This is a genomic window from Halorubrum marinum, from assembly GCF_048381195.1.
In the GTDB taxonomy this organism is placed as follows: Archaea; Halobacteriota; Halobacteria; order Halobacteriales; family Haloferacaceae; genus Halorubrum.
Window position 1 is genome coordinate 390,125 of sequence record NZ_JBLWMM010000003.1, and the last position, 56,975, is coordinate 447,099.

The 56,975-nt window shown below is 57.8% G+C and carries 52 protein-coding genes (2 of these 52 running past the window's edge); 31 read left to right on the forward strand and 21 right to left on the reverse strand.

The genetic code is table 11. The features are described from left to right. The 3 genes in view from ACNSN4_RS05760 to ACNSN4_RS05770 are tightly spaced (each overlapping or abutting the next) and all read right to left on the reverse strand, a layout consistent with a single transcriptional unit that may run on beyond the window. Nucleotides 1-343, reverse strand: partial view of a DNA double-strand break repair nuclease NurA gene (locus tag ACNSN4_RS05760; protein WP_418284824.1) — the beginning only. 923 nt of this gene lie to the left of the window's left edge; the window shows 343 of its 1,266 coding nt (coding positions 1-343); its start codon is at nt 341-343; the stop codon falls past the left edge of the window. Continuing rightward, the gene (locus tag ACNSN4_RS05765; protein ID WP_418284825.1) at nt 343-3,054 is read right to left on the reverse strand and encodes an AAA family ATPase; all 2,712 of its coding nucleotides are present in this window, start codon (nt 3,052-3,054) and stop codon (nt 343-345) included. The genes ACNSN4_RS05760 and ACNSN4_RS05765 overlap by 1 nt, the downstream gene beginning before the upstream one ends. After that, nucleotides 3,051-4,559 (reverse strand): metallophosphoesterase family protein, encoded by a 1,509-nt coding sequence (locus ACNSN4_RS05770; RefSeq protein ID WP_418284826.1) that lies wholly within the window; start codon nt 4,557-4,559, stop codon nt 3,051-3,053. The genes ACNSN4_RS05765 and ACNSN4_RS05770 overlap by 4 nt, the downstream gene beginning before the upstream one ends. 81 nt (nt 4,560-4,640) lie before the next feature. Between ACNSN4_RS05770 and ACNSN4_RS05775 the strand changes: the two genes are divergently transcribed. The 6 genes from ACNSN4_RS05775 to ACNSN4_RS05800 are packed head-to-tail and all read left to right on the forward strand — an operon-like array spanning nt 4,641 to nt 14,238. Next, nucleotides 4,641-5,762, forward strand: coding sequence for an ArsR/SmtB family transcription factor (locus ACNSN4_RS05775; RefSeq protein ID WP_418284827.1), 1,122 nt, complete (start codon nt 4,641-4,643; stop codon nt 5,760-5,762). Then, entirely contained in the window at nt 5,755-6,474 is a 720-nt protein-coding gene (locus tag ACNSN4_RS05780) for a hypothetical protein (protein WP_418284828.1), read from the forward strand. The genes ACNSN4_RS05775 and ACNSN4_RS05780 overlap by 8 nt, the downstream gene beginning before the upstream one ends. Then, a complete protein-coding gene (locus ACNSN4_RS05785) occupies nt 6,471-7,337 on the forward strand; it encodes a DUF2797 domain-containing protein (RefSeq protein WP_418284829.1) in 867 nt (288 codons plus the stop codon). The genes ACNSN4_RS05780 and ACNSN4_RS05785 overlap by 4 nt, the downstream gene beginning before the upstream one ends. After that, nucleotides 7,334-9,943, forward strand: coding sequence for a Piwi domain-containing protein (locus ACNSN4_RS05790; protein ID WP_418284830.1), 2,610 nt, complete (start codon nt 7,334-7,336; stop codon nt 9,941-9,943). The genes ACNSN4_RS05785 and ACNSN4_RS05790 overlap by 4 nt, the downstream gene beginning before the upstream one ends. Before the next feature lie 9 nt (nt 9,944-9,952). After that, nucleotides 9,953-11,500 (forward strand): ribonuclease H-like domain-containing protein, encoded by a 1,548-nt coding sequence (locus ACNSN4_RS05795; RefSeq protein ID WP_418284831.1) that lies wholly within the window; start codon nt 9,953-9,955, stop codon nt 11,498-11,500. A 2-nt stretch (nt 11,501-11,502) separates the two neighbouring features. Further along, a complete protein-coding gene (locus ACNSN4_RS05800; protein WP_418284832.1) occupies nt 11,503-14,238 on the forward strand; it encodes a DEAD/DEAH box helicase in 2,736 nt (911 codons plus the stop codon). A gap of 13 nt (nt 14,239-14,251) precedes the next feature. On the opposite strand, the gene ACNSN4_RS05805 is transcribed toward ACNSN4_RS05800, so the two are convergent. Further along, the gene (locus tag ACNSN4_RS05805) at nt 14,252-15,130 is read right to left on the reverse strand and encodes an endonuclease NucS domain-containing protein (RefSeq protein ID WP_418284834.1); all 879 of its coding nucleotides are present in this window, start codon (nt 15,128-15,130) and stop codon (nt 14,252-14,254) included. Between the two features lie 156 nt (nt 15,131-15,286). On the opposite strand from ACNSN4_RS05805, the gene ACNSN4_RS05810 reads away from it, so the two are divergent. The 4 genes from ACNSN4_RS05810 (at nt 15,287) to ACNSN4_RS05825 (ending at nt 18,567) form a co-directional block, all read left to right on the forward strand. Beyond that, a complete protein-coding gene (locus ACNSN4_RS05810; RefSeq protein WP_418284835.1) occupies nt 15,287-15,901 on the forward strand; it encodes a DNA-directed RNA polymerase subunit epsilon in 615 nt (204 codons plus the stop codon). A gap of 620 nt (nt 15,902-16,521) precedes the next feature. Beyond that, nucleotides 16,522-16,908, forward strand: coding sequence for a DUF8122 domain-containing protein (locus ACNSN4_RS05815; protein ID WP_418284836.1), 387 nt, complete (start codon nt 16,522-16,524; stop codon nt 16,906-16,908). Then, nucleotides 16,905-17,216, forward strand: a complete 312-nt coding sequence (locus ACNSN4_RS05820) for a hypothetical protein (protein ID WP_418284837.1) — start codon at nt 16,905-16,907, stop codon at nt 17,214-17,216. Before ACNSN4_RS05815 ends, ACNSN4_RS05820 begins: the two co-directional genes overlap by 4 nt. A 103-nt stretch (nt 17,217-17,319) precedes the next feature. Next, nucleotides 17,320-18,567: a hypothetical protein gene (locus ACNSN4_RS05825; RefSeq protein WP_418284838.1), complete on the forward strand. Its 1,248-nt coding sequence runs from the start codon at nt 17,320-17,322 to the stop codon at nt 18,565-18,567. 56 nt (nt 18,568-18,623) lie between these two features. Here ACNSN4_RS05825 and ACNSN4_RS05830 read toward each other — a convergent pair whose 3' ends face one another. Further along, on the reverse strand, nt 18,624-18,950 hold the full coding sequence (locus tag ACNSN4_RS05830) for a hypothetical protein (RefSeq protein WP_418284839.1): 327 nt from the start codon (nt 18,948-18,950) through the stop codon (nt 18,624-18,626). 111 nt (nt 18,951-19,061) lie between these two features. Here ACNSN4_RS05830 and ACNSN4_RS05835 point away from each other — a divergent pair, with 111 nt between their 5' ends. After that, nucleotides 19,062-19,388 carry a hypothetical protein gene (locus ACNSN4_RS05835; protein WP_418284840.1) on the forward strand — a complete coding sequence of 109 codons (327 nt, stop codon included), beginning with the start codon at nt 19,062-19,064 and terminating at the stop codon, nt 19,386-19,388. A gap of 283 nt (nt 19,389-19,671) precedes the next feature. Here the strand turns inward: ACNSN4_RS05835 and ACNSN4_RS05840 are convergent, their stop codons facing one another. Both ACNSN4_RS05840 and ACNSN4_RS05845 read right to left on the reverse strand, forming a co-directional pair. Continuing rightward, a complete protein-coding gene (locus ACNSN4_RS05840; protein ID WP_418284841.1) occupies nt 19,672-20,952 on the reverse strand; it encodes a DUF6414 family protein in 1,281 nt (426 codons plus the stop codon). Further along, nucleotides 20,952-22,199: an ATP-binding protein gene (locus ACNSN4_RS05845; protein ID WP_418284842.1), complete on the reverse strand. Its 1,248-nt coding sequence runs from the start codon at nt 22,197-22,199 to the stop codon at nt 20,952-20,954. The genes ACNSN4_RS05840 and ACNSN4_RS05845 overlap by 1 nt, the downstream gene beginning before the upstream one ends. Before the next feature lie 133 nt (nt 22,200-22,332). Here ACNSN4_RS05845 and ACNSN4_RS05850 point away from each other — a divergent pair, with 133 nt between their 5' ends. The 3 genes from ACNSN4_RS05850 to ACNSN4_RS05860 are packed head-to-tail and all read left to right on the forward strand — an operon-like array spanning nt 22,333 to nt 24,793. After that, complete coding sequence (locus tag ACNSN4_RS05850; protein WP_418284843.1) at nt 22,333-22,623, forward strand: hypothetical protein; 291 nt, start codon at nt 22,333-22,335, stop codon at nt 22,621-22,623. 42 nt (nt 22,624-22,665) lie between these two features. Then, nucleotides 22,666-24,054, forward strand: coding sequence for an ATP-binding protein (locus ACNSN4_RS05855; protein ID WP_418284844.1), 1,389 nt, complete (start codon nt 22,666-22,668; stop codon nt 24,052-24,054). Nucleotide 24,055: 1 nt separating this feature from the next. Beyond that, a complete protein-coding gene (locus ACNSN4_RS05860) occupies nt 24,056-24,793 on the forward strand; it encodes a hypothetical protein (protein ID WP_418284845.1) in 738 nt (245 codons plus the stop codon). Here the strand turns inward: ACNSN4_RS05860 and ACNSN4_RS05865 are convergent. The 4 genes from ACNSN4_RS05865 to ACNSN4_RS05880 form a co-directional block, all read right to left on the reverse strand. After that, a complete protein-coding gene (locus tag ACNSN4_RS05865; RefSeq protein ID WP_418284846.1) occupies nt 24,786-28,238 on the reverse strand; it encodes a DEAD/DEAH box helicase family protein in 3,453 nt (1,150 codons plus the stop codon). The two genes, ACNSN4_RS05860 and ACNSN4_RS05865, sit on opposite strands and share 8 nt — an antisense overlap. Beyond that, a complete protein-coding gene (locus ACNSN4_RS05870; RefSeq protein ID WP_418284847.1) occupies nt 28,238-29,614 on the reverse strand; it encodes a restriction endonuclease subunit S in 1,377 nt (458 codons plus the stop codon). Before ACNSN4_RS05870 ends, ACNSN4_RS05865 begins: the two co-directional genes overlap by 1 nt. Then, nucleotides 29,614-31,638, reverse strand: coding sequence for a type I restriction-modification system subunit M (locus tag ACNSN4_RS05875; protein WP_418284848.1), 2,025 nt, complete (start codon nt 31,636-31,638; stop codon nt 29,614-29,616). The genes ACNSN4_RS05870 and ACNSN4_RS05875 overlap by 1 nt, the downstream gene beginning before the upstream one ends. Before the next feature lie 159 nt (nt 31,639-31,797). Then, complete coding sequence (locus ACNSN4_RS05880) at nt 31,798-32,037, reverse strand: transcriptional regulator (protein ID WP_418284849.1); 240 nt, start codon at nt 32,035-32,037, stop codon at nt 31,798-31,800. Between the two features lie 186 nt (nt 32,038-32,223). Between ACNSN4_RS05880 and ACNSN4_RS05885 the strand changes: the two genes are divergently transcribed. From ACNSN4_RS05885 to ACNSN4_RS05940, 12 genes are all read left to right on the forward strand, one after another. After that, nucleotides 32,224-32,772, forward strand: coding sequence for a DUF8112 family protein (locus tag ACNSN4_RS05885; protein WP_418284850.1), 549 nt, complete (start codon nt 32,224-32,226; stop codon nt 32,770-32,772). Continuing rightward, nucleotides 32,769-33,725 (forward strand): hypothetical protein, encoded by a 957-nt coding sequence (locus ACNSN4_RS05890; protein WP_418284851.1) that lies wholly within the window; start codon nt 32,769-32,771, stop codon nt 33,723-33,725. The genes ACNSN4_RS05885 and ACNSN4_RS05890 overlap by 4 nt, the downstream gene beginning before the upstream one ends. Nucleotides 33,726-33,826: 101 nt before the next feature. Beyond that, entirely contained in the window at nt 33,827-34,609 is a 783-nt protein-coding gene (locus ACNSN4_RS05895; protein WP_418284986.1) for a DUF8168 family protein, read from the forward strand. 303 nt (nt 34,610-34,912) lie between these two features. Next, nucleotides 34,913-35,884: a hypothetical protein gene (locus ACNSN4_RS05900; protein ID WP_418284852.1), complete on the forward strand. Its 972-nt coding sequence runs from the start codon at nt 34,913-34,915 to the stop codon at nt 35,882-35,884. Continuing rightward, entirely contained in the window at nt 35,884-36,549 is a 666-nt protein-coding gene (locus tag ACNSN4_RS05905; protein ID WP_418284853.1) for a hypothetical protein, read from the forward strand. The genes ACNSN4_RS05900 and ACNSN4_RS05905 overlap by 1 nt, the downstream gene beginning before the upstream one ends. Before the next feature lie 27 nt (nt 36,550-36,576). Next, entirely contained in the window at nt 36,577-37,299 is a 723-nt protein-coding gene (locus ACNSN4_RS05910; RefSeq protein WP_418284854.1) for a hypothetical protein, read from the forward strand. A 159-nt stretch (nt 37,300-37,458) separates the two neighbouring features. Beyond that, the gene (locus tag ACNSN4_RS05915; protein WP_418284855.1) at nt 37,459-37,872 is read left to right on the forward strand and encodes a hypothetical protein; all 414 of its coding nucleotides are present in this window, start codon (nt 37,459-37,461) and stop codon (nt 37,870-37,872) included. A gap of 181 nt (nt 37,873-38,053) precedes the next feature. After that, nucleotides 38,054-39,148, forward strand: coding sequence for a hypothetical protein (locus ACNSN4_RS05920; RefSeq protein WP_418284856.1), 1,095 nt, complete (start codon nt 38,054-38,056; stop codon nt 39,146-39,148). A 65-nt stretch (nt 39,149-39,213) separates the two neighbouring features. Next, nucleotides 39,214-39,981, forward strand: coding sequence for a CBS domain-containing protein (locus tag ACNSN4_RS05925; RefSeq protein WP_418284857.1), 768 nt, complete (start codon nt 39,214-39,216; stop codon nt 39,979-39,981). A gap of 129 nt (nt 39,982-40,110) precedes the next feature. Further along, a complete protein-coding gene (locus tag ACNSN4_RS05930) occupies nt 40,111-40,467 on the forward strand; it encodes a DUF8165 family protein (protein WP_418284858.1) in 357 nt (118 codons plus the stop codon). Nucleotides 40,468-40,523: 56 nt separating this feature from the next. Then, the gene (locus tag ACNSN4_RS05935; RefSeq protein ID WP_418284987.1) at nt 40,524-40,793 is read left to right on the forward strand and encodes a DUF8110 family protein; all 270 of its coding nucleotides are present in this window, start codon (nt 40,524-40,526) and stop codon (nt 40,791-40,793) included. A 43-nt stretch (nt 40,794-40,836) separates the two neighbouring features. Beyond that, entirely contained in the window at nt 40,837-41,745 is a 909-nt protein-coding gene (locus ACNSN4_RS05940) for an ADP-ribosylglycohydrolase family protein (RefSeq protein WP_418284859.1), read from the forward strand. 107 nt (nt 41,746-41,852) lie between these two features. Here the strand turns inward: ACNSN4_RS05940 and ACNSN4_RS05945 are convergent, their stop codons facing one another. The 4 genes from ACNSN4_RS05945 to ACNSN4_RS05960 all read right to left on the reverse strand — a co-directional run bounded on the left by ACNSN4_RS05945 (nt 41,853) and on the right by ACNSN4_RS05960 (nt 44,383). Continuing rightward, a complete protein-coding gene (locus ACNSN4_RS05945; protein ID WP_418284860.1) occupies nt 41,853-42,461 on the reverse strand; it encodes a hypothetical protein in 609 nt (202 codons plus the stop codon). Nucleotides 42,462-42,689: 228 nt separating this feature from the next. Beyond that, nucleotides 42,690-43,076, reverse strand: coding sequence for a hypothetical protein (locus ACNSN4_RS05950; protein WP_418284861.1), 387 nt, complete (start codon nt 43,074-43,076; stop codon nt 42,690-42,692). Nucleotides 43,077-43,240: 164 nt separating this feature from the next. Further along, a complete protein-coding gene (locus tag ACNSN4_RS05955) occupies nt 43,241-43,912 on the reverse strand; it encodes an SdpI family protein (RefSeq protein WP_418284862.1) in 672 nt (223 codons plus the stop codon). Between the two features lie 150 nt (nt 43,913-44,062). Continuing rightward, nucleotides 44,063-44,383, reverse strand: a complete 321-nt coding sequence (locus ACNSN4_RS05960) for a DUF5518 domain-containing protein (RefSeq protein ID WP_418284863.1) — start codon at nt 44,381-44,383, stop codon at nt 44,063-44,065. A 174-nt stretch (nt 44,384-44,557) separates the two neighbouring features. Here ACNSN4_RS05960 and ACNSN4_RS05965 point away from each other — a divergent pair, with 174 nt between their 5' ends. Continuing rightward, nucleotides 44,558-45,610, forward strand: coding sequence for a VIT1/CCC1 transporter family protein (locus ACNSN4_RS05965; RefSeq protein ID WP_418284864.1), 1,053 nt, complete (start codon nt 44,558-44,560; stop codon nt 45,608-45,610). Between the two features lie 125 nt (nt 45,611-45,735). Then, the gene (locus ACNSN4_RS05970) at nt 45,736-47,130 is read left to right on the forward strand and encodes a phenylacetate--CoA ligase family protein (protein WP_418284865.1); all 1,395 of its coding nucleotides are present in this window, start codon (nt 45,736-45,738) and stop codon (nt 47,128-47,130) included. Nucleotides 47,131-47,280: 150 nt separating this feature from the next. On the opposite strand, the gene ACNSN4_RS05975 is transcribed toward ACNSN4_RS05970, so the two are convergent. The 4 genes from ACNSN4_RS05975 to ACNSN4_RS05990 form a co-directional block, all read right to left on the reverse strand. Then, nucleotides 47,281-48,090, reverse strand: a complete 810-nt coding sequence (locus ACNSN4_RS05975; RefSeq protein ID WP_418284866.1) for a CPBP family intramembrane glutamic endopeptidase — start codon at nt 48,088-48,090, stop codon at nt 47,281-47,283. 123 nt (nt 48,091-48,213) lie between these two features. Beyond that, nucleotides 48,214-50,394 carry a heavy metal translocating P-type ATPase gene (locus ACNSN4_RS05980; RefSeq protein ID WP_418284867.1) on the reverse strand — a complete coding sequence of 727 codons (2,181 nt, stop codon included), beginning with the start codon at nt 50,392-50,394 and terminating at the stop codon, nt 48,214-48,216. Nucleotides 50,395-50,518: 124 nt separating this feature from the next. Then, nucleotides 50,519-50,947, reverse strand: coding sequence for a universal stress protein (locus ACNSN4_RS05985; protein ID WP_418284868.1), 429 nt, complete (start codon nt 50,945-50,947; stop codon nt 50,519-50,521). A 219-nt stretch (nt 50,948-51,166) separates the two neighbouring features. Further along, the gene (locus tag ACNSN4_RS05990) at nt 51,167-51,673 is read right to left on the reverse strand and encodes a DUF8009 family protein (RefSeq protein WP_418284869.1); all 507 of its coding nucleotides are present in this window, start codon (nt 51,671-51,673) and stop codon (nt 51,167-51,169) included. A 426-nt stretch (nt 51,674-52,099) separates the two neighbouring features. Between ACNSN4_RS05990 and ACNSN4_RS05995 the strand changes: the two genes are divergently transcribed. From ACNSN4_RS05995 to ACNSN4_RS06005, 3 genes are all read left to right on the forward strand, one after another. Continuing rightward, the gene (locus tag ACNSN4_RS05995; protein ID WP_418284870.1) at nt 52,100-52,933 is read left to right on the forward strand and encodes a type IV toxin-antitoxin system AbiEi family antitoxin domain-containing protein; all 834 of its coding nucleotides are present in this window, start codon (nt 52,100-52,102) and stop codon (nt 52,931-52,933) included. Beyond that, nucleotides 52,930-53,727, forward strand: coding sequence for a nucleotidyl transferase AbiEii/AbiGii toxin family protein (locus ACNSN4_RS06000; RefSeq protein WP_418284871.1), 798 nt, complete (start codon nt 52,930-52,932; stop codon nt 53,725-53,727). The genes ACNSN4_RS05995 and ACNSN4_RS06000 overlap by 4 nt, the downstream gene beginning before the upstream one ends. Nucleotides 53,728-54,143: 416 nt before the next feature. After that, on the forward strand, nt 54,144-55,493 hold the full coding sequence (locus tag ACNSN4_RS06005) for a PD-(D/E)XK nuclease family protein (RefSeq protein WP_418284872.1): 1,350 nt from the start codon (nt 54,144-54,146) through the stop codon (nt 55,491-55,493). A 36-nt stretch (nt 55,494-55,529) separates the two neighbouring features. Here ACNSN4_RS06005 and ACNSN4_RS06010 read toward each other — a convergent pair whose 3' ends face one another. Both ACNSN4_RS06010 and ACNSN4_RS06015 read right to left on the reverse strand, forming a co-directional pair. After that, nucleotides 55,530-56,618, reverse strand: coding sequence for a hypothetical protein (locus ACNSN4_RS06010; RefSeq protein WP_418284873.1), 1,089 nt, complete (start codon nt 56,616-56,618; stop codon nt 55,530-55,532). A 98-nt stretch (nt 56,619-56,716) separates the two neighbouring features. After that, a protein-coding gene (locus tag ACNSN4_RS06015; RefSeq protein ID WP_418284874.1) for a tyrosine-type recombinase/integrase crosses the window boundary here: on the reverse strand, nt 56,717-56,975 show its final stretch. 317 nt of this gene lie beyond the right edge of the window; the window shows 259 of its 576 coding nt (coding positions 318-576); the start codon falls outside the window, past its right edge — the gene reads right to left on this strand; it ends in the stop codon at nt 56,717-56,719.

A 56,975-nucleotide genomic window follows, 5' to 3' on the forward strand; every position in this document is an offset into this window, starting at 1 on the left:
GCGTCGTCGGCGGTAACTGGGATCCGTCGACGGCCATCACGGGGATGTCGCGGACGATGCTCCGTGCCCACTCGTTGACCTCCTCGTGATTTTCCCACTCGTCACTCGCTTCGTGCGGGACGATGATGCTGGTCGCGTCATCGAACGCGTCTTCCGGGTACGCGCCCGGATACGACACGTCCTGTAAGGCCGCTCGTATCTCCTCGCTCGTCCACTCGTCAGGGAGGCGCTGGAACGCGTCCTGGTAGCGTTCGACGATTCCAGAGTCGTCTTCCAGGTACGCTTCTATCGTCTCGACGTTGGCCTCTAACTCAGTGGCGACCCCGCGTTTGTCAATCGGCATTAATTCACCGTCACCTCCGACGTCTGCCGGTCTTTCGTCACCGAGATGGTGTAGTCCGTCATCGAATCGAACGTCTCGTCGTGACTGATGACGGTGAGCTGCTCGAAACTATCCAGTTGCTTCAGCTGCGAGACCAGATTACGTTTCTTCTCCCGGTCGAGGTTCGCCGTCGGTTCGTCCAAGAACGCGACACCAACCGATGCGAGCTGTTCGAGGATGGCGAGCCGTACGGCAAGCGCGGCTGCCATCTTCTCACCACCGCTCAGCGTCGAGAACGATTTCGTCACGTCCGCGTCGTGAACGACGATCTCGTAGTCACTCGTCCACTCAAGCGTCTCGGCAGACGCACCGCGGATCGTCCGGAACAGTTCGTTGGCCCGCGCCCCGATCCGGTCGGTGATGATCTCTCGCATCTTCGGCCCGGCCTCCCGAACGTTCTCCCGGACCCATCCCGCGAACTGCTGATCGGCTTTCAACTCCTTCAACTGCTGGAGCGTCTCCTGGCGCTCCTCTAGCTTCGCCTCCAGACGCTCGATCTCCTCACGTGCCTCGCGGAGGCTCTCTTTCTTCTCACCCAGAGATCCTTTCGCCCGCTGTATCTCGCCTTTGAGGTCCTCGATGTCCGAGTCAAGCGTCTGCAGCCGTTCCTCGTCGAACGCTGCCTTCGTCTCTTCGAGTTCGGCTTCCGTCTCACCGAGGGCCTCTTTGAGGTCGGCCAGTTCCTCTTCAGTCTCGTCGACGGCCTGTTGCCGTTCCTCTACCTGCGAAGCCTGCTGTTCGTGCTTGATGTACGTCTGGTACGCCGACTCGGTTTCCTCCAGTGTCTCCTTGACCTCGGCCAGTTTCTCGTCCAGCCCCTCGTATTCCGCCAACTCGTCGTTGACGTCCTCCAACTTCGAGTTGGCAGCATCAAGCTCTGCACGCTTCTCCTCTAATCCGTCAGGGACGTCCGCGTGCTCCTGCACTCGGAACTCCGCAGTCTCGTACTCGTCATACGCTTCCTGCAGTTCCTCTCGCTCTGCTTCGAGCGCTGGCAGTTCCGCCAGTTCCTCTTCGAGGTCCTCTAGCGTCTCCTCCGTCTCCGACTTCTCTGACTGGAGGTCCTCGATCTCTGCTTCCAACGACTCGATTTTCTCACGGTGAACCGGGAGCTTGTCGGCGCGGCGCTTGACGTCTCTGGCCCCCTCCCGGCGGTCGCGTAAATCGGAGAGTTCCTCGCTGAGCTCCCCACGCTCTGTCTCGATGGCTTCGATCCGTTCTTCGCGCTGGTCGATTGCGTCCGACCGGTGCTCCTCTTTCAGAGGCCGATCACACGTTGGACACGGCGCATCCACATCCGTATCTCGTAACCGCTCCAACTGCTCTTCAAGCCGTTCCCGTTCACCCATCAGTTGCTGCCGCCGCGCCTTCCGCTCGTTAATCTCATCGTCGAGTTCTTCCGGATGCGTCGTCGCCTCCCACTCTTCCTCGATGGCCTCGACTTTCGCTTCGAGCGACTCAACCTTCTCTTGCTTCTCCTCGATGTCTCCGGCGAGCTCGTGGATTCGGTCCTGCAGTTCCTCGACCTCGCCCTCACGTTGCCGTAGCGAGTTGATCTTCTCGTCGAGTTCTTCGTATCTCTGTTTCTCGTCCTCGCGCGCCTCCAGTGTCTCTCGGGCCGATTGCAGCGTCTCTAAGTCGTCTTCGAGCTGGTTCACCTCGAATTCGACCGACGAGACCTCCTGTTTCTGCTCGGCTTTCCGCTCAGCAAGCGCGTCTCGTTCGCTCTCTCGTTCCTCCAGCACATCCAGCCGCTCACTGGCATCCTCGTGCCGCTGATACCCCTCACGGTTCTCCTCACACTTTTCCTGTGCCTTCTTGGCAGCGCGAAGCTCCTTCTCTGCGGTGTCCAGCTCTCCCTCGGTCGCCTCGATCTCTTGCTCTTGTGACCGGACTTCCTGTTCGAGGCTGTCGATTTCGTCCTGGACGGCCTCTAACTCTTCGTACTCCGCTTCTTTCTCTTCCAGCTCGTCGGACTTCCGGCCGATCTTCGCCTCGATGGCTTCGACCTCGTCAGTCAGCGATTCCGCTTTCGCCCGCTCGTCTGGCAGGTCCTGTACCGTACTCGTGAGCCCTGCAATCTCTTCACGGAGCTTCTGTTCCTCCTTCTCAATCGTGTCCGGGATGTCCTTGAGCCGATTCCAGGACTCTTCGTACGCGTCTAGGTTCAGCAGGGCATCGAACGTCGCCTTCCGACTGGCGGGTCGTTGCGCGAAGTCAGAGAGGAACCGCGTCTGCGGTACGCCAATGCACGATTCCCACAGGCTCTGCAGCTCGTCTTTGTCTTCGACGTCGAACCGGGCGCACAGCCACTTGACGAGCTGGGATTTTGAATCGATGTCCTGGTCGATCCACTCGTCGCCTTCGGCATCGTAGCGGTGCACACCGTAGTTCGACCGACCAGCGGAGCGCGTCACTCGGAAGCGCTGCCGGCCTTCCGAGGTTTCCTGTTCGAATGTGACCTCGACAGTTCCGGAACTCGCGCCCTCGCGCACGAAGTCCTTGTTGTTGAACGGCAGCGAATCGAACAGCGTGAAGCCAATCGCTTCCTGAATTGTCGATTTCCCCGCGCCGTTCTCACCGAGGATCGCCGTCACACCACCCTCAATCGGTACGACTGTCCGCCCTTCGTACGACTTGATGTCCTCTAACGCGACCTCGACAATCTTCATTGTTGCATCACCTCCGCCTCATCGTCGGCCTCTCCGCCCGGTTCACCAGTATCCGACTCCATCTCGCCGGCAGCATCCGTGTCCGAGAACGGATCCTCATCGATGTCGAGCACTACATCGTCAGCCATCTCCGGGAACAGGTCTCGCCGTGCGGAACTCACGGACTCGCGGATGTCTTCGACTGCCTCTTCGGCCTGCGCCATCTGGTGTGCATTACCCAGAACGTCGGCGACGTCTTCGGCCTGTTCGTCGTAGATGGATTCCTTCGCTATCGTCTCGAACACGCGGTGTTCCAGCGCCGCCGTGTTCAACCGGCCATCCTGAAAGACCTCGTCCTCGTCGATTTCCGAGATCAATTGCTGGACGTCTGCCGTCCGGATCCCCGTGTTCACCTGCACGTAGAGGGCCTCGCAATCGTTTTTCGCCCACTCCGCGAGTTCGTCCGTCCGGAAATCCCCGCGGCTGAATTGTAACGTGCCGCTGAACCGCAGGTCGATGATCGGCGCTCTGGGGTCGCCCTGCACCGTGAACTCCTCTTTTCGACAGTACTCATCAATCCGTGATTGTTCCCCGCGGACGTGGTCCTGGAACCCGGCTTCGAGTTCGCTTGGCGAGTCGTACTCCGTGACATCGAACTCGACCCGGCAGTACGGCCGCCGCTTGGTCGGGTGGTGGTCCACCTCGTACTCGACCGCGTTCTCGGCCTCGTCTTTGGTGGCCGTCAACGCGACCGAATGGTAGCCGTGCTCCCAGTCGTGGTGACCCTCGCGCGTGTTGTGGGCTTCTGGGGATCCAGGGTTGTAGATCCACCCAGCAGCATCGTACCGCTTGTGAATGTGCCCGAGTGCGAGGTAGTCCACGTGCTCTTTCACGTTACGGAGTTCGGCGTGGGTCACCGTCCCGCCGAGCGTCGGAACCTCGTCCTCCATGCCGAAGTGTGCCAGTAACACGGTCGCTGCCGGTTCGCCGTGCTCGTCGTTCGTCGCTTGAATCCCGTGTGCCACCTGTTGCAACGCTTGTCCGGTCCGCGCGCCTCGCCACTGGAGCCCGAATACTCGAACCGGGCCGTCGAACGCCGCAACCTCGATGTCGTAGAATCCAGCGCAATCACCGGGTTTCTCCGGGTCGTACGGTTCGAAGCGAGCGGTCTCCGAGTCAGCCTCCAGATCGGCTTTCAGAAATACGATGTGGCCGCGCCGGTGCAGGTAATTGAGCCACGTCACCTCGCGCGGGGTCAGGTTCTCGTCGTGGTTCCCTCGGGACACCAACACCGGCACGTCGTCCGGTATTCGGCTGAGCTCTCGTTCGACCTGGTCGAGGACTTTCGGGCGGAGGTCCCGGGAGTGAAATAGGTCCCCGGGGAGCAGGATGGCGTCCGTGTCGCGCTCGTTGACCATCTCTTGCAGTGCCGCGCGTGTCGTTGACACCATGTCGTCCTCTCGTTGTTTCAACCCGTACTGTCGGTGGCCGAGGTGCGTATCGGCGATGTGAGTCAGCGTTAACATGGTGGCTTCCACGTACAGTCCATCTAACCAATAGGTTTTAATAGTTTTGCCTGACTTGGATAGTTTGAGGCGTTGGAACTGATGGAGCCAGGTAACGACGACGAAGACAAGAAAAACCGCTTCCGAGAAGCCTTCGAACGCGGCCAACAGGGGCGCGTCGGGAGCTACGACGTCTGGTTGTCCGATCACGAGTTCCAACCAGAACTAGCCACCCGTGACCAACTCACAGCGTTCTTCCGTGAACACCCTGAGAAAGCGGTCAACCACGAGGACGCGCTTGACAAAGTCGGTGAGTACGCGGGTTTTGTAACCCGGCAACAGGAGGTCTATCACACGCCTGTGATCGGGCCGTCCGGGATCGGGAAGACGCAGTTACTCCACACGGTGGTCTCGTTTCTCACGGAACTCTCCGCGGACATCGGTACGAAGCTCATCGACGCAAAGGACCTCGGTAAGAAGACCGACGACGGGTTCCTCCTCGATGAGGTAGCTCACAACCTGACCGGACTCGAAACCCCAATCATCTGCATCGATGATTGCGGCCTAGACAAACGAATCGAAACCTCACTCAACGAGCTCCGGGACGCCGTGGACAGCGGTCTATTCGTGACGACCTGGACGCCCGAACGATGGGGCGTCAACCGAGGGCGCATCCAAGACGCCCTCCCGCCCTCGAACGAACTCCACCTCGATGCGTTCCCCCGCAAAGACACCGACGAGACGCTGAGAATCATCTTCGAGGTGCTCTCCGAGAACGAATTTACACTCCCGTCGGAAACCGTGGACCGTATCCACGAGCTAAGCGAGGGGATTCCGCGGTTGATTCACACCCTGGCCCTGGAGTCGCTTCAGGAGGCCTTTCGGAAAGAACTGGAGCCAGGGGACGTCGCAGCCACGAACTCGGCTGCCGACCGGCTCCACTTGGTCGATGCGAGCGCTCGCGTCCAAGACCTCTCGGAGTCGAAGCTCACGGTGTTGAAACAGATCCTCCAGCTGCCAAATGACCGAGGTGTCCAACCGGGCACGCTGGTCGAGGAGCTCCACCGAGACAAATCGACCATCTCCTATCACCTCCGGGAGCTCAGCGACGGGGGGTTTGTCGAACGCGACCGAGAGGGTCGGCGCGCGTTCTATCGTGTGACCGAGACGCTGGAACCGTTCATCCAACGACGAATCAACCAGGAGGCCGAGTTCGATGGCTAGCTACAAGATTGTGCCACTACGCGACGAGAGCATCGACACGGAAGCAATCCAGGCCGGGATCGAGGCCACCTCGGCATTCCACTCGGACGCCGACCTTCGCAGCGGAATGCTTCCACAGACGTTCAACGTGGGAGCAGACGGGATCTGCTGGGCGGAATACGGTCGTGAGGCGTACTACGACCTGACCACGCTCGAAGGTACCGAGCAAACGAAGCGCGCCGACCGGTACGCGGTCATCTTCCTCCAGAACGGGTACGTTGCCATCGCAAAAGCAACGAAAGAGGTCGAACAGGAGATTCTCACGGCACTCGCGGCGGTTCTCGATGAGGACGTGAAATTCGAGACCGTGGAGTTCGACGAAGAGGATCTTCGGACAGTCATCGAGGAATCCAGCCGCGTCCAACGTGTCGATGTCAGCCCGAACAAACGCGAACGACCGGACTACGTCTCAGCGCAAGACCGTGGTGACCTGCGGGAGACGGACTGGTGGGAGCAGTACTTCGGGGACACATTCGAACAAGTGCGTGTCGACCTCCCGAACCGGAACATCGCGGTCGAAGTCGGGTTCGACGACACCGGTCGCATCACCCTCTACGGCCGCGAGATCGAGATGGCGGTCCAGGCAGAGGCGATGCGGTACCTGACCGACGAAATCATCGACCCGTACAGGAGTCCGTCTGACTTCCAGGGTACTCTCGGAGGGTACAAATGACGAGTCAGCAACCGACCGAATTGGACTCTCGGGCGACCGTGAGTGGTCACCCAACGATGGTCTCCTGGTCGCGGGGGAAACCCAGACTGTACCTCGCTGACACGGACGGCCCGATTGACCTCGCCGGACTCGTCGGAGAAGAGATTCGCATCGACGTCCAGCCCGGATTCCGGTGCCAGCACTGCGGTGACCGAGCTGACGCCTCTCCTTGTGAGGAGTGCCAGTCGAAGCCACCTTTCCAACAATGCGTCTACACGCCCGGAACATCCTGTACGTATCAGGACTGCCCGTTCCCGGCGTTCAAACGACGGTCGTGTGCGCACAACTTCGTCGTCTACCTCGTCGCCAAAGACAAGGTGAAGGCAGGCATCACGCAAGCAGATCGCGCTGTGAGTCGCTGGGCGGAACAGGGCGCGACGCACGGCATGATCGTCGCTCGAACACCGAACCGGCGCGTCGCTGGTACCGTCGAGGACGCGTTGGAAGCCGTTGTGTCGACAGCATCGACGAAGGAGTGGTACGACCCGCTGGACGAGCCGAAACACGCACTCATGGACGCCGTCAAGTTGTGCCGCGATGTCCTCACAGGGCCGCTAGAATCGTTCTCGACGGTTCCCAACGACGAGACCGCTCTCGATGACCGAATTGTTCGAATCCCCGCTCACTTCGCCGGGGACGATGCGACTGTCAGCACCCTCCCGAACATCACCGTGGACGAAGGACTACAGTCAGAGGTGCTCGGTGTCCGGGGTCAGATTCTAGCGACCAAGGACGCTGTTGTGAACTTCGACCAGCTGCAAGGGAAACAGGTCACGGTCGAAGCGCCTGCAGAATGTCTCCCAGCAACGGAGGCCGCACAATGAAACCAGTCAACCTCGACGAGAACTCACTCAACGACGTACCGGTCGGAGACACCTACGCTGTCCGCTTCACCCTCGACGCAGTCTTCGAGAATGAAGGTCAGTACCCACGCCGCAACTTGAAATTCACAGACGGCGGTGGTGACGACCGAACCATCACGATGTGGAAGAACTCCGCACCAGCGGAGATCTACGACGAAGACTACGACAGAGGAGCCACGTACCTCATCACCGCTGTCGAGTACGATATCGACGAAGGCAACGACGGGACGAAATACCAGAACCTCACCGTCCAGAGCGATGCACAACTCCTCGAACTGGAGGGTCCCCCGACCACCGAGGAAGCCCTCGAAGACGGGCTCGCCGAAACCCCCGACACGTCCGCCGACAGCGGCGACCACGGCCTCACGACGTTCCGCGCCACAGCTGACCTGCCGGAGTACGGCGTCTACGAGTACGAACTCGTTCCGAAGCAAGGATACCGACCCTCAGGGCAGAACACGCTCCGCGCGACGTACAAAGCACGCCGCAAAGTCCGGCAGCAACTCGATGTGACACCCGTCGTTGTCGGCAGCGCGTTCAAGCTCGTGTCCCTGGTGAAACTCGCGCACGAACGCGTGGACCTGCCTCGCTTCGAGATCAACGAGGTCGGCACTCGACCGGTCATCTACGCGGACGCGGACGACCGGGAGATCCTGGGCGAAATGCTCGGTGAAGTCCTGAAGAACGCGAAACGCGACCAGTACGATATCCACGGCATCGACAAGGTCCTGGAGATCGACCCGGTGATCGAGAAAGAGGGGTTCCGCCTGCACGAGCGGTATAACCTCACCGTCGAGGTGCTCCCCTCGCGTGCCGCCTACCTACACGTCGATTACCGCCACCGGATCCTCTCCGACCGGACACTCGACCAGCTTGACGACGACGAGATCCATCCGGGACTCCGGGTGACACCCTCCTACCGAGACAGGGGGTTGTACGTCATCGGCGTCGGCCCAGAAACCGTCACCGACAAGCTCCACATCGAGGGCAACAAGAGTCTCGTCCAGTATCACCGCGAAGAGCCCTGGGTCGATCCAGCGAAAGTCGACGAGATCGAGAACGCAGACCGAGAAGTCATCTGGACAGTCCGTCAGCGCGGCGATGGAACCGAGATGGCGTTCCCACCAGAACTCCTCGCACTCCAAGGGCACCCTGAGAACCTCTCTCGATTCGCACCGGACTTCGCGGAGAAACAGCGGCTCAATACACGCCTGTCAGCGCAGCAGTGCATCTCGAACGCAGAGAGCTTCGTCGAACAGCTCGGCCCACTCCAGTTCGACGGGCACACCATCGAGTTCGAATCCGACCCGCTGCTCGGCGATGAGAACATCTCCGTTCAGGGACTCTTCGACCCGGAAGCACACGTGCTCCAGTTCAGTAACGGGCAGACCGGGACACACCCGAGCGACGTTACCCGCCTCGGCGTGTACGAGGCACCGGATCCCTTCCGCGTGTGCCACATCCGGATGGAAAAACGGGACGACCGGATCCAACGGGGCTGGTCCAGGCTCGAAAGCAAGCTCGAACAGATCGGGGCCCCGCCAGACGAGGTCGAAGAGGTCACCTTCGACGCGACGATGTCGGCCGACCAGCTCAGCATGGAACTCGCCGCTGAAATCCCGGACGATAACGACTACGACGCCGTGTTCTGCACACTCCCGCCGAAGAACACCAGGCATTTCGACACGGTTGAACCGGGGCGTGTCTACGACGAGGTGAAGAAGGTCCTTGCCACGAAAGACCTCAACAGCCAGTTCGCCCACGAAGCGACGCTCGACGAGCCCTTCACGATCATCAACATCGCCCTCGGACTGGTCGCCGCTGCCGGCGGCATCCCGTTCACCATCGAGCGCGCGTTGCCTGGTGACTCTGAACTCCACCTCGGCATCGACGTCACCCACCAGTACGACGAATCAGCCGACGGGAACCACATCCATCTCGCCGCCGCAACCACCGCGATCCACGCTGACGGGGCCGTCCTCGGGTACACCTCGTCCCGACCGCAGTCCGGGGAGAAGATCCCACCGAAGGAACTCAAAGAGATCGTCAAACAGGCCGTGATGGGGTTCCGAACCCGGTACGACCGGTACCCGAACCACATCACGATCCACCGGGATGGCTTCGCCAACGAAGACCTCAGCGCCGTCGAGACATTCCTCTCCGAACTCGATGTCGCGTACGACGTCGTCGAGATCCGAAAGCAAGCCCCGGCCCGCATCCTGAAATACAGCGGTGCGCACTTCGACACACCGCAGAAAGCAACGGCAGCAATCTACGAGGACCTCCCCAAAGCAATCGTCGCCACGTTCGGCGAACCCGAAACTCTCGCCAGCAGAGAAGGCACCGGTCTCCCTCAGCCCATAACCGTCGAACGCGTCCACGGCGAGACGTCCATCGAGACGTTAGCCGCACAAACGTACCTCCTGTCACAAGCCCACATCGGCGCATCGAACGCCACCGCACGCCTCCCCATCACGACGATGTACGCCGACCTGGCAAGCGCCGCTGCCGCTCGCAAGCACCTCCCCCCGACGAACAAACTCCGCGACAAAATCGGGTTCATCTAACAACCACCCATGACAGGCGATACTGACTGGACCACGGACGGCGATGGGCCTCTGGAGTTCCTGACACTCCCCGCAGCGACGCTCGACCGCGTGTCACAGCCCGCGGTCCGGGACGCCGTCCAGTACTTCACTCCAGGACTCATCACAATCCCGGGGCCACGAACCCCGACCGCAGAAGCCACCGCCCGTGACGCCGCCCCAGACATCCCCGTCCTGCATCCACAACTCGGTCGCGGCAGTGACCGCGTCCACCACTACCGGTACACCCCTGACGCCGGTGTTCACGAAGCCCCCGACGCCGCCCCACCACCCGAGACGATAGACATCCTCGCCGTCCAAACAGAGGACATCCTCCCTCGCCTCCAGACCCAACTGACATCGGGTGAGCGACAGACCGGCTCCGAAGCGGCGACGTTCCTGTTCGTCCCCGAACTCACTGTCGAGTGGGATACAACGACCCTCTCGACAACCCTGCCGCACGCCGAGCAGTTGGCGGCGATCACGGCCACGGCTCCGGAACCAGTCACGGTCCTCGCCGGCGGGCAACCAGCAGAGTACTACCACGAATGGGAGGTGCCGTACGAGCACTCGTCAGTCACCGTCCCGATGGCTGGACTCGGGGCGACAGAGCACGGTGGTGCGATGTTCGCACAGTACACCTGCACCCCTCGCGGGACTATCGCCGCAGAAGCTGTCGACGCCGACCAGTTCGGACTCAGAGCATTGAACGGCGTCGGGCAGTCCACCGCCCAGCGACTCCGCACACAGGGCTGTCAAACCACGACCGATGTCCAGAACCTCGCCGTCAGTACCCTCACCGACCTACCCGGAATCGGACAGACAACCGCCGAGAAAATCCACGCCCACGCCGACGTTATCGACACTGGCGAGCCAATCGTCCTCACGAACAAGACACCAGTCAAGACCCGTGACGACCGCCCGCCGCTCTGTCTCGACATCGAAACCGATGGCCTGTCACCCACCATCATCTGGCAGTTCGGCGTCTACGACCCGGCGACCGACACCTACCAAGCGTTCATCGAAAAGCAACAGCCGAAGGATCCGAAACCAGTCCTCGAAGCCTTCATCACGTGGTTCATCGCCAACCACCGAGACCGGACCGTACTGACGTGGAACGGGTACAACTTCGACTACCGCCACATCACGCAGTTCCTCGAACAGCACCTCCCAGAATACGTCGAAGCCTGGGACGACATCTGGACGTACGACCTGTACAAGTGGGCAGTCCGCGACGGGAACGCCCTGCTCCCCGGACGAACCAACAAACTCGATCACGTCGCTCGCGCACTCGGTCACGACTCCGCAGGGACCGGACTGACCGGTGCGCAAACCGCAACCGCATACCAGGAATTCATGCGGAACCCCGACTCCCCAGCAGCCGAACTGGATTGGGACCGTCACAAGACGTACTGTGAAGACGACTGCCGAGCGCTCTGGCACGTCTACCAAGCCATCACGAACGCCACACGCCGCGACATGACCGACAGCGGCACCGGCGGCGCAACCGGCCAGCAAACCGGGCTCACCGACTTCTAACAATGAGTGACAACACCACCTCAACCGACGCGACCGCTCGCACCGACGTTGACGCCGACACCATCATCGACACGTTCCCACGTGTCAGCCTCACCTCGGACTCAGAGTACATCGAAACCATCGAGCTCCCCGCGGAACCCGCAGACACGACACCGACCGCGGAGGTTCTCCGCCCGGAACTCGCCGACCCGTACCCGTACGACCTGTTCAGCCACCAAGCCGACGCCCTCAACGCACTCGAAACAGGTGACAACGTCGCCGTCACGACCTCTACCTCCAGCGGGAAAACCCACATTTACGGCCTGCACATCGCACGGAACCTCCTCGACGCCGGCGTCCTCAACCCCGATGGAACGAGAGCCGCCGACCACAACGACGCGTCAACCGCGCTGTGTGTGTACCCGATGAAGGCGCTCACCAAAGACCAGCAGGAGGCCCTCGATGACCTGTACGAGCAACTCGGGTTAGACATCCGCGTCGAGATCTACGACGGGGACGTCACAGACGGGCGGCGTGCCATCCGCGAGCAAGCCGACGTCATCCTCACGAACTTCGCCGGGCTTAACGTCTACCTCGAACACCACGACAAGTGGAGCCGCTTCTACAGTGCCCTCGACCTCATCGCCATCGACGAATCCCACACGTACACCGGCATCGAAGGGATGCACGTCGCGTGGATCCTCCGCCGGATGCAACGCGTCGCCGACTACTGGGGCGGTAACCCACAGTACGTCCTCACCTCCGCCACAATCGGCAACCCCCGCGACCACTCCGAGGAACTCATCAACGCTCCCGTGACCGTCATCGACGACGACGGCTCACCCCACGGCCCACGCGACGTCATCCTCTGGAACCCCCCGCCGCGCGACAAAACCCGGGACTCCACGCCCGACGAGGAGTCATTCGATATCGACATCGACGACGGAGCTGACTCAGAAGCAGAAGACGATGAGGAGTTCGTCGCCGAGCGCGTTCCGGCCAGCGTCGAAGCGCCGAAAGTCTTCAACCACCTGACCTCACGCGACATCCGCACATTACTGTTCTGCGAGAGCCGCAAACTCACCGAGCTCAGCATCCAACGCGCAGACGAGCATCGGCGGACCAACCCTCGGGAATACGACCGTTCGACCACCGTGGGGAGAGAGGCGTACAACGCCGGGCTCGGTCGCCGCACGCGGCACTCCCGTGAACACCAGTTCAAAACCGGTGTCCTCACCGGGCTCGCCACGACCTCCGCGCTCGAACTCGGCATCGACATCGGCAGCCTCGATGCGACCGTCCTCATGGGCTACCCCGGCCAGCGGCAGTCCTTCTGGCAACGCATCGGTCGCGCCGGCCGCGAAGCCAGCCGCAGCGTCGCCGTCCTCGTCGGCGACCACCGAACCCTCGACCAGTACATCCTCACCCACCCCGAGTACCTCCTCGAAAACGACGTCGAAGACGCCGTCGTGGACACCTCGAACAACTCCGTCTTCGCAACCCACGTCCTCGCCGCCACCGACGAAATCGCCCTCGACGAATCAGACATCGACACGTTCGCCGACGAAGACCGGCTTCGCGCCGCCGTGAAGATGTGGCGCGAAGCCGGGTTTGTAGACGGCTACCTCGACGCCGCCGTCCACTACTCCGGCCCAAGCCGGCCACAGACACGCGTCAACCTGTACGGCACCACCGGCACCGACTACCGCCTCCAACTCGCAGACGACGTCGACCGCGACAAATGGGGCCTCCCCGACGATCTGGACTTAGAACCAATCGAACAGAACCGCGCGTACCGCGACTACCACGAAGGCGCAGTCCGCCTCCAGAACGGTCAGCAGTTCGAAGTCGTCAACATGGACGAGGACCGCCCGCAACCCATCATCGAACTCAAACCAGTTGATTGCGAGTACTACACTCGCACCCGCAACAAGGTCAACGTCCTCGACGCCGAATCCGAAGAATCCCGCGAGGTCAACGGCTTCACTCTCCACTTCGGCCGCGGCACCGTCCTCGTCCACCACCACTCCTACGACCAACTCTACATCGGCAACAGCGACCCGAAACAACAGGCGATCCCGACGGAAACTCCGCCGATCCTGATGGACACGCAGCTCTGCTGGGTCGAAGTCCCCGAAGACGTCGAAACCGCCCTCGTCCGCAAATACCAGGACTACGGCATCGAAACCGGCGTCGATCCAGAAAACACTGGGATCGCCCACCTCGGATACATCGCCGGGCTCCACGCCGCCGAACACGCCACCATCCAAACCGCCCCGCTCGAACTCCGCGTCGACAAGAACGACCTCGGCGGCCTCGCCACGCTCGTCATGGACACCCACTACAGCCATCCTGAATACGACGACATCACCGACTCCATCGGCGACTCCTTCGAAGCCGCTACCCACGCCCTCGAACAACGCACCCAGGAACTCACCGGCCGCACCGCATCCGGCTGGTTCATCTACGACGGCGTCGACGGCGGCCTCGGCTTCGCCCGCGCCATCTACGAGAACTTCGAAGCGCTCGCCGAACGCGCCCGCGACCAACTCCGCGACTGCAACTGCGGCCAACCCAACGGCTGCCCCGCCTGCACCTTCGACGAAAACTGCGGCAACGACAACAAACCCCTCCTCCGCGCCTCCGCCATCGACGTCCTCAACCAACTCCTCGGCGCAGAAGAGCGAGAAGACCTCGCCGAGCACCTCCCCGACGACGAACACGGCGGCGACCGCCGCCCCGTCGTCTTCTACTCCTGAAACAGGATTCGGATTACGTCGCTTCCAGACTAGGATTGAGTTTCAATCGGTACAAATCGACATTGTCGTCCGCTACTGCCCGCTTCACCCGTGTAGAGAAATCCTCCGCAATCAAGATACCACGCACCTCCTCCTGAGTCTCCCGCTTCAAATCATTCATATATCCCTTGATCTGACCAACTGCATTATCGCCTGCCTCGCCCTTTTTCAGCTCGACAACTACCCAACCATCCGAATCTTCCGCTAGGACATCGATATCACCAACAGGAATCGGAGATTCATGCTCTGTAACCGTGAGACCGCTATCTATTTTCTGAAGATTCCTCATCGCCCAAACATGCATATCGTCCTCCGATGATTCTAGCGAGATCGTCGATTCAATTTCCTCGGTCGGAATCTCTGGTGCTCGATTCACCACCGCTTTGAGATCCTCTCGGGAACCACCAAAGCTAGCCAACGTAGCTGGCGTATAGACTTGAGGGCAGTTAGAGGGTAGTTCGTCCTTGGATACTGGAGTGCCCCAGTCATACCATCTGACAGTACGATGATATCGATGGTCATCGAACGGGAGGTTGGGATGCTTTACGTATTCTGGCTCACTGACCTCACCAACGCCCACTACCAGCCCCTTCGGATTCGGTGCATAGACGATCACCGTGTCGCCTTCGCGCATTCCATCTCCCCGTTTTGTTTTCCCCAGAAAACGGGCCACTTGACGGCCAGCACCTGCGTCCTTGCTTTTCTCTACAATCTCCTCTGCGCTTTGATCCCGGAAATCACCAACCGAGCGTGCCCACCCGACCGTGACAATGTCCTGTTCAAGCCAATCAATAGCTAACGACCCACCATGGCCGGCAGTCATCCGCCACCAATTGTTCTCTTGGTTTGCCATAGCGCGAAGAACTTGTAGAACTCATTTAAATGTGAATGTACAGACATCCGAAATAGTACTATTCCAGTACGACTGCGAGCAAATCAGCAATGAATCAATCCGAGTAAACGTTATACGGTAGCTGGTAGCTACTTTGGTTGTAGTTGGGATATTGTCGTGAGTGAGAAAGTCACCACCGAAGACCAAAACGAGTCAGAAGAGGTAGACGGTTCTCAAGTCGATGAAACCCCAGAGCTCCGGCCCTCCCGTCAACAGGAGCGTGACCATTCCCCGGATGCGTATTCCTCGGGGTACGATCCGTTTGGTGAGACTCGCGTCGGTATCGGGAGTGCTGGCGGAAAGGTAGAGAAACTGATCCGGCACAATGAAGGCCGGCATCGTTCCGACGGCAATCACAGCACCCGTGAAGCAGTCCGCGATAAGGTTCGTGTGACGGAGGCGTTCTGCTCTGCTCTCGATCTCCCCGCTCATCAGCAACAAGCGGCAGTCACCGCGATGACGACGATGAATCTTGATCGGTTCGGTCGGCAGAAACGCCTGTCAAAAGTTGCTCTCGCCACGATCAAAGTCATCGTCGAGTGGGACCGATTCAATCGGATCCCTGACGAAGCCTTGCCGGATCTCGATGCCGACCGACTCCCGCCGCGGATGCTGGAACAAGACGAGTTCCAAACGCTGCTGGAGGAACAAGAGGTTTCGAAATCCGATCTCTACAGCGTATCCCAACTCGTCAAACGCGAACTCAAAAAACACGACCACTTCCCACTGTGACTGCGGCTACCTGCCCGCTGCATCCGCTAACGAAGTCTCATCGGACATAGATACCCCCTTCCTCTGCCGGTAAATACGCTGAGGTAATTAAATATGAGGTTGGAATGTCTGGAAGTGATTTTCTTTTAAGTATTCCCTGCGACAATATGCGGGATGAGGGTCGTCGGTCGTCGGTTTCGCCATAAGGCGAGACGACGGTCCGGCTGCCAATTATCGCGCGAAGTTCGCAAGCCCTTCGTCAAGCAGGGTGTCCGGCTTGGCCCCTTCGTAACCCCTCTTCAGAAGTGGCCAGTTTACGGAGACTCTGCTTCAGCTACGAAGGGGTACTCCATTACGCACGCGAGCTTCGAGGCTTCGGCCCAGCCAACCGCTTCGGTGTACACTCCATCGTACGCGCGAGGTTCACGCATCGCTTCTCGTCGTTAGCCAGCGACGCCCCTTAGAGACCCTTCGACACTCCCCCAGAGAGCATCATCCCTCTCGACGGCTCACCTCGCAGGGTCTCCTCACCAGTTCGTATCACCGCGCCCAGTGGCAACACTGGCCAGCGCAGATACACTCCCTACGCAGCCACTGGCACTGAAACGGCGACGCACCACCACACGCGGCTCCTTCAACCAATGTCCAGCTACACCAACCTCGACCAGACGTATCTCCCGCCGATCAAACAGCACGCCCGCGACCGCTGGCACGAACGCTTCCCCACGGACCGCCCGCTCGAAGCCGCCTGGCGCACCGCCAAACCCGTCGATGCACCCGCAGCCCGCTGCAGCCACGCGCGCCTTTACGAACCCGTCGACGCACTCATGCTCGTCCGCGACGGCTGGCTCCGAACCGTCCTTATCAACGACGGTCGCCTCGCCACGACCGGCCTCGTGATGTGCGAAGCTTGCGACGACCTCGTAGACCCGATCACGGACACGCGCTGCCCAACCTGCGGAGAACCACAACCCGCTGTCCAAACCTGCGGGCAAGTCACCGTCATCCGTGGAGGTGGTCACCGATGAGCAGCCCACCGTTCCTCCACATCGACGAGTTCGACGGCACGAACGGGTTCATCAAAACGAAAGCGTTCGTCAACTACACCATCGACCTCAACAGCCACACCCCACACCAGAAAGTCATGCTCGGCAACAGCGACCGCGGCGACGTCCAACGCCCCTGCGTCGTCTTCAACGACGACATCACCCTCGACGAAGGCTGCGGCTACGTCTTCGGCGGCTTCGACAACCTCTGGCCAGACGGCGAAGAGATACAGTTGAAACTCGCCCAAGGCGCGTGGATCCGGAAGATCTACGACCCCAACGACGAGTAACGCTCCTCTCACCGTTCCGCACTCGAATCAGGATCTGTACTCGCATCGATAACCGTCCTGCACAGCCCAGTTTAATGAAGAAAGGTTGAGAAGGGCTGTAGCAATGGCAGCTACTCTCACCGAGCCCACTGTTCTCGCTGCCGCGAAGGACACTCTCTACCCTGATCTCGATACGAGCCCAGACCATTACGCTGTCACCGAAACCCAGTTCACCAAGCCGACGTGGGGCGGGTGGGAAATCCCAGACGACCTGCGTCGTCGCCTCGCGCCATACAACACGATTCGTCTAGCTGACGGTGAGCCTGACCTCCTCGGCGTGGGGATGCCTGCTCTCGAAGTGCTGAACGCCGACGCTGCGACGACCCCTGTCGCCGTCATCGAAGCGAAAGGCCACAACACCGACCCAAGCGCCGCCGACGTCGGAACCGGAATCAACCAGGCGCACGGCCACCTGTCCGAAGTCAACATCGGGTACGTCGCCGCCCCCATCCAGAGCATATCTGACCAGGCACGTGCCCTCGCCCGCGATCTTAACATCGGCGTCATCGGTGTCGAAAGCCCGCATGACGCAACGCTCGTTGAACCTGCCCGCATCACCGGCGTCGGTGACTTCTCCACTACTATCGACGCCATCCGATTTCAGGCCACGACGCACCGACTCACCGAAGGCAGCTTCCCGGTGAACCATCCGAAGAACTACCTCGGGTACGCACTCGCCCTCGCTGCAGATGGCGACACCGCTGACATCTACTCCGAACACGTGATCAACAGCGTCTCAGGTGGTCGCCGCGGGGCAATCCTTCTCGGTCTCGTCGATAATCAGCCCGGTGGAGAGACACTCACGCACCTCGGTGCAGAAGTCGTCCGCTTTGCCCGTGCCCAACACGGGACCGTCGTTGCCGCCCTCAACGAATTCGCCTCGTGGAAATGCCGGTCAACCCGCTTCACGACGCTCGCTCCCCGCTGGGCGCAACTCGCCCGCTCAGTCGCCATCCAGTACGACCCAACACAACTCATCATCGAAGCACTCGAACGCCTCCACCAACGCGGCACCAACCCCGCAACCATCGACGCCGTCGTCCGAGAAGCCTCCCGCATCAACCAACCCCTCACCGTCGAAGTGTTCTTCACCCAATCCCGGCGTGAAGACGTGCTCACCGCCGACGGCGAAATCAACGAATCAATACTTACCGATCCGACCGTGTACAAATCCGGCATTCACTTCCAATTCAAATACCACCTCCGCCATATCGGACTCCTCACACACGGCGGCACAGACGACAAAGACGCCGTCCTCACCAACAAGTGGGCATTAGAACACCCGGTCAAACACGGCACCGACTCAAACTGATCCAGTAGAATTCTCCGCAGATCAACTTCGGAGTCGAATTGAGCTGTTCACCTGTTTTACTCTGAGTCGGGGTCGAGATACTCAATCGTGGCTTCCCATTTTCGCAACTCAGCTTGAAGCTCTTCGATTTTTTCCTCGGCTTGGGCTGCCTTCTTGCGAACACGTTCAACGTGCCTTGACACGGTCGTTTCCTTAACATCGTATTCCGACGCCACGTACCTGTGCTTCTGGTCGTAGCGAACTGCAAGTTCCCACATTTCCACTTGACGCTGCGTTAATACTGTGTCCTTTGCTCGTTGCTCCCATTCTTCGTTTTTGAGCTTCTGCAGTGTTCTCACGGCTTCCTGGCCGTGCCGGTGGAAATCCTCCGGTTCAGGTCCCATACTGCTTCACTCTCGCATTAAGCCATATACTTTACCTAGTACTTGTGCTCATTAGCGCACAATACACTTGGGCTAATTGTTTAAAAGCACCAGCGGTTAGAATCACTCGCAATGCGACGTGTAAAAGACCGCACGCTGTACGACACAGAAACTGCAGAACGAATCGCTAAACACGGATCCGCCGCAGACCTGAGTGACTTCCACCACCTTGCCGAAACGCTGTACAAAACCGCAGACGGCGAATACTTCATCCACGGAGAAGGAGGTGCCGCCACGAAGTACGCCACGCAAACCAGCAACGGAACCACCAACGGGCAAGAAATTCGACAACTCACAAAAGAAGAAGCCCTCCAGTGGTGCGAAGACCACTCCATCGACGGAGACATCGTCGTCGAAGAATTCGCTGAACTGCTCACGAACGTCGAACCCACTGACTGAGCAGTCCCCACCCTCAACCCGCCGAACAGGACTAACCGCACCCGACCGCGATCTCTCACACGACGGTTCCCAAATTCAGTCAATCGTTCCTGCAAGACCTCGAAAGATACGGCAAAGGCCAAGCCGTCATCAAAGCCCCTGACGTCGAAGCCGTGGAAGTCACCGGCCTCCCCAACTGCCTCACCCAACACAGCAACTTACTGCCGACTCGTATTTTCGGCTTGTAACCTTGTATTGGACAAGAGCTACTCTCTCAGTAGCTAAGGGATCGTCTGAATAGGATTCACCAATAAATAGCCACTATTTGTGCTTCAATCTGGAATGCATCGATATCTACTGCCCCCTCTTCGGCATTCACTGACCGGTGTTCATCGAATATCATATGATTCGTAACTTCGGCCTCGTTTTCTTTCGAGAGGGAGAAGTCGTGGTTTCGAAGATACGTTCCGTATTCAGTGTAAAAGTCGATTAGTTCCATCTCCCTAGACGGAGAGCGTGCTGGGAGTCCTTCTTCAGCCAGATACGCATTCATAAAGTCCTGGTGAAGATCGTCTCCCACTCCATCAACTCCCGCTCGCTCATCAAATTCAGCAAGTGCATCTATCCAATCATCCAGGCCCACATCTCCGTTATATTGTTCAGACGCCTCCTCTTTGGCGAGGGTCGCCGCGCGCTCAATAAACTGGGTTAATATCTGAGCAAGCGGTGGAGATACTGTTTCGATTTTCTGTGCAAGGCTTAACGGGTGCCATGACTCTTCCTCGTAAGTTTCCTGGACACGACAGAATACGGTGTATTCTTCTCCGTCAAACAACGCATCAGGAACGTCTTGCCAAAGCTTTAGCGCGTTCAACTGACCCACAATGTGGAGCGGCTCCCCACAAGAGTCGTCTGGTTCACCAGGTTGAATTCTCCCATCCTTCACGTGGTAATCGAGAACACGTCCACTCACTGGAATCTCTGTTCCAAACATAGACTCAACGAGTTCCAGTACATCCTCTTCCTCTGGCCCAACCGCTTCAGGAATATTCTCTTGGAGATACATCATCACTTTATAGAACCGATACAGATAGTGCGTCTCCAGCTCAACCTTTACACGAAGGATCTTTCCTCGGGTTATTTTGGATAGATCTATCTCTGGGTCCCCATCTGAATCGATGAGGCCCACATCATCGTCGTGCCGTCGATGCTTATCTAACTGGTCGAAGAGAGACTGAATCGCGTAATTATGCACAACCTCTGATGAGCTCTCACCCATTTCCACATGTTCGCCTTCCACCTTAGCTCCTACACCAGAAATACTCGCATTCACACCACCAGCGACACGATCCGTTGACCGACTCCCAATCTGCTCGACACGCTCCTGCTTGATAGCTCCTTCAATAGACGCCAGAAGGCTCACCACACTATCCCGATCTAGGTAGACGAATTCCCGAAGCTCGCTCTTGTACTCACGGTCATCTGCTTCAGCGTCAGGTTCTTCTTCTCTTGACACCTCACTTGCGGATTGTTCCTCCTCACTTTGTCTACCCAGCAGGCCGTTTACCCGGTCTCTCAATCCCATCAGTTTCCGCCCTCCTCAGCTTCTTGTTCTCGACGCCGTTGCGCCTCCTTATTATTGATCTGAGCCTGCACTCTCTCATAGGCCCGTTCAATGTCCATCCGGTAAATTGTCGGGTTCCCTCCCTTGTCCCGTTCTTCTTTCAACAGAATTTCTCCTATCTCTTCAAACAACGATTCAATATGCGCACCTGTCCACCCATTCGTCTTCTCAATAAGATCATCAAGAGATACTCCATCACCGAAATCAACAGGCGGTTTGTGGATCTCAAAAATTTCTCGTCGGCCTTCACGCGACGGACGGGGAAACTCGATTTCCCGTCCAAATCGACCAGGACGTCGAAGTGCTGGGTCGATTGCGCCTATCAAATTAGTCGTTCCGATGACCACTACTCGGCCGCGATCCTCAATACCATCCATTAGCGACAGTAATTGACCAACAGTACGGCGACCAGCATCCATCGTCTTGTCTCGTCGCGGTGCCATAGAATCGATCTCGTCAAAGAAAATGATCGCTGGCGGGTTCTCCTGAGCGTTCTCAAAGAGTCCACGAAGCTTCCGCTCAGTCCCGCCAACCAACTCATGAGACAGCTCTGGTCCTCTGATACTGTAAAAAGAAGCGTCTTCGACTTGATTTGCGACAATCTTCGCTAAATACGTTTTTCCAGTCCCTGAGGGGCCATAGAACAGCACACCTTTCGGAGCGTCCATCCCGACATCTTCGAACCGCTCGGGCTCCTTGAGCGGGACTTCCACTTTGTACTTCACTTCCTCAACAACCTCATCCATCCCACCGAAATCCGAATAATCCCGATCAGGGACGTTCTCCGGCTCAAGATCCGACGAATCCGTCTCGTTCACCTTCTGCCGCAAACTTTCCCTATTATCCTCAAGGTCAACAATATCCTCTTCAAACACGTCATAGAACTCTCCCAGATTTGTGAGTAAAACACCATCACCGGGTGAGACGTCCTCATCCGGATTGGGAAGAATTCGCTTCCCAGTCTCCGTCCGCACCAGAAGGAACTCATCAGTCGTCCTCTCTACGAGTGCCTGCTGTCCGATTGGGTCATCCTCTCGTGCAAATTTAACAGCCTTATCCCTGGTGAAGTGAGATTCAACTTCTACGAAATCCCCCGGAGTCACTTGACGCGAAACCTCATTCCGAACCAGAAGAATCTCACCATCCTCATTGACCAATAGATGCTGATCCTCTACAGCCAGCACCTTCAGCACCCGGTCATCTCCCATATCCCCGGAGTTCTCCCCCACGACTTATGATGCCTTTGCTACAATCCTACTGACGAAATATGCCATCTATACGGAGTGTAAACGATAGGGCGAAGAAATACTAATTTGATGAGTGAGTTTATACGATTTCTCTATGACGAAGACCTACGAGGAAGAACGGGAGTGTAACCGGTGCGGGGCGACGTATACTGCGGCGGTGTACATCGGTGTAGGCCGGGATACCAACGGAGGCCTCTGTAATGACTGCTATAGTGAGCAGAAGCAGGAACGGATTGACAACGTTCTCTCCGAGCACGAGGATGTGTGGTATAGACCTGATTCAGAAAAGTACGAGATCGCGGTATACAAGCCGGATGGTAACCGCCGGTACTACAAGCATGATATTCATGCTATCCAGCGGATTGAGTCCTGGTACTCAGAGTAACCTCGTGAGAATGTTTATTCCGTTCCTCTGATACGATTCAGTATGGCGACTCAAACTGGGAAGTTCGATCTGAATATGGAGGAAGTGCTTGAGGCATGGGGGCCAGCCGATGCTACCCGGGAGATCATTGCGAACGCACTCGATGAACAAGCACTCACCGGCGGGCCCGACCCCGAAGTTGCACAAGACGACAAGGGGCGGTGGCACATCCAAGACTACGGTCGCGGCCTCCGGTACGAGCACCTCACGCAATCAGAAGACGACGAAAAACTGGCAAACCCCGACACCGTCATCGGGAAGTTCGGCGTCGGACTGAAAGACGCTCTCGCCACCTACCATCGTCACGGCATCGACGTCACCATCCACTCCGCACACAACACGTTCACAATCGAAGAAGCGCCGAAACACGGATTCGAAGAGATCTCCACCCTCCACGTAACCATCCACCCCCCGCAGAAAGATATCGACGGTACGGACGTCGTTCTTGACGGGATTTCTGAAACCGCAATCTCCGACGCCAAATCGAACTTCATCCGGTACTCCGATCTGGACCTTCTAGAATCAACCGGGTTCGGTGATGTCTATCAGGTTCAAGACGGGGAAGACGCGGGCGTGTACGTCACCGGCCTCAAAGTCGCTGAAGAACCGAACTTCTTGTTCTCGTACGACATCACGAACACGACGAAGAAAATCCGTGACGCGCTGAACCGCGAGCGATCCAATGTCGGGCGAACCGCGTACACATCCCGCGTCAAGAAGATCCTCCAGGCGTGTGACTCCGAAGCTGTCGCCAAGCGCCTCGTCGATGACCTGCAACGATTCACCGACGGTGACACCCACGACGAACTCGGGTGGAAACCAATCCAGCTACACGCAGTCCGGATTCTCAACGCCAGACAAGATGTCGTCGTCACAACCGTAGACGAACAACAGAAGCATCGAGACCTTCTCGACCACGCGAAAGACGACGGGCACTCCGTCGTGACCGTGCCGGACCGAATTCGAGCCGAACTCTCAGACACATCCGATGTCGACGGCAATCAAATCCGGGATGTCACAGTCTACGAAAATGAGTACAACGACAGCTTCGAATTCGACTGGGTCGATGAATCTGCACTCACGACAGAGGAACTGGCCGCGTGGGAATCCCGCGATGAAATCCTAGAGATCGTGGGACGCCCGCAAAACTACGAGTACCGCATAGCGAGTCAGTTCCGAGCCACCGACGACGACCAGACCCGCGGACTCCACCAGCCCGGAGAACAACGAATCATCATCCACCGTAACGTGTTAAGCGACCAAGCTGAATTCATCGGGGTCTTCCTCCACGAACTCGCACACACCAGAACCCCGTTCCCAGACCAAACACGCGAGTTCGAAAGCGTACTTACGGAACTACTGGGTGAAGTAGGCGTGGAGGCACTTTCGTAACATGGGAACACTCGTCCTTGACATCGAGACCGCGAGTCCATTCGAAGAACCGCCCGAGAACTCCAACGACACCAAATACTACGAATGGTTTGCTGTCAGCCTCGCATACGCCGATGAGTTAACGACTACGCCAGAAACCGAAGTCCTGTTCCGCCGCGGCGGCTGGGACGACTCCCACACCGTCGACCTCTACCAGCGAATGTTCAACTGGTGCGACCAACGGGATGTCGAGCGCCTGCTCACCTACAACGGTGCCTGGTTCGACGGAAAGCACCTTCTCAACTGGGCCAGCGACATCGACGACACCACGGACCACACGTTCCGAGAACAAACCGAGGTGCTATTCGAGAATCATATCGACGTCGCCCTCGCCGCCGCCGACGAGTACGCAGACGAACTCTGGGACGACCAACACATCCTCCCAGACTGGAAAGCATACAACCTCGCCGAAATCAACAACGACGGCGTCTGGTACGACGATTACGACTTCCCAGACACCTACCTCTCAGAGATCGACGGGTCCGCCGTCCAAGGCAAACACATCGGCCAAGTCCTCGGTGAACGCTACATCAACAACGTCAAAGCAGGCATCGAAGCGACCAGCGTCCATCGAGAACTCACACGAATGCTCGAAGACTACTGCAGAAGCGACGTCGCCGACCTAATCGAACTCTACACCACACTCGGCGGCCCAGTCATCGACGATACATATCGACGTACACCAAAACAGATTATCTGAAATGCCTCTTGACGTACTCTTTCGAATCCCTTGAGCTGAGCTGTTTCGTGTCGCTATCCTTTCTGACGAATAACTCATCCCCACTGAACTCGATTGGCTCGTCACTAGGTTCTACCTTCACTACGCAGACCGACTTCTCGCCCAATGTCTCGAATTGAACGTCGGTCTTCTGTGTGGCAAACGTTTCACCCAAGTGCTCTGCCAGAGCGTTCTCAAGCTGTTTTTTGAACCCTTCTTGGCCTTTCGTAATTGATTTGAAGTCCTTTTCGAGACCCTGAACGCCCCCGTCTTTGTCTACACCAATGATCAGGTGGCCACCTGCAGCATTGGCAAACGCAGCAACATGTTGAGCGGCTCTCTCTTTTGCGAGGGCATCCGATTCCGTGTCAGGCAGGAGATGCTCTTCGAATTCAATAGTCTTGCTTCGACCTTTCTCAATCAGCCCCCTGGTATCCTCTTTTGAGGAGCTAACGAACTGATTGAAGAGCCAGCTCTGGAACACCTCTGCAAACTCGTCATCATTTGTGGCCTTGTTGAAAAATTTCGTATTCTGGTCGATCATATCCAGCATCTCCTTTCGAGTGACGCTCTCGAACTTCATCTGGGCCTTCTCAGTGCTATTCTTCTCCACAGTCTGCTTCAACGCGTCATTCTCTTCCAGGCGTTTTTTCAGATGCTTGATGAAGGTCTTGTCTTGCTCGTCAACTTCATAACCAAACTGCTGGTTCAGCATCTCAACGATGTTCTCTAACGGAGACTTCTTCTCCTCAGCCCTAGCCTTCCCGTCCTTCGACTTGTGAGTCGGGCCCAAATCACCGTTAGACTTCTCAAGCGACCGATTCTCCTCAGAAGCAACCTCTTTGATGCGGTACTGCTCCAAGTCAACGAATTGCTTGACCTCGTTCGGCATCTCTCCCCGTTCCACATCCAGTTTCCGGAACAAGACCCTCGAAAACTGATAGAGCTTGTGTAGTTCTTCGTCCCGGAAGTTCACGACTTTGATGAGGAACGAGTAGAGCTGTATGAAGTCCCGTAGCTTCTTGCGGAACTCTTCCTGAGTCTCCTCACCTTTACTCCTGTACCGTTCTTTGACGGGATCAAGTACAGCACTCAACTGATCCTGAGTCGTGTCGTCACCGTACCAGAGTTCGGTGAACTTCTCAACCTCGCTGTCTTCGAACAGCCTGAATTCGCGTAAGTCGTCTTCAAGATCGTAAACGAGCTGTGGGTTGGTTCCCTGCTTGACCCTCGTTTTGGTGTAAAAATCCTCGAAGGCGTCTTGGATGTCTTCCGGATCGTTCTTGAAGTCAACTACCATCGTATCTTCCTTATCCGGATGGGTTCTGTTGAGGCGAGAGAGGGTCTGAACAGCCCTCACGCCCCCGAGTTTCTTATCGACGTACATCGTGTGCAGAAGAGGCTGGTCGAACCCGGTCTGGAACTTGTTGGCGACGATAATGATCCGAGCGTCATCATCGTCGAATCGGTCCTCGACTTTGGTATCGAGGTCCTTGTTGACCTTCTTCTCCGTGAGCTTCTCGCCTTCGTATTTGAAATCAGAGAAGGCAGCCAATGCCTCGAAGTCGTAGCCGTTCTCGGAAAGATACTCGTCGAATGCCCTCTTGTACTTGACAACCTGTTCCCTCGATCCTGTGACGACCATCGCTTTCGCTTTCCCGTCTATCCGGTGCATCACCTCTTCCACGAAATGTTCGACGATGATCTCGGTCTTCGTGGAAATAACGAGGTCGTGACTATCGACAAATGACTTCAGGAGTCTCTTCGTCTTCGACTCCTCAAACTCTGGGTTATCCTCAATTGTTTTTAACAGGTTGAAGTAGTCTTGATACGTTGTGTAGTTCTGCAAAACGTCGAGGATGAATCCCTCCTCGATAGCCTGCCGCATACTGTACAGGCTGAACGGTTCGTACCCGCCGTCCTCGGTCTCCTCGCCGAACATCTCCAAGGTCTTCTCTTTGGGCGTGGCGGTGAAGGCGAACGAACTGACGTTCGAGAGGACGCCCCTCCCCTCCATGTCCTGTGTCAGTCGGTCCTGAACGGACACCTCGTCTCCGTCTTCTTCGTTTTCAATAGAGGATTCCTCGGAGAGGGCTCTCGTTTGACTGTCTTTGAGTTCGCCCGTCTGGGAGGAGTGGGCCTCGTCGATCAGGACGGCGAAGTTCCTGTCGGAGAGATCCTGCATCTCCTCGACGATGTAGTCGAACTTGTGGATCGTGGTGACGATGATCTTCTCCCCGCTTTCGAGCGCCTCCTTCAGTTGCTGGGAGTTGTCCTCGACATTGGCTACGACACCTTCGACCTGGGAGAACTGTTTCAGATGGTGCTGGAGCTGATCGTCAAGCACTCTCCGGTCGGAGATGACAATCACCGAGTCGAATATCGGTTCGTTCTGATCGTTGTGGAGTTCCGCAAGCTGGTGTCCAAGCCAGGAGATAGTGAAGGTCTTGCCGCTGCCCGCACTGTGCTGGATGAGATATCGTTGCCCCGCACCGTTCTGTTCAGCATCGACGACGCCCCGCCTTACCGCTTGGAGCTGATGGTACCGTGGGAAAACAAGGAACTCGGAGTCTTTCAGATTCCCCTGATCGTCCCGCTCACGAAATTCGGTTATGAAATTCTGGACGACGTCGAGAACGCTGTCCGGGCTCAGCAGGTACTTCCAGAAGTAGCTCGTCCGGTAGCCAGAGGGATTCGGGGGGTTGCCGGCACCTTCCTCGTATCCCTTGTTGAACGGGAGGAAGTAGGTGTCCTGGCCATCCAGCTCGGTGGCCATGTACACCTCCTCGGGGTCGATGGCGAAGTGAGCGAGGCAGCGACCGGGATTGAATAGCTTGTCCCTCGGATCCCTGTCCGTGCGGTACTGATCCTTGGCGTCGATAACGTCCTGACCGGTGTACTCCCCTTTCAGCTCAGCCGTGAAAATCGGAATCCCGTTCAGGAAGATGACGAGATCGACTTCGAGATTCGATCCCGACTTGTAGGTGAGCCTCGGTATGACCGAGAAGATGTTCTTCTCGTAGTTTTCGACCGCACTCTTGTTACGATCCGTAGCTGGTTCGAAGTAAGCGAGTTGCTGAAACCTCGCTCCGCTGAGCCTCAGACCGTTTCGCAGCACGTGGATAGCACCTTTCCGTTTGATCTGTCTGTCGAGCGTGTTCAGGAACTGGTCCTCGGCACCCTCACCGTGGAAATCCGCCAGTTTTTCCCACTCGTCCGGCTGGGTCGCCTTGACGAACTCCAAGACGTCCTCTGGTATCAGGGCGAGTTCTTTGTCGTAATGCCGGTTCTCCCGTTGACGATACCCGCCAGGATCGAACCGCTCATACAGAGGCTCTAACTCGCCTTCCTCCCAAGTCGTATCCTTCGAAGTAAGATCCTCAATAATAACGTTCTCAAACTCCCGCTCACCCAGTTTCTTAGACATCATACCTCACCCCGGACATCGATCTGCCCAGTAACCGCATTCGTAAGAAGAGCAGTTCTATACTCCTTCAGCCGGTCTATGCCTTCCTGGATCTTTTCGATACTCTCATCGAATTTTCCTAGCTCCTCATTGAGGTGGTCAACAATCTCCTCCTGTTCCTCAATCGGGGGAAGAGGCATTTTCAGCTTCTTTATGTCTTCCATCCCTACGGTTGATATCGTCGCACCCATTGTGAGCCGGTCAAGCTCTTGATCCATGGCCTTCGTCACATTCAGAAGGTATTCAGGGAGTAGGTTGTCTTCACAAATCCAGCCGATAATATGCTGAGAAACAGCCATTTCTCGGGTTGTGATCGCACAGAGGCCAACTGTGGCATCACGAGTGAAGACCATTGTTTCAGGAGGTAAAATCCGAGCAGAAGAATTGGCAAGGCCCTCTTCGGTGATCTGCTTCTCCGTCTCGCTAATGTAATCGTTTTCTCTCATCCGACCGGAATCCGCCAGAGAGACCCAGGGAATGTCCCCATCCCAGTACTCGTCTTCAGATTGACTTGGGGTGTGACCGGATTCCATCCGCGCAACAAATCGGATTCGAGGAACATCCCAATGTGTAGGAACCGCTCCCAACCAGTCAACACCACTCTCCCTCATCTCAACATCAGAATCAAGACCCTTGATTACCGCATCTTTGATTATTGTTTCTTTTTCTTCCTTGATAAGATCGATCAACCGCTCCATCTTTCCGATCAGATCCTTAATCCGGTCGGTCTCTCTGTCGAGGAATTCTACTATAGCGTGCTGCTCTTCTTCAGGAGGGAGAGGTTGTGGGAAGTTCTGGAAGAATTCATCTGGAACTCTTTTCTGGCCAGCAGCACCCTTCATTCGACCTTCGCCAACTTTCCTGAAGAGGTTTGAAGCCGTCACATAATAGGCGAATTCGTTATTTAGTTGTCCATATGGGCGCAGGACTACAAACTCTGTTGTTCCAAATCCGATCCCATTCTTCAGATCCTTAGCTAATGCGCCTTTCCCGTTTTCAAAACATGGCGTTATCTTGGCTACTAAGACATCGCCGTCTTTGAAATATGTATAACCATCAATCACTTCCTCTAAGAGGTCAGTCTCCTCGCGGTTGATTTCACCTTGTTCAGAAACATTTTCCATGGGGAGAAAGGTGACTTCTGTCTCTGGATCCAAGTCCTCTACTTCGTTCTTTGAAGGGTTGATTTTAGCACAGAACTTGAGCCGTCTTACTTCCCAGTGGTCAGGGACAGTCGGTAAAGAGCGATCTATCTCTTTGTAATCCGGGTATTTGTCATATCGACCATTGCCTTCTGATTCAAATTCCTGTATGGTCGTCTCCTGCGTTTCTTGCATCACTCGGTCACCTCCTGGATCATGTTGACGATCTGCTGTTCTACTTCCTCAATGTCCTCCTCAATTTCTTTGAGTGGGCGGGGTGGTTCGTATTCGTAGAAGTATCGGTTAAAGTTAATTTCGTACCCGACTTTGCCGATGCCGCCGTCCTGGGGATCAGTCATGTCTTCGTTAATCCATGCGTTGGGTACGTAGGGTTGTACCTCCTCTTCGAAGTAGTCGCGGACGTCCCTATCTAAGGGGACGTATTCGTAGTCAGTTAGGTCTGTGTCGCGTTCTGGCCGACCTTTGCTGTCGCGGACGATCTCTGCGTCAGGGTCTTTCTCACCAAGCGCATTGAAGATGTTTCCGCGGACGGATTTCTTGAGGTCGAGGCCTGCTTCTTCGATTGCTTCGTCGAGTTTCTCCTCAAACTCTTCCTTGTCCTTATACAGCTCATCATCCATCCCCTGCAGCATTTCGATGATGTCTTCCTGCTTCTGTTCGCCTTCTTCGCTGCCGGAGAGGTTGCCGAATGCTCTTTCTTCCTTTATCCGCTCGATTCGGTCTTCGGAGGCTTTGAAGTTCTTGCGTAGCGGGCGTTCGATCCGGACTTTCCTGTATCCGAACTCGCCCACAGGATGGATCTGAGAGTTCTCCGAGTCCTCGTTTTCTCTGTAGAGTTGGAGTACGTCCTTGATCTGATCTTCCGTGAGTTCTTTTCGTTTGTCTCCCTTGTTGTCGCCCATCAAGGTCCAGAACTCTTCGTCCGACGCGTCTATCAGCTGGATCTTCTCCTGACGCTCTTCGGGCTTGTCGTTAGAGAGAACCCAGACGTAGGTAGTGATCTTGGTGTTGTAGAAGAGTTCGCCTGGCATCCGGATCAGTGCTTCGAGCCAGTCGTTTTCGAGTATCCACCTACGGATACTGCACTCGTTCTTGCTGTCCGAGACGTTGGGGTCTGCCGTGAAAAGCGGAGACGCGTTGGAGATGAAGGCGATTCTGCTTCCTCCGTCATCCTGGTCCTGCATCTTCGACAGCATCGTCTGGAGGAAGAGGAACTGGCCGTCGGTTTTGGAGGGGAGTCCCGCACCGAACCTGCCGCCGTATCCCTGCTCGTATTCTTTTTCTACGGCCTCCTTGTCGCTTTTCCAGTCTTTCCCGTACGGGGGATTGGCGAGCATGTAGTCGAACTGCTTGTCCGGGAAAGCGTCTTCAGCGAGGGTCGAACCGTCCGAGATATTGTTTGCTGCTGTGGCGTCTTCCCCCTTGATGAACATGTCCGACTTGGCAATGGCGTGCGTCTGGGGGTTGACTTCCTGACCGAACAACCAGACTTCGACGTCGTCGTTGATCTGCTTTATTCGGTCCTCGGTCTCGGTCAGCATTCCACCGGTTCCACAGCAGGGGTCGTACACGTGGAGGATCTGGTTTTCCTCGAACGCGTCTCTGTCTGGCTCGATTGCCAGCTCTGCCATCAGGTGGACGACCTCTCTCGGAGTGAAGTGCTCGCCGGGATTCTCGTCGAGAGATTCGTTGAATCTCCGAATGAGTTCCTCGAAGATGTCCCCCATAGTGGAGTTGCCGACGCGGTCGGGATGCAGATCAACTTCCGGCTGCGTGAACCGCTTCACGACCTTGTAGAGGAGATCGTGCTTAGCGAGCTCCTCAATCGTAGATTCGAATCCGAAGTTGTCGAGAATTTCCTGCATCTCCGGAGAGAAAGAGTGGACGTACTCCTTGAGATTCCGCTCAATGTCACTCGGCTCGTCGAGCAGGGTTTCGAGCGTGTACTCAGAGTAGTTGTAGAAGGGTGCGTCCGCAGCATCTTTCAAGACTTCTTGGAGGGCCTGTTCGTTTAGCTGGTCACCGTATTTTTCGTAGGCTTCCCGCACCTCCTCGTTATTGGGTTCGAGAACACAGTCAAGCCGTCTCAGTACAACAAACGGGAGAATAACTTCTTCGTAGTCGCCTCGCTTGAATTTGTCACGAATTAGATCAGCAGTACCCCAAACGAAGTTCGAGATCTCGTTGAAGTCAGACATAGTAATTGCATTACCTCTCCGCATTATAAATCCACCACTGTCCAGTACTCAGCAGAGCTCCTTCGATCCCACGGTATTGACTACTCAGAACTCGGCACCGCCCCAATCCGCAAGTCCACTGAATTGGAGATTCTGAATCTCTACGTGGTCGAGACTGGCTTATTGATCCGCGGCTCCGGTAACCGACCACAGGAGAGTATTTCCAACCTTTCGTGACGATACCACTCCTTTCTTTTCCATTTGCTGAAGACGCTTGTAAGCAGTATCGTGGGCACAACCAACTTGATCAGCAATATCGCCCGTACCGGCCATCCCGCCCTCGGCAGTGATGGCATCGAGGAAATCTTCGGTGGAGTACTCGCCGGTGTACCGGCCAGTCTCCTCATCACGGTCGGGCATTAATACCGTAATTCAATGCCATTCTGATTAGTCCTAACGGTATACTCGAACCCGTTATGAGTTCTCCGAAAGGTATTTACCACAATGAGTTCTCATAATGGGTGTGGAACTCGGCCCTTCGGTGGCACTAACGTAGTCAGAAGTGCCTGGGTGCTGGAGACACCCGGGCTGGGTTCCCTAACGGATGTGAGCGAACCCATGAAAAGATCAGCATCTACGAATCAAGAAGCTGTCGACAGCGAACTAATTGAAGACATATATCAGATATATGGAAATTCGCTCGGGGAAGGGGCCGCGAAGTGTCAAGTGTGCGGTTCTCCTCTTCGGGAGGGTGATGCAGTCGTCGTGTACGTGTTTCGACCAGCTGGTGAGGTGATGTTTCAGGTCGGGTATGTAGTGTGTGGGGACGAGGAACACGAGCTCCCGAGGGAGTACACGCTGGGTGTGCGTGAGTTGGTGGTTGAGGGACGCATCGGGGTGTGCTCGGACGGGGCGATGCAGTCGTTGTGGCCGGTGCTGTTGGACCCAGATGTTCTGGCGGTGAGTGCGGCGGCAACGAAGTCCGTCCGGCTGATCCTGGATGGTGGAGGTTCAGCCGCGGACTTTACCCCTGGCGTTGAGGAATCAGAATCGTCCGGGTCGTCGGGGAAGGTGTCGCTGGGTGAGGCGCGGCGTCGTGTGAGTCGTCCAGACGGCGATGTGGTTCGCGGGTTGTTCTGGGGTGGTGAGCGATGACGTCGAGCGAGTCGGCGCTCGTGGATTCACATCTCGATGTCGAGTTGGACCTGCCACGGTCGGTTGAGGAGATGTTGCTACCGCACGTGTACGTGGGGCTCGAAATTGACCTGCTGTCCCCGGGAGACGGGATCGTGACGGATCGGCATCATGCGTCGGCGGATCGGTATGAGGCGGACGATCCGATGAATCAGATTGAGGGGCAGATTTCGCCGTTCACGCTGTCTGGGTGGCTGCGGCACGGCTGTGAGCAGGTGCTTCAGGTTGCTGGGTCGACGGCGTGTCATCCGGGTGAGCCGAACGCGGATTACATGCGGGCTGAGACGTACGAGCGCGACCTGGAGTCGGGGTACCACGAGAAGGGTGCGTGCCTCGATGAGCACGACGAGGGGTGTGTGATCTACGACCTGTTCGGTGGGTTCGGTGATAAGCCGGGGACGTTGCTGCGCCGGCCAGTGTCGTTTTCCCCGATTCGGAGACAGGTGGATGTCCTGGACGGAGAGGCGGAGGCACACTTCCGACAAATCTCGAACCAGGTCCGGTCGCGGAACAAGGAGGATGGTGGCCAGCCGCTCCGGCAAGCGGACCGGGATGTTCTCGGTAACGTCGAGGGGACGTGGAAGTTGACGCTCCGAGAGTTGAAGCCGGAGTTCGTCGGCCTACTGTTAGAAGCTGTGTCGTTCCTGGATGCGCACGCGGATGAGTTCGAGTTCCAGGTCGGTGGCGCACGGAATTTCGGTGCTGGTATCGCTGACGTCTGGGTGATTAACCCGCTGTACTCGGAGTCGGAGGTGCGGCGTGTCTTCAACAGAGCGCAGGCGGTGACGCAGGCGATGGAGGAGAAGGATGGACTGTGGGTGTCGGAGTGTCGTCCGGCGTTCGTGCGAGCGTTGCAGGCGCGTGTGGCGGCGCGTGATGGAGACGTTACGATGCCGGGAGGTGGGTCGGCGTGACGGATCCTGGTGAGTCGGGTGAGGAGTCATTGCAGCCGCCGTCGGAGTCGATCCGCCCGTTCGTGTCAAAGCAGGAGTCGGGTGACTCGGGTGTGGATCCGATGGTCGCGGTGTACAGGCACGATATCCACAAGGCGCGGATGCGCGGTCACGAGCACGCTGAGGAGTCGTTTCGGGGGATGCGTGTGAACGAGCAGGTGCCGTTGGGTGCGGACCGGGATGCGGCGTTGCTCAGTCGGCCGCGCGGGGAGCCGGAGCGGACGTTGGATGCGCACGAGTCGTGGTTTCGGGTGTCGCTGTTGACTGGGGACGTGGCGTCGACGGTGGAGCCGGTTGGTGATGTCGGTGGCTCGTTAACTGAGCTGATTAGCGTCGAGGATGCCGAGGAGCTACACGCCGCGTGGCTGGACTCTGTGGTGCCGTCGTTGTTCAGTGAGTCGCCGTACTACCCGTACACGTCGTTGAAGTACCACACGCTGCTGGCAGCGGCCCTGCTGGATAATTACCGGTCGGGGTTCGAGTTCGATGAGTTGTTCCTCGCGGTCAGCGAGTGCGACGAGACTACTGGGCCAGCGGTAGTGCCGCATCGGACGGTGCTGGCGACGCCAAGATTCGCGGTGTATGTGACTGGTGAGCCGGGTGACCGGCCGGCGGCGCGGCTTGGTGGTGCGCCGGCGCAGTCGTTTGCTGACGTGTGGGCGCGCTTACCGGCGGTTCCGTTCGATGTGGATGGGGAGCGTCGGTGGCGAGTGTTGGATGCGCAGCTGCGGCGAGTCCGGTCGTGGTCGACGGCGCTCCAGTTCATTGAGGAGTACGTCGCGGCGCTGGCTCCGGCGACGGCTGGCGATGCTGCTGGTGCAGGAGGTGATGGGCGTGGTGCGTGACGTGTGTGCCGTGCTCGTTGATGAGAGCCGGTCTCGCGCCCGTGGCACTGGAAACGAGGCGTGTGAGGACACTGGAAATAGGGTGTGTGTTGAGTCGCGGCGAGTGGTAGAAGACACTGGAAACAGGGTGTGGGGGGTTCGGCCACGCACCGGTCGAGGGCGTCGTGATCCGGTTGGTGGGGTCGCTGGCTGCAGGCGCTGTCCCGGTCGTGGCACGGGGAAGCGCGTGTGTGGCCCCAGGGATGGCGTCGGAGTTGTGCCACGCCGTGTCAGTGTGTGGACTCGAAACACGGGGGGTTGTGCATGACGCAGATCCAGCAGGTGTTGTTCGAGCTGGACGGGCAGTACCTTGGGCATCCGTACTTCGTGACGGGGAACGCGTTGTTCAACGCTGTTGCGCGGCGGGTTGATGCTGAGACGCGGCGGTCGCTGTGTGTGAGTCACGGTGTGTTCTTGCCGGGCGAGTACGGTGAGTACCCGAAGCAGCACTCCAAAGACGGGTACGCGGGGAAAATCGGTCAGTCGCTGCCTGACGTTACGTCGTACGAGGATTTGTTCGTGTTCCGTGACCCGGCGCAGCGATGGTTACTGGCGTCACGGCCACGAGACGCGCACAACGCGCTCGACGTGCAGATGCACGGTGACCGGGTGGCGTTCGATGGGATGTGCTGGTTTGGGCGACCGGCCGGGCAACGGAATCGGCGGCGATCCGTGTCGTGGTACGTCCACTGCTACCTGCACACCGGGTTGGGCGACGACGGGGCTGTGCCGGTCTCTGAGGACGTGCTTGACGGGCTGCAGGTCGGTGGCGCAAGGAACTACGGGTTCGGTGAACTGTCGCTCGTCGACACGCAAGTCATCGACCTGGAGTCGCTGGACTACTCACGGCTAGAGGCAGCGCAGTCGAGCGTGGAGTCGTCCCGAATCGAGTTGGTGTCGCCGTACGTGCTGGAGTCCGAGCATCCGAGTGGTGATTCGCAGAGCGTCCCGTGGTGGTGGCGTGCCGACACGACGGAGACGAATGCCGCGTCATCGACCGGGATACGTCGCCGTGAGACGCGACTCGTGGACGGTGAGGAGACCTACGCGGTACAGACAGTAGATCACGGGCAGGTTGTCCAGTATGCTGGTGATGATCCGGTAGAGACGGCGAAGAACGGGGTGCTGCGTGTCGGGACGCATTCCCGGTTCGGGTTCGGTGAGTTCCGTGTTCGCCCAGCAGGTGAGGATCGGGTCGCGGAGCGCGGCGCTGCCTTGGCAGGGGGTGAGTCGTAGTGGTGTTGGAGCAGGTGGCGTTCGATATTGAGACGACCGGGTTCGACGTCGAGGACGAGGTAACGGTGGTTGGGTTCGGGCTGTCGATGGGGGTTCGCGTGTTCGTGCAGACGGCCGGTCGGCCGCCCGGTGACGTGACGAGTGAGGTTGAGGCAGCGACGGATGCGCTGGTGAACGTGTCGACGCACGCGTCTGAGGAGGAGTTGCTCGCGGCTGTGAGGGAGTTCGTTGCGGAGCGGCTCTGCGGGTCCGACGTGTTGCTCGTCGCGTATAATGGGGAGCGATGGCGCGGCGGGTTCGATGTACCGTTCCTCCGGACGCGGTACGCGCAACTGGGGTTGGCATGGCCGTTCAGCGATGTGGCGTACGCGGACGTGCTGCCGGTCGTGACCGACCGGTTCAACACGACCGTCGACGGCGAGGAGCACCGAGACCTGGCCGGTGTGTACGAGGTGTTGTGTGACGGCGAGTACGGTGCCGTGGATCCGTTCGATGGGAGTGAGGCAGCCGTAGCGGCGTTCGAGAACGGGTGGTTCGCAGAGCTCGCCCTGCACAACGTGTCGGACGTGCTGCGGACGCAGGCGCTCGGCCGGGTCGCTGAACGGTACTGTAGCAAGTCGGATTTCGGCGTGAAGTCGTTGACACCAACGAGGGCAGGCGAATGAGCAGGGTGCTGCCGGGGTGGGTTGTGGATGCGTGAGTTTGAGATCTGGGGGTGTTCGGACCGGTTGCGGTCGGCGGGGAACGAGTCGCCAGAGCATTTGTGGGGGAAGTTCGCGTTGGACCGGCGGAAACGCGAGAAGCGAGACCCGTGGTTCCCGGGTGAGTACCGGTTTGAGCGAACGGTCGCGGACCGGGTGCCGGACTGCATGATTCTTGGAGAGGGAGTGAATCGGTGGGTTGAGTTCGTGGCGGGGTCGGAGCAACCTTACCGGGAGAAGACGCGGGAAGCCCTCCGGTTAGGGTTCGTGATGCACTGGGTGTTCCACAAGGACCACGACGATCAGCGCCGGGCGGCCCGGCAGGCGCTCGAACCTGAGGTAGCGGAGCCGTTCGACCTCGGCGTGTACGATCCGTGGGGAGACGTGCTGGAGTTGGGGACACCGATCACGTACAAGAACTACGAATTCCCCGTCGAAAGCATGGCCGAGTTCCGTCCGAAGCTGATCTTAGGGTATCGAGCCGGCGCGGCCCGCATCGGTCGGCTCGACGACGGGCTGGATCTCGGGATGTTCGAGATCGCCGGGTGTCAACGCCGCCTAATCACGAACGGCTACGGGTCGCATTTCCGCGCAATTGCGCCGAATCAACAAGTGGAGGAGGCACCGTGGGGGTGGCCGACCCGCGACGGGCTGAAACGACTCGTAGAGGCCGGGCGAGTTCGACGACTCGGACCAGTCGGGAGCGACGACTGATAGATTCGCGGCCTACTGCCGTTTGCCCCGAATCCGTTGATTTTCTCTTTTTAGCGTTCGGCTCTGTTGAAACCCTCAGCAGCTGATACAAACGCCGTGCTGAATTTAGAGGATGAGTTTAGCAGGATGAATTAATATCCATCTGGCTAATTCCCTAATATGGGCCTCGGTGATTTCACCTCCGACGACAATACGGATATAAAGGGACTGGAGCAAAGGGTTCGAGGTAAGATTGAGGAGCATGGATACAGTGCTAAAAAAGTCCGTGAGGAGGGGATTTCAGGTAATACGTGGGAACTTGACGCCGTGGCTTACTCAAGTGACGGTTCCCCGGTAGCTTATTTTGAGGTCAAAGATGCCTCAGAAGATATAGCGAAACAAACATACAGAAATCATATGACTCGGGCAGTTGCGGAGCTTATCGATTTTCGAGAGGAAGGCATCCCGGGTGCCGTTGTTGTCCCGCAGAAACGAGAATTTGGAAACAAAGACTGGGATGCGTTGTTCGAGAGTATCAACTGCACACTAATTGAGGAAAGAGAATTGCCCGAATTTCTATCGAGATTAGATTAGCACGGCGAGATACGCACGCCCATTCAGCACGACTGCTGGAACCGATCATCAATCAAGGGTTTCAACAAGGCCACCCATTCGTTTTCGGCGGTGGTCTCGTACAACAGATTCCTATTGGGCACTGGGAGAGTCGGTCGCGGGATAGCCAGGCCTATATGACACATCACGACAAGGAGTTCGTATGGCGGTTTTGAAGGAATATGCTGATTCGAATGAGAAGGATGGGTATTACGTTCATGCACGAGTTTCTGGTCGGAGCCATCCGATTCCGCTGCAGGCACCGGAAGTCACGGAAGAGATCTACCGGCAAATCGGGTACAAACCAACGAAGAAAGGACCGGACGGTGGGGTTCAAGTCCCGAAAGACCTGACATGGACGCTCTACGACGTCGGACTGCACTGGACGGAGAAATCCGGGCCACAAGGAGACCCGTCAGACCTCGACCCCGACGACCTCCGCGATGCGGCAGGCCCCGGCTTGTCAGAGGACGACATTGCTGAGATCTTGGGCTTCACCGAGGACTACCGAGGGCAGTACCAGTCCCGGGTCAAGAATCTCCGCGAGAAGTTCACCAACACGTCTGGTGACGACTCCAGCGGCAACACATCGCCTTCGTTCACGAGTCTCATTGAGGAACTGTCGGGCAAGCCCACCTTCAGCGATGACGTTGAGGAGCGATTGGACGCGTGGGAGCCTGAGAGCATCAAAGACGACGACTATGATCCGGACGAAGATGGTGGGTTCTTCAGCCAGTACTACACTACCCGGTCTGAGTACCGGGAGTCTCTCTCACTGGTGCCCGAGCTACAAGCTCGTCTCCAAGAATACGACGACCATCCATGGGAAGTCAAGAGCGTGAATACGGCAAGCGGAAATCCTGACGAGGACACCAATGGACTAAGTGTGGGCTTCCAGCTTGACGACGGGTCGAAGTTGAACAAATGGAGCATCTCTGACTATAGAGGAACCGGAGATACGCGTGAGTTCACAATCTCGACCGGGGTCGGGAGTCGAAGCTACACGTTCGAGATTGAGGAACACTTTATCAGTGACTTCGACATGACGATCACGCATGAGGCGGTCGGGAAATTCGATATTCCGCCTGAAGACTTCTGGGGGTATGAGGTCGAGGAGCAGAATCCGAACGAGATGATGCATGCCTTGATCGCTGATTTCCACCATCTAATTTCGCTTATCGAGGAGTTCTTCGACGGGCTCACGTCGTTTGAGTTGGAGTCAATGAATCCGGCGGACTACTCGGTCTACCTTCCCTGACCCCCGCCGTGTGAGATTGGGGTGGCTGCATAAGGTAATTAGTTCTACACTGGGTTGGCGTAGATATGCAGTTCTTCACAGCGGACGACGTCTTGTCTCATAGTACAGCGGCGTCGCCGGATGACCCAGTGACGGTCGATATCGACGATTCGATTCAGACTGCGTTGGAGATTATGCTGGAGAATGATTTTGACCAGCTCCCGGTGGAGAGCGAGTACGGGATCGAGGGTGTTGTTACGTACAAGTCGATTGCGAGGTATGTGAAATCGATGGAGGATGTGAGTGTCGAGGAGACGTCAGTGAAGATCGCACTAAATACGTCGCCGAAGTTTGTCGATCTTGACCACGATATTTTCGAGCTGTTCAAGACATTCGCTGAGGACGATTTTGTCCTCATTGGTGATTCGGATGGGCTTGAAGGGATTCTGACGCGGTATGATATCCTGTATTTCCTTGAACTCCAAGTCGATCCGTTTCTGAAGATTGGTGAGATAGAGGAGAGCCTGCGACACATCTTCCGGGAGTCTGTCGATGATTTAGACCAGTGCATAGAGGAGGCGTTCGCTCCCCGTGCCGAGAATGACGAGCGATACGATCCCCCAGAACGGCTTGAAGATTTCTCGTTCGACGAGTACCGACTGTTTATCACGAGGAATGTAGACCAGCTTCCCGCCCGATTGTCGCAGGAACGCTCAATGGTGGAAAGTCTACTTGAGGATATCCGGGACACCCGGAACGCGCTATTCCACTTCCGTGCGGAAGCCGATGAAGTTGATCGGGATCAGTTGGACATCGCTCATTCGTACTTCACCGGTATCGCCAACACAGTATAGCCGGGTTTCTCTGCTTCTTTGAATATTCGAGAGCCGAGACCAAGAGAAGTCACTGACGAGTGTGGTTTGTGGTCATACAGCACTTCACCACAATACTAATGCTCTGTAAGAATATATCTCGTAGTAGTTATGCTCAAAGGGCATTTTCAGTCGGCGGGGGCGAGTATCGATCACGGGGATGCGAGTGTGCTCTTTCCCGTTGAGGAGCTCCGTGCGGCAGTGCTTCAGCGTCGAGATGCGGAACTCGCGCTTGCCGACGCTGACGCGGAGAACGTCATAATCATCGCCCCAACGAGCCTGGCAAGCAGTTACTTCCTCACCCAGCACCCCCTCACCGCGATCCCCGTTGATGAGCTTTCACCCGGAGTTCGGTCTACGCTCGCCGATGCGCTCGACACCCCGGTTGAGGCGTTTGACCTCATCCAGATCGGCAAGTGGGTCACCGACAGTCTCGACCACTCACTCGCCGAATACACGGACGCGTGACCGGCAGTATGGACGACGAATCGGAGACGAACACCGCGCACGACCGCCCTTTCACGATGACTGATTCGCTTACGGATGACTACCCGGAGGCTGCCCCGTTCATTCAGCAAGCGGTTGAGGAGCACGGCGAAGAGTGGGTGCTGGAGCACTACTACGAGCAACTGTACCCACTCGGGCGAGTGATGGCGATGCCCGACAAGGACGAACTCCCGTTCTACGACCCGGATGAACACGACACGATGACAGAGGATGAGAAGGTGGAGATGTATCAAGCGTGGGCGAAATATCGAGAGAATCTCCGCACCGGGACGAAACCCGACGAGTGACTGCCGCCCTACATTTTTCTCAGCGGTAGCCGTTGCGTGACGTATGGATTCGGATCGAACCCGTGGAGTTCTACTAGGCTTGGCGTGTGGGGATGCGCTTGGCCGACCGGTGGAGTTCAAGTCTGCATCGAAAATCAGCGCTGAACACGGGCGGCTCGACGAGATGATTGGGCATGGGACGTGGAACCAGCCCGCTGGGACAATCACTGACGACACCGAACAGGCGCTGTGTATCGCTCGTAGTCTCGTCGAACAGCAGGCGTTCGATCCGGCGGATGTCGCTGACCGGTTCGTCGCGTGGTACGACACCAACCCGTTCGACATTGGAGGGATGACGAGACGGGCGCTCACGCGGCTCAAACGCGGTGACGAGTGGGACAAGGCCGGTCAGCAGATCTGGGAGCAAAGCCCGGAAGGCCAGAACGCGGGGAACGGGAGTGTGATGCGGTGCGCGCCGCTTGCGATCCCGTACGTGACGGACTGGGAGCGACTCGCCGAGGTGAGTCGGCAGTCCTCGCAGATCACGCACGCTGACCCGCGGTGCACGTACGGGTGTGCAATTCTGAATCTCACCATCGCTGGCTTGCTTGACGACGCGGAGAAGCCGTTGGGAGACGCGCTTGATTACGTCGGTGGGGACGCGCCTGATGAGCTTGTGACGGCACTCCGACCGCTCACTCGGGGCGAGTCACCCGACACGCTGGAGACGTCGGGATACGTCGTGCATTCGTTGCAGACGGCACTCCACGACGGGGTATTCGCGGGCAGTGCCGAGGAAGCGATTGTGACGGCCGTGAATCGTGGGGGTGATGCGGATACGATTGGCGCGATTGCGGGTTCGGTCGCTGGGGCGCGGTTCGGAGCGTCACAGCTTCCGGATCGATGGCTTCGCGCTATCGACGGGGTCGACGAACTCGAAACGTTGGCCGAGCGACTCGTGGAGGCGGCATGATGTACGTGTTGGCGCTCGACCGAGGTTGGACAGTGGATGTGAATCCACATCCTCGATATTCAGCACAGCTACCGAAACAGCTCACCAATTGAAACTTCCGATGCTGCTTACTGTGGACTCTCTGAGCGACCGTCGAACAGTGAGGAAAACCGGGTCAGCAGTACAAGCACGATGGCGATGCCGAGTGTCGGATATTCGATGCTGACGATCACCCACTTCCACGATTCAGAGATGTTCATGAGATCAATCAGGACGGTCGCGTAGTCGTCGGGATTCGTGTAAATGAGGATGACCCAGAGGTTCTCCAGCGAATCGAGGAGTCGAGAGACGACAGTCAACACCATCCCAACCTTCGGTATCAGGACTAGCCGGTTGTGGACTGCTAGCGTCTTCAGAGAGAGCGAATGGAGTGAGAAAAACAGGAAGAACCCTGCGACGATAAAGATGTAATCGAGAACCGAGAGAAGCATCACGGATTCCATGACCGGTTCGAAGGCCTGCAGTATCGTATCCACTTCCGTCCGGCTCGTTGCGGCTTGCAAATCTGCCGTGGAATAGCCAGATGTCTCGATCTGGCGGGTCACCGGAACGAACCCCAGAGCAATTACTCCGGCGAAGGTGCAAAGCGAGACAACAGCGACGATACCGTGGATTTTCACCGAGAACGCATCCGCATATCGTTCGACAGGGTGAAAGAGTGCATCCAGCAGTTGCATACCTGAACCAGACCGTACTCACATTTCCGTTCAGCGGTGCAACTCCCAATTGACACATTCTTTCAGGTTTTCAGGCCCGTAGAGACAAACAGCTGAGCCATTCTTCTGTAGTTCAAGCTCAGCATCCCCGCTTCTCAGTAGAAACCGGGTGACTGAGACGCCCTGTTTATTCAGTATAGTGGTAGCGTCTTCAGGCGCAGGAAGATGTCAATCTGGTTGTGCTGCCGATTATGACTGTTGCTCTTTTCGCCCAGCAGAAATGAGTATCCCACTCATAAGGAGACTGAATGCACCGCCTGTGGCACCCCCGCCGAGAGCGCCGTTGATGAGTGACCCGTCAACCATCCAGGCGGTGAGCAGCCCGAGTAGTGAGCCGGCGAGGAGACTGACGAATAGCGTGTACGCTACGACTCGGTACTGCCAGTTGTCGCGGTCACGGTTCTTCTCGGTAAATCGGCCGGCAAACCCGCCGACAACGAGTCCACCCATGATACCGAAGCCAACGACGACTGCGAACTCGGAGGTGAGGCCAGCGGTTGACGCCGCCGTTGCGCCGATTCCTGCGCCGATTGCGATGCCGCCACCCGTGCCGTACTGTTCCAGTGTCGTCGCCATACCGTGTACTGCACCGCCCGATATATAATTCTCTGACAGATCTTCCCCTATGTCTGAAAGCGGCGAAACAACTCCGTGCGCTTGGTGGGCTACCTCTCCTCAGAATAGCCGTCAGGGTCAGAAATCGTGATCAGGAGACGTACTAAATGAGTTGGGTCAGCGACTTACAGATTCGACCCCGAGGTAGTATCCGAGCCCCCCTCGATTCGCTCATACAGGTAGTAGGAGTAGACGACGGTTACGCCGGCTGTGAGAAGCGCAGGGACGAGGAGGAAGTAGAGTGCGTAGTCGCCGAACAGCAGGCCGACGAGCGTGAGGACGGCGGTGAGTTTGAAGAGTCGGCCGCCGAGTGCGTGGGTTCGTGCCCAGACCTCCTCGCTGCTGAGGGTCCACGGCGTCCGGATGCCGACGAACCAGTTCTGCTCGGCGTGTGTGAGTACGACGCCGCTGTAGTAGAACAGCCCGGCCACGGCGACGAGGATGAGGTACGTGAAGTTGAACTCGTAGCCGAGATTGAACGCGACGATGCCGGCGTGGATGACGAACATGTAGAGGGTGAAGATGACGACGAACCAGTCGTAGTACGACCGGAACTCGGAGATGTTCTCTCGAAGCGGATCGATTCGTGGAATGACAGCGAACACGACGAGAAGCCCTGCGGTCAGGGCGGGAAACAGCCAGAGGGCGAGCAGCATCGGCATTGTCCCGTTGGGCTCGCCAGTGGCACCCCAGTTTGTGACGAGGTCAGCGGGGAGCGATGGCGAAGCAAGCAGGCTCACGATGCCGGACAACACGACGAAACCTGCAGCCAACAGGTATCGGTGAACCGTCTTCATACCAGAACATACGACCTATGTACTGATGAACAAGCGGGTAAGAAGGCCGGTAGATACTCGGGGCGTCGCTTTCTGTGTGGTTATCTCGCGGTGCCTGACTGAATCAGTGGGTACAGGGTATCGCGTTGATACGATCTGGAGGCAGGGGTGCTATATTGATCTCCCGGGGTGATCCCCGCGATCTCGGTAGTAATAGGCCGCGAGATATCCCGCGAGTGACCCGACTAGACATAGGAAGACCGCTATCGCGTCGAGGACGACGAAAAACTGGACTAGAACGTGTTCACAGCTCTCGGTTGAGACCGCCCTGAAAAGCGTTATAGCGAGAAACAACAGTCCAGCCTTCGGAACCGCTGCGAAGATTCCCGAGAGCGTGCTGACGAGAGCCCCACGTCGCCTATGGACGTACCCAGCCACGAATCCGCCTGCCAACTCGGGAAATGAAACGATTCCCAGGATTGTCGAATACACAGCGCGAATCAGTCACGGGACTCGTAGCTGGATATGAACGGTCGCGGGGGAACCAGCAGCAGCCACTAATGCCTCAGCTCTCGATAGCGACGGTATATGATTACCCCTGAGGATATCGAACGCTACCGTCGCAATCGCCAAGACGAAATCGACAGTGCGACGGTCTACACGGCGATGGCTGACGCGGAACCGCAACCACAACTCGCTGAAGTCTACCGCCGACTGGCCGAGACAGAGCGAATCCATGCAGACTTCTGGACTGAGAAGATTCGAGAAGCCGGTTCTGACCCAGGAGACGCCAATCCATCTCGGAGAGCGAGAGTACTGGCATGGCTTGCCCGTCGATTCGGCCCGGGGCTGGTACTATCCTCGATGCAAGCCGGGGAGGCCGTCGGTGGGAGTGACTACGCGACCCAACCGGAGGTCACTGGAACTGGGATGGCTGCCGACGAACGCTCACATAATCGTCTCCTGACGGTGATCACGGAAACACCAGGGCAGGGGGCACGGGGAGACGTCCTCGCCCAGCTCGAAGGCCGCCACCGGGCAACCAGCGGCAACGCACTCCGTGCCGCAGTTCTCGGCGCGAACGATGGTCTCGTCTCCAATCTCAGTCTCGTAATGGGCGTCGCCGGTGCGGCACTAGATTCGACAGCGATTCTGATTACGGGTCTCGCCGGACTCCTCGCTGGATCGGGTTCGATGGCGATGGGCGAGTGGCTCTCCGTCCAGAGCTCTCGGGAGCTGTATCAACGCCAGATCGGCATCGAGGCGGAAGAACTTGCCGAAGTTCCCGATGAGGAGGCCGAAGAACTGGCGCTCATCTACGAGGCGAAAGGCCTCTCGAAAGAACGCGCCAGAGAGATCGCCGATCAGTTGATCGCCGACGAGGAGATGGCCCTGGATACGCTCGCCCGCGAGGAACTGGGCATCAACCCGGAAGAACTGGGTGGCTCGGCGTGGGAAGCGGCTGCGACGTCGTTCGTGCTCTTTGCGCTCGGAGCCATCGTCCCAGTCCTCCCGTACTTCGTGTTGAGCGGACTGGTCGCCGTCGGCATAAGTCTCGTGTTGAGTGCAGTCTCGCTGTTCGTCATCGGTGCCGGTATCACGCTTCTCACGGGACGATCCGTGCTCTTTTCCGGACTACGGCAGGTCGGTATCGGACTCGCTGCTGCGGTCCTCACCTACGGCGTCGGGAGTCTGATTGGAGTGACACTCGTCGGCTGATGAATGCGGACCGTCGTGTGACAGCTGGCTCGGCGGGCAAATAGCAAAGTCCGTTCGCACCGAAGTATAGTAGGAATACGAGGAGGAGGCTCGGAAGAATTCCCTCGCGCTCCAACATCAGTCCGATGAATCCAATCGAGAGAGGAAAGATCACGCTCGACGTGTGGCGGGCCAGAGGAGCGAACCGCGCGGAGATAGCGGCTCGGCAGCGACGACGGCTCGTGGAGATGCTCTCGTTTGCCCGTCGCCAGTCACGGTTCTACAAGCGACACTACGCCGACGTATCTGAGGGCAGTACCGACCTCACACAATACCCGCCGGTGACGAAGCCGATGCTCATGGAGCACTTCGACGATGTCGTCACGGACACGGCGATTACGAAAGCCGAAATTGACGCGTTCGTCGCTGACGAGACGAAGATCGGTGAGCGCTTCCTCGGCAGGTATCCGGTTTGGACGACATCCGGGACGACCGGGGAACCGGGGGTGTTCGTCCAGGATGAGACCGCATGGATCATTTCAGACGTGCTGGGCGACCGGTGGGTCCTGCCCGCAATGGCCGGGATTTCGCCACTTTCCCGCCTCATCACGCAGAATCTCCACATCGCACTGGTCGCTGTCTCGGGCGGTCACTTCGCCGGTGCAGCCGGCCTCGAACTAATGCGTCGAGAATCCGTCTATGGAGAGCGTCGCCTTCGGCTCTTTTCCCCGAAGAGCCCGATCAACGACCTGATCTCCGATCTGAACCAGTACCAGCCCGCTATCCTCGAAGGCTATTCGACTGTCCTCGTTGAGTTGGCGCGAGCCCAGCAAGACGGACGCCTGGACATCTGCCCGGCACTCCTTCTTCCCACGGCAGAACCCATCTCTGTGACGCAAAAGCGAATCCTCAGAGACGCCTTCGATTGCATCGTCCGGGAGCTCTATGGGGCGACGGAATTCGTCCCGGTCGCCGTCGAGTGCGAACATGGAAATTTCCACGCTAATACCGACTGGGTCGTGGTCGAACCGGTCGACGAGGACTATCTGCCGGTCGAACCTGGGACGCCGTCGGACACCGTCCTCATCACGAGCCTCTCGAATCGAGTGCAACCGCTCGTTCGGTACGATCTCGGGGATAGCATCACGATGTACGAAGAACGGTGTTCATGCGGGAGCGCATTCCCCATTATAGAGGTCGGCGGACGGCAAGGAGACGTCCTCCAGTTCGAAACCGACGAGGGAGAGGAGGTCCCGATTTTCCCACTCGCACTCTCAAGTGTCGTCGAAGAAGTTCCGGGTATCCATCGAACCCAGATTATCCGTACAGCCCCCACAACATTACAGGTCCGCTTTGATGTCATCCCAGATGCAACTGAGAAGGAGGTCTGGAAGCATATCGAGCGAGAGCTTCAGTCGTTCCTTCGTGCTCACGGGATTAGCCGAATGACCGTCGAAGCGGCATCCGAGCCCCCACAACGGGAGGAACGGAGTGGGAAATTCCGGCACGTCTGGTCCGAACTGGAAGAGCAATTCACCTGAGTCACGAACTCATAGGAGGAGAGGCCTTGGAGAAATCCCTTCTCAGTTACATTTCCCAGCAGTCCTGCTGCATAAACGCTCTGGATCTTGTACGCACCTCCGGTCAAGTTCTGAGAGTTTCAATAGAGGCAACGAGTCACAGGCTCATCCTCAGAGTAGTGCGACCTGGACGAGCGAGAGAACGACGAGCGGGACGTGAAATGAGGCGTGAGCCATCATCGCGGCCTCAAGGCTACGCTGCCAGTAGAGCCAGCCAAAGAGGATGCCAGCGACCGCGTTGAGGAGGACTGTCCGCACGATCAGTGCCGGAGTGAGAGCGACCGATTGGGCGAGTGCAGGGAGGTGACCCAGGCCGAACAGCACGGCTGCGACGACGATTGCAGCCCAGACGACGGCCGGTTGCGGGCCATCTGCTCGGCGGCCAGTAATGCGCCACCCGACGAACACGAGCACGGACATGAGCCCGAACCGGAGCATGAGTTCCTCGGTGATTCCTCCGTAGAGGAATCGGACGGGGACGTACGCGAGGACGTCAAGTACGGTCGGCCTCGTCGCTCCGATTACTGTCTGAGGCAGGTCCTGGGCGACAAAGGGCATCATCATTGCGTCGAGGACGACGATCAGGATGCCCCCGATGATGCCGATTCCGACGGCCAGTCCAACATCACCCCGGAGGCGTTGCCAGATTCCACCGCCAGTCTCCTCCCGGTTGATGGCGTACGACTGTAGCCCCACTCGCGGCGCAGCATATGCGCCGAGTAGACATGCGACGCCGAGGAAAAGCAAGGAGTTGACACCCGAGGAGACAGCGAGAAGCGGGAGTGACAAGCCGGGCGGAACAGCTGCTTCGGGTGTCGTGAAGTAAATGTAGCCGACGAGCGCTACGATTCCGGGTATGCCCAATAGCAGGGCGACACCGAACCGCTTGCCAAAGGAAGGACCGTTCGAAGTCAGGGACATGAGTTCATCGACTCCGAGCGTCCAGAAAGGACTTCTGGAAGCTGTCATCTTCCATCATCATTGAGCCCTGAACGGTAATCAGGAGTCGGCTTCGTTGCTGTATCTGTCTCGCCCTGAATGCCCTCATCCGCGAAAGCCGAGTAACCGGAGGCCGTTCAGCGAGACGAGGACTGTCGAGCCTTCGTGACCGACCACGGCGAGTGGGAGCGGGATCCCTCGGAGGAGGATTGTGCCGACCATGAGTGCAATCGCGCCGAAGGCGATGGCGAGATTGATGGTGAGCGTCCGGCGGGTTCTGCGGCCCAGGCCGAGCACGTAGGGGATCTTGCTCAAGTCGTCGCCCATTAGTACCACGTCGGCAGTGTCGAGCGCGACGTCCGTTCCCGCGCCGCCCATCGCTATCCCGAGGGTTGCTGTGGCGAGCGCTGGTGCGTCGTTGACGCCGTCGCCGACCATCGCCACGTTCTCGTGTCGCTCGACCAGTTCCTCGATGGTCGCCACCTTTTCCTCCGGCAGCAGTTCCGCCTGTACTTCGTCGATGCCGACCTCGTCGGCGATTCGCTGTGCGACGCGTTCGTTGTCGCCGGTCAGCATAACGATGTGCTCAACGCCGAGCGAGCGGAGGTCAGCGATCATCTCGGCTGCGTCAGGGCGAACAGTGTCGGTGAAAGCGAGCCACCCCAAGACACTGACGTCGCCCTGACGCTCGCGCGCGACGAGGACGCTCGTTTTCCCCTCCGCTTCTAGAGTTTCGAGCCGGTCGAGGCCTGGTTCAAGACCATCAATTGCTGCGTCTCCGAGAACAGTCTGGAAGTACGTGCGATTTCCAATATGGGTCGTTTGGCCGTCGACGTCTGCTTTGACTCCTTTCCCAGCAACTGACTGAAATCGCTCCGCGTCTGTGACGTCGAGTGACCGGGCTTCTGCCGCCCGCATGGTCGCACGAGCGAGATGATGCTCCGAGCGGGCCTGCACTGCGGCCGCGATGGAGAGCAGTGAATCCTCGGTCAGTGTATCGCCCACCGTCTCGTCGCGGACGAACACGTCGGTCAACTCCGTGTCGCCTTGTGTGAGTGTGCCCGTCTTGTCGAAGGCGACCGCGTCGATGCGTGCCGCGGTCTCGACGTGTTCGCCGCCCTTGAACAACACCCCTTGCCTCCCGCCGGAGGCGATTGCTGAGAGGACTGCTGCGGGCGTCGAGATGATCACTGCACACGGTGAAGCGGCGACCATGAGCGTCATCGCGCGGTAGAACGTCGCCGTGAACTCGCTCCCGAGCGCGAGCGGAATGGCGATAGCTGCGATGGTGAGTGCGAACACGCCGAGGACGTACGGTTGTTCGAGCCGGTCGATGAGCCGCTGTGTCGGGGCCTTCTCACTCTGAGCGCGTTCGACCATGTGGATGAGGCGGCTGATCGCCGATTCGTGGGCCTGCCGCGTGACTTCGATTTCGAGGCTTCCGCTCTCGTTAATCGTCCCACCGAACACCTCGTCACCGGGCTCTTTCGGGACAGGGACAGACTCGCCGGTGAGGGAAGCCTGATCAACCGTTCCCTCGCCGGACACCACGACCCCGTCAAGCGGGATTTTGTCGCCGGGGCGAACGACGAACACGTCACCGATGGCGACCTCGTCAATGGGGACGGTGACCTCTTCACCGTCACGCAGGACCTGCGCGTTGTCCGGTCGCATCTCGACGAGCGACTTGATCGCTCGGCGCGACCGGCCGATGGCATAGTGCTGGAGCGTGTTCGACAGCGAGAACAGGAAGAGGAGCATCGCGCCCTCGAACGGGGCCCCGATGGAGAGCGCACCAAGCGCAGCAACGATCATCAACAGGTCGATATCGACCGCGCGGTGCCGAAGCGTCTCGATGGCCCCTTTGAGTCCGTACCACCCGCCGAAGACGTACGCGACGCCGTAGCCCGCCCACATGATGGGCGGCGGACCATTGAGCCATCCCGTCGCTAAACCGGTTACCATACCGAGCAGCGTCAAACCGACGAACACTGCCTCGCGTCTGAGTTCCGAGCGCGAGGTCACCTCGTCGGGTGCCGTGTCGGGTTCGTCTTGGATCGAGACGTCACGCTCACGAACTGCTTCTCTGAGCGATTCTTCGGAGGTAATACTTTCATCGTAGGTGACCCGAACGCCCCCTGTTCGGAACGAGACGTCAACGTCGTGGACACCAGGGATGTCCCGGAGATATCGTTCAAGTGCCCGCGCTCCCGCTTCACCACGACCGCCACGTCGTTCGATCTGGACAGTGCACGTCGAAAGCGGGGCAGATTCAGTAACGGTCACTCGTTCTCTCCATGCAGTGTATGTTGGGTTTCCATTATACGTGTGCCACTATGTCGTTGTCCGACTGCGTATGCTCGGGGTTTCGACCGCTGGAGCGCTTTCTTGTTCTTCTGGTTCAAATGCCTCAGCTGATGATCGTCACTGGGATTCGTGCTCGACGGGTAACTGTCTCGGCGACGCTCCCGAGGAGTGCACGGTCGATGCCCGAGCGCCCGTGACTGCCCATAACGATCTGATCGATGTCGTGGTCGGTAGCATATTCGAGGATCGCCCCTGCCGGTTTCCCGACTTCCGTGACGGTGTCGAGTTTGGCATCCAGTTCCGCTGCGAGATCCGCCGCTGTCGTGTGGATTCTGCGTGCTTGCTCTTTCGCATTCTCGTACCAGCCCTCGGCGACAGGTAGGCCGCCAGCCTCAACGTCAATAACGGAGTCCAACGGATTGATGACGTATATCGATGTGATGGCTGCATCCGGAAAGGTCTCGATAGCGTATGTCAGCGCCCGCTCTGAAAGCGGAGAGCCGTCGAAGGCGACGAGAACGTTGCCCGGCATAAGAAGACGATTCGTGGTGAATTGAAATGAACGTACTGCTCCGCAGAACTCAGTGAGATGGCCGGGTATGACAAGTAAAACCAGTCCGCTGCCACAGTAACTGACGACACCGAGCAGATGTTGGGATTGCGCGGTGATTTGTCGAACAACAGAGGTTCGATCCGGTCGATATCGCTGACTGGTTGGTACCTATTTTGCGTGAGTGCTCTCTGATTGAGGTTACTCGTCGTCGTACTCGACGGTGACGATGCGTGGTTCGACGCCTGGTCCGTGTCTGTACTCGTGGATGTCGATCTCTGTTTTCAGGTGATGTCGGACGGCGCTCTCCCAGATTTCAAGATGGACGTCCCAGCACTCGTCGAGTGTTTCGTCGCTCACGTCTTCGAGGTCGTCTACGCCGTCGATGTCCTTTGCGGCCTCGTGAACTTGCCACTGTTCTGGGTGCGCGGTCTCTTCAGCTGCATCATCCTCGATGAACTGTTCAGGTGCGAGGGTGAGTGGGGCTGTCTTTGGGTTTGGCCAGTAGGTTCCTTCCTGGTGGACGTGGGTGCTGGCGGTAACGCGACCCTCCAGTGGTCGGTTGAATCGGAGTTTGTGGGTTCGACGCGTGTGGGCGTCGCGTGCGTTGCGTCGCATCGCGCTGATGATGTCATCGGGATCAACGACGAGGATGACGCCATCATTCGTGCCGGTGCTCGTGCCGGTGGAATTCTGTGTTCTCGTCATGGTCGAACAGCACACACTTTCTCACCTGGTTTCGGATAAACCCTGGCCACAATACGTTCTCAGAAGAGATTATGCCCTCTATTGAGGATTCTAAAGCCGTTTCACTGTGGTGTAGGCGGGTCGCTGTCACGCGGTTACGAATGTTTCATCGCGGAGTTTTTCGAGGGCGAGAATGACCCGAGTGCGGGTGTGGTCGATAGGGTGCGGTTCGGAGCCTCGACGTTCCTTGATGCCTGGCTTGCAGTTCTCGGTGAGGCAGGTGAACGCAACTCACCGGTAGAGAAGCGTCTGTTTCGTGTTGGTGTCGGGTGCTGATTTAGAGTCTATGTACGCTAGGCGGTTGTAGAGACGACTTTAGTCAAGACTCTTCTCAACGGGTACCTTTATTCCGAGGGCGGATTTAGAGTCTATATACACTGAGCGGCTATGGAGACAACAAACGGCGAAGAGACTCAACGAAAGAGCCTGTCGACGCGTGAGTCCCAGGCGCTGTCACGGCTCGCAAGCGAGAACCGACAGGTCATCACGATTAGTGACATCGCCGACGTCCTTGACATCCCGCGGAAATCGGCGAAGGATATGGCGTATGCGCTCAAGGAGAAAGGCTGGCTTGAGCGGATCGCGCACGGGAAGTATCTGATTCTGCCGCTCGCTGCGGGCGAGAACGCCGTGTATACCGAGCATGAATTCGTGATCGCGGCTGCACTCGTGGACCCGATGTATATCGGGTACTGGAGCGCGTTGAATCACCACGGGCTGACGGAGCAGATGTCTCGCACGGTGTACGTCGTGACGACAGCGCGGGCTCAGGAGCGCGAAATCCACGGGGTGACGTACCTTCCGGTGACGGTCACGGAGCAGAAGTTCTTCGGGTATCAACCGACAGCGGTCGGGTCGAACCAGGTGAACATATCGAGTATCGAGAAGACGTTGGTCGATTGTGCCGACCATCCGGAGTTCTGCGGCGGTATCGAGGAACTTGCGAAGGCAATGGAGAACGCTGTCGACACGCGCTGTTCGTGGGAACGGGTCGTCGAGTACCTGCGGCGGGTTGGGAACGGTGCCGCAACGAAACGACTCGTGTATCTCGCCGACCAGTTGGACATCGACCTGCCGGAGTACCAGGACCTCGTCGAGAACTTCACGACTGGGTACCCGCTGCTCGATCCGACACGGGAAGCGACGGGAACACGTGACAGTCAGTACCAGCTCCGTCTGAACATTTCCCCCGACGCATTCCTCCCGGACGAGTTCTCATGATTTCCGACGCGCAACTTCGACGGCTGGCTAGAGAGCTAGATGTTCGTCTCGGCTACGCGGAGAAGAACTACGTCAATTCGTGGATCCTGTGGGCGATCTACACGAGTTCGTACGGCGATAATCTGCTTTTCAAGGGTGGAACCGCGCTCAGCAAGTTGTATTTCCCAGAGACGTGGCGCTACTCAGAAGACCTCGATTTCGGTGTCGAAGGAACGTACCGCGGGAGCAAAGCAGGGCTACAAGACGCATTGGAAGACGCGGCCAGAGCCTCCGGTATCGACTTCGAGGTGACCAAACACCGTGAACTGCGGACAGACGCGTATCCAACGCACTATGTCGATATCGACATCCAGTACACCGCCGTGCTCGGTCACAAGAACACGACAAGTCTCGACGTGATGATCGACGAGTACGTCGCGTTTGACGCAGTCCACCATCGTCACAGCTACGAGGATGTCCCGGAATTCGAGTTGACTGCCTACAGTCTGGAGGAGATTTTCGCGGAGAAGTTGCGAGCGCTCTATCAGCGGTCACAAGCTCGTGACTACTACGATCTGTATCGGATGATTACGGAGGCCGACGTTGATGACTCGGGTATCCTGCCGGCATTCGCGCGGAAATGTGACCACGATGGGCTGGACATCGATCTTCGGGACGGGCTTCCCAGAGAGAAACGGGACGAGATCCACGACGGGTGGCAGAATACACTCCCCGATCTGGTTGCAGATCTCCCCGACTTCGCTCCCGCGTATGAAGCCCTCGAAGACTACATCGAATCACTAGTCGATCAATAGCACTAGTCTTGGAGATAGGCGACAACCCGACCGAGTTCCCGCGCGTGTTCGCACTCGTTTATTTCGTACCGCTCTTCTATGGAGCGGAGGCGTTCGTGGAACGTCATTCGTAATGCAGCTAGTCGTTCCTGGTATATTAGATGGGTCCGAGCTAAAACTGGTCTCAGCTATCGGGGCTATAACAGGAGAGGCCGGTGTTGAGTTCTTATACTACTCGGGCAGGTGGAATCGGATTCGTTGTCTGCGATGATTATTCCAAAATCGGGTGACTCGATTCACCTCAGAAGTGGTGCTGGCCCTCACTGGGGAGAAACGGTTCCCGGTCGTCGCGGTCCAACTGCTCAGACCTCGTGCCAAGGTGCTATTCTATGGTGTGTCGGCGTCACTTTGATTTTCATTGTGGGTGATTGATGCGTATGAGTCGAAGTATCGCAACGGAACTGACGAAGATACAGCGGCGGCTTGCCGCGCTGCCGGAAGCCGAAGAGCCTCCACCGACTACGCTGCAGGTACTTGGCCGGAGCACGCAAGAGCGTGACTGGCAGCAGTTCCTCGTTCACTTTCTGACTCCTGACGCCTCACACGGGCTTGACCACGCTGTCTTAGAGCACGTACTCGCTGCGCTGTCTGCCCGTGATGATTCGGGGTATGCGTTTTCGCGGTTTGACATGGACGAGATTCAGATCGCACAAGAGGTGTCTACGTCCGATGGCGTTCCAGACGTCGTGATGTGGTTGTCCGACGACTGGTTCATTTGTTGGGAGCTGAAAGTCCACGCATCAGAGGGGGAAGACCAGACAGAGCGATACGTTGGCGTCGATTCGTTTGACGGGATTGGGCTTGACAAAGCCGACGTACCCACTGACGGCCAGCACTACGTGTTTTTAGCCCCTGAGTCGGCGTCGTCGCCGGCTGCCGACGAATTTGTGCATGTCTCGTGGGAGTGGCTGGCGGCAGAACTGCAGTCGTTCTTGATGGAGAGTTACGATGAGTACCCGGCGCGAACCACGGCGCAGTTGAAAGACTTCGTTGACACAATTCGGAGTGAGCTCACGATGACTGAGTACCAGGAAAATCAGCAAGAGATGGTGGAACTGTACGTCGAAAACTACGGTGTGATCTCGGATCTGGAGGCGGCGTTTGAGGAGGAGTGGTCGGAGTTCGAATCGACGTGGGGCGACCGGCTGTCACAGTCGCTGGCGGGCGCTGAACGGATCGAGGATGCAGACGTGCCCGCAGAGTACACCGCAGTCCAGGTAGAGATGGAGTCCGGTGAGCGTCGGCAGTGGACGTTCCGCCAGGGGAAATCCGACTGGTCGTGGCTCTTCCCTCGTGAGTGGTGGACGAAACTGGATGAGAGTCGAGCGGTTTCGGATGCGACGAAACCGAACGCGCGGGTCGGACTGGTCCATCGGCTTGACTGGCATCGAACGGAGGCGGTCCGGGATCACACGTTAGTAGTGTACCTTCGAAACGCACCGTCAGGGCACGATAGCTTCTATGATAATTTCGCAGCGCGGTTCAGTGACGCCCGCGCGGAGATTGAGGGAGCGATTGACGGAACGAAGTTCACGATTACGGGTAACAAGTCGAATCTTCTCCGTGCCGAGTACCCCATCAACGTTGATGCTCACACTGACTTCTTCGAGGCGTACGTCGAAGCATTATCACAGGCTGTCCGCGAAGCTGCTGTCGAAAATTCGGAGTTGGTCGAGAAGATTGACCAACTGTATGAGATGACGGTGGTAGAGGACGTCTCACTGTAAGCTGCAGTGATGTTTGCCTGGCTGTGTCTGTGAGACTTAGTCCGGTGTGAATCCGATTGGAACGGTGAGGGGGTCAGCGTCGTCCCCCCATGCCAAGTACCGATACTGTCGGTAGCGAGATCCCTGCCGTGGATCCAAGCCAGAGTAGTCGATTACCGGGGACGGCTCTTCTATATCCTCTCCGTCTTCCTCGTCTTGGTATGTCAGCAGCGCCGCACGGATTGAAGCACGCCGGCTCACATCCAACTGGTTGGGTTCACGCAGGTACTCGTGGGATTGCAGCACCTCGTATTCGGAAGAGGTGAGGTAGTCCTGCGTCGGCCGCTCTTCGATAATCGCGTGGCGTACCTCTCGACTACGGCGCTCGACTTCGTTGACGACGGTTTCGAATGTGTCCCAGTCATCAGTCCCGACAGGTGAGTGCTCATCAAGCACGTTCTCTGGGAACCGGGAGTCTAGCAATTGACTCTCGTATCCGCGTAGCTGCTGGTACCCTGCGGCCGGGGTTGTACTGCTGTGCGTTCGAAGTGGGGCACCAATGACCCTCCCGCGCGTGAGGGTCTTGAGTTCTGGCCACGTGTAGAGGAAGTCGGAGTCGATACGATGGTACGCGCTTGGTTCGGAGTACCGCGGTTCGGTTTTGTCTTTGAGGTAGATCGCTGAGAACGTCGGGGTGGATCCGCGTACTGGCACCCAGAACGCGGTGTACTCGTGCAGGTTGTCCTGGTGTTTTGGGAGTGTGGCGAGAGCTTCGACGTCGAGGAAGACGGTCGTGCTCAGCACGTCGCCGAGGCCGGTAAGGTCAGTGACGGCCGGGAGTGCGTAAAACGTGAGTCCAGGCAGTGGAGCGCGGCCGAGTAGTGTTTTGGCCTGTTGACCGTTGAACGGGAATTTAACTGCTGTCTGCGGGTGTCCAGGTTCGAAGGTACGGTCGTCGATCTCACTGTAGACAGCTTTGTATTGGAGTTCGAGCCGTGATGCGGTACTGAATTCGATGTCATAGCCGCCCTCGGCTTCCTCATGCTGCGTCAGGACGATAGCAACCCCCGCGTCGAAGTCACCCTTGGCTAGCTGCTGCTGTGTCGCATTCACGAGAAGCGACGACTCAGAAGGGTAGTCAGTCATATACTAACCGTGGACGGTTTACGTGATTATTCTTCGGCTGAAACGTTTGGAGAGGTTCTGTGATGAATGCTGCCTAGCGGCGCGGAGAGACAAAACGGTTAGACTTTGAGTAGATGGTCGTAGACTCTCTCGGTCGTTTGAATACTGCGATGACGGAGTCGATTGCGGACATCGTACAGCGTGTTTCCATCTTCTTCGTTCATCATTCGATAAGCAACGCCGTGCCTTAGGGCGTGGGGTGTGACGTCACTTGAATCGCCTCTACTCCCGTCGAGTTTGTAGGGTCGAATCCCGGCCTCCTCGGCGATCTTGTGAAGCATGTTCCGTACACCTTGTTCGCTGATGCGCTCGGAGGAG

Excerpts from the sequence above, each read along its gene's own strand:
- ACNSN4_RS05765 (WP_418284825.1), bottom strand. The coding sequence starts at position 3,054 with ATGAAGATTGTCGAGGTCGCGTTAGAGGACATCAAGTCGTACGAAGGG.
- ACNSN4_RS05770 (WP_418284826.1), bottom strand. The coding sequence starts at position 4,559 with ATGTTAACGCTGACTCACATCGCCGATACGCACCTCGGCCACCGACAG.
- ACNSN4_RS05775 (WP_418284827.1), top strand. The coding sequence starts at position 4,641 with ATGGAGCCAGGTAACGACGACGAAGACAAGAAAAACCGCTTCCGAGAA.
- ACNSN4_RS05780 (WP_418284828.1), top strand. The coding sequence starts at position 5,755 with ATGGCTAGCTACAAGATTGTGCCACTACGCGACGAGAGCATCGACACG.
- ACNSN4_RS05785 (WP_418284829.1), top strand. The coding sequence starts at position 6,471 with ATGACGAGTCAGCAACCGACCGAATTGGACTCTCGGGCGACCGTGAGT.
- ACNSN4_RS05790 (WP_418284830.1), top strand. The coding sequence starts at position 7,334 with ATGAAACCAGTCAACCTCGACGAGAACTCACTCAACGACGTACCGGTC.
- ACNSN4_RS05795 (WP_418284831.1), top strand. The coding sequence starts at position 9,953 with ATGACAGGCGATACTGACTGGACCACGGACGGCGATGGGCCTCTGGAG.
- ACNSN4_RS05800 (WP_418284832.1), top strand. The coding sequence starts at position 11,503 with ATGAGTGACAACACCACCTCAACCGACGCGACCGCTCGCACCGACGTT.
- ACNSN4_RS05805 (WP_418284834.1), bottom strand. The coding sequence starts at position 15,130 with ATGGCAAACCAAGAGAACAATTGGTGGCGGATGACTGCCGGCCATGGT.
- ACNSN4_RS05815 (WP_418284836.1), top strand. The coding sequence starts at position 16,522 with ATGTCCAGCTACACCAACCTCGACCAGACGTATCTCCCGCCGATCAAA.
- ACNSN4_RS05820 (WP_418284837.1), top strand. The coding sequence starts at position 16,905 with ATGAGCAGCCCACCGTTCCTCCACATCGACGAGTTCGACGGCACGAAC.
- ACNSN4_RS05825 (WP_418284838.1), top strand. The coding sequence starts at position 17,320 with ATGGCAGCTACTCTCACCGAGCCCACTGTTCTCGCTGCCGCGAAGGAC.
- ACNSN4_RS05830 (WP_418284839.1), bottom strand. The coding sequence starts at position 18,950 with ATGGGACCTGAACCGGAGGATTTCCACCGGCACGGCCAGGAAGCCGTG.
- ACNSN4_RS05835 (WP_418284840.1), top strand. The coding sequence starts at position 19,062 with ATGCGACGTGTAAAAGACCGCACGCTGTACGACACAGAAACTGCAGAA.
- ACNSN4_RS05840 (WP_418284841.1), bottom strand. The coding sequence starts at position 20,952 with ATGGGATTGAGAGACCGGGTAAACGGCCTGCTGGGTAGACAAAGTGAG.
- ACNSN4_RS05845 (WP_418284842.1), bottom strand. The coding sequence starts at position 22,199 with ATGGGAGATGACCGGGTGCTGAAGGTGCTGGCTGTAGAGGATCAGCAT.
- ACNSN4_RS05850 (WP_418284843.1), top strand. The coding sequence starts at position 22,333 with ATGACGAAGACCTACGAGGAAGAACGGGAGTGTAACCGGTGCGGGGCG.
- ACNSN4_RS05855 (WP_418284844.1), top strand. The coding sequence starts at position 22,666 with ATGGCGACTCAAACTGGGAAGTTCGATCTGAATATGGAGGAAGTGCTT.
- ACNSN4_RS05860 (WP_418284845.1), top strand. The coding sequence starts at position 24,056 with ATGGGAACACTCGTCCTTGACATCGAGACCGCGAGTCCATTCGAAGAA.
- ACNSN4_RS05865 (WP_418284846.1), bottom strand. The coding sequence starts at position 28,238 with ATGTCTAAGAAACTGGGTGAGCGGGAGTTTGAGAACGTTATTATTGAG.
- ACNSN4_RS05870 (WP_418284847.1), bottom strand. The coding sequence starts at position 29,614 with ATGCAAGAAACGCAGGAGACGACCATACAGGAATTTGAATCAGAAGGC.
- ACNSN4_RS05875 (WP_418284848.1), bottom strand. The coding sequence starts at position 31,638 with ATGTCTGACTTCAACGAGATCTCGAACTTCGTTTGGGGTACTGCTGAT.
- ACNSN4_RS05880 (WP_418284849.1), bottom strand. The coding sequence starts at position 32,037 with ATGCCCGACCGTGATGAGGAGACTGGCCGGTACACCGGCGAGTACTCC.
- ACNSN4_RS05890 (WP_418284851.1), top strand. The coding sequence starts at position 32,769 with ATGACGTCGAGCGAGTCGGCGCTCGTGGATTCACATCTCGATGTCGAG.
- ACNSN4_RS05895 (WP_418284986.1), top strand. The coding sequence starts at position 33,827 with ATGGTCGCGGTGTACAGGCACGATATCCACAAGGCGCGGATGCGCGGT.
- ACNSN4_RS05900 (WP_418284852.1), top strand. The coding sequence starts at position 34,913 with ATGACGCAGATCCAGCAGGTGTTGTTCGAGCTGGACGGGCAGTACCTT.
- ACNSN4_RS05910 (WP_418284854.1), top strand. The coding sequence starts at position 36,577 with ATGCGTGAGTTTGAGATCTGGGGGTGTTCGGACCGGTTGCGGTCGGCG.
- ACNSN4_RS05915 (WP_418284855.1), top strand. The coding sequence starts at position 37,459 with ATGGGCCTCGGTGATTTCACCTCCGACGACAATACGGATATAAAGGGA.
- ACNSN4_RS05920 (WP_418284856.1), top strand. The coding sequence starts at position 38,054 with ATGGCGGTTTTGAAGGAATATGCTGATTCGAATGAGAAGGATGGGTAT.
- ACNSN4_RS05925 (WP_418284857.1), top strand. The coding sequence starts at position 39,214 with ATGCAGTTCTTCACAGCGGACGACGTCTTGTCTCATAGTACAGCGGCG.
- ACNSN4_RS05930 (WP_418284858.1), top strand. The coding sequence starts at position 40,111 with ATGCTCAAAGGGCATTTTCAGTCGGCGGGGGCGAGTATCGATCACGGG.
- ACNSN4_RS05935 (WP_418284987.1), top strand. The coding sequence starts at position 40,524 with ATGACTGATTCGCTTACGGATGACTACCCGGAGGCTGCCCCGTTCATT.
- ACNSN4_RS05940 (WP_418284859.1), top strand. The coding sequence starts at position 40,837 with ATGGATTCGGATCGAACCCGTGGAGTTCTACTAGGCTTGGCGTGTGGG.
- ACNSN4_RS05945 (WP_418284860.1), bottom strand. The coding sequence starts at position 42,461 with ATGCAACTGCTGGATGCACTCTTTCACCCTGTCGAACGATATGCGGAT.
- ACNSN4_RS05950 (WP_418284861.1), bottom strand. The coding sequence starts at position 43,076 with ATGGCGACGACACTGGAACAGTACGGCACGGGTGGCGGCATCGCAATC.
- ACNSN4_RS05955 (WP_418284862.1), bottom strand. The coding sequence starts at position 43,912 with ATGAAGACGGTTCACCGATACCTGTTGGCTGCAGGTTTCGTCGTGTTG.
- ACNSN4_RS05965 (WP_418284864.1), top strand. The coding sequence starts at position 44,558 with ATGGCTGACGCGGAACCGCAACCACAACTCGCTGAAGTCTACCGCCGA.
- ACNSN4_RS05970 (WP_418284865.1), top strand. The coding sequence starts at position 45,736 with ATGAATCCAATCGAGAGAGGAAAGATCACGCTCGACGTGTGGCGGGCC.
- ACNSN4_RS05975 (WP_418284866.1), bottom strand. The coding sequence starts at position 48,090 with ATGTCCCTGACTTCGAACGGTCCTTCCTTTGGCAAGCGGTTCGGTGTC.
- ACNSN4_RS05985 (WP_418284868.1), bottom strand. The coding sequence starts at position 50,947 with ATGCCGGGCAACGTTCTCGTCGCCTTCGACGGCTCTCCGCTTTCAGAG.
- ACNSN4_RS05990 (WP_418284869.1), bottom strand. The coding sequence starts at position 51,673 with ATGACGAGAACACAGAATTCCACCGGCACGAGCACCGGCACGAATGAT.
- ACNSN4_RS05995 (WP_418284870.1), top strand. The coding sequence starts at position 52,100 with ATGGAGACAACAAACGGCGAAGAGACTCAACGAAAGAGCCTGTCGACG.
- ACNSN4_RS06000 (WP_418284871.1), top strand. The coding sequence starts at position 52,930 with ATGATTTCCGACGCGCAACTTCGACGGCTGGCTAGAGAGCTAGATGTT.
- ACNSN4_RS06005 (WP_418284872.1), top strand. The coding sequence starts at position 54,144 with ATGAGTCGAAGTATCGCAACGGAACTGACGAAGATACAGCGGCGGCTT.
- ACNSN4_RS06010 (WP_418284873.1), bottom strand. The coding sequence starts at position 56,618 with ATGACTGACTACCCTTCTGAGTCGTCGCTTCTCGTGAATGCGACACAG.